The 44060-nt window shown below is 55.7% G+C and carries 46 protein-coding genes; 14 read left to right on the plus strand and 32 right to left on the minus strand.

Annotated features, from left to right (window positions below):
* Both K0B01_10680 and K0B01_10685 read right to left on the minus strand, forming a co-directional pair.
* Nucleotides 1–503 (minus strand): isocitrate lyase/PEP mutase family protein (locus tag K0B01_10680; protein MBW6486599.1); only part of this gene is annotated, 503 nt, incomplete at its 3' end.
* Nucleotides 504–550: 47 nt separating this feature from the next.
* Nucleotides 551–1138 (minus strand): XRE family transcriptional regulator, encoded by a 588-nt coding sequence (locus K0B01_10685; protein ID MBW6486600.1) that lies wholly within the window; start codon nucleotides 1136–1138, stop codon nucleotides 551–553.
* Nucleotides 1139–1604: 466 nt separating this feature from the next.
* On the opposite strand from K0B01_10685, the gene K0B01_10690 reads away from it, so the two are divergent.
* The 9 genes from K0B01_10690 (at nucleotide 1605) to K0B01_10730 (ending at nucleotide 7937) form a co-directional block, all read left to right on the plus strand.
* Nucleotides 1605–2051, plus strand: coding sequence for a hypothetical protein (locus K0B01_10690; protein MBW6486601.1), 447 nt, complete (start codon nucleotides 1605–1607; stop codon nucleotides 2049–2051).
* Nucleotides 2048–2473, plus strand: a complete 426-nt coding sequence (locus tag K0B01_10695) for a hypothetical protein (protein MBW6486602.1) — start codon at nucleotides 2048–2050, stop codon at nucleotides 2471–2473. The genes K0B01_10690 and K0B01_10695 overlap by 4 nt, the downstream gene beginning before the upstream one ends.
* 12 nt (nucleotides 2474–2485) lie before the next feature.
* Nucleotides 2486–3589 carry a hypothetical protein gene (locus tag K0B01_10700; GenBank protein MBW6486603.1) on the plus strand — a complete coding sequence of 368 codons (1104 nt, stop codon included), beginning with the start codon at nucleotides 2486–2488 and terminating at the stop codon, nucleotides 3587–3589.
* 73 nt (nucleotides 3590–3662) lie between these two features.
* Nucleotides 3663–3875: a hypothetical protein gene (locus K0B01_10705; protein ID MBW6486604.1), complete on the plus strand. Its 213-nt coding sequence runs from the start codon at nucleotides 3663–3665 to the stop codon at nucleotides 3873–3875.
* Nucleotides 3876–4571 carry a glycosyltransferase family 2 protein gene (locus K0B01_10710; GenBank protein MBW6486605.1) on the plus strand — a complete coding sequence of 232 codons (696 nt, stop codon included), beginning with the start codon at nucleotides 3876–3878 and terminating at the stop codon, nucleotides 4569–4571.
* 356 nt (nucleotides 4572–4927) lie between these two features.
* Nucleotides 4928–5506, plus strand: coding sequence for a 2-oxoacid:acceptor oxidoreductase family protein (locus tag K0B01_10715; protein MBW6486606.1), 579 nt, complete (start codon nucleotides 4928–4930; stop codon nucleotides 5504–5506).
* A gap of 32 nt (nucleotides 5507–5538) precedes the next feature.
* A complete protein-coding gene (locus K0B01_10720) occupies nucleotides 5539–5835 on the plus strand; it encodes a 4Fe-4S binding protein (protein ID MBW6486607.1) in 297 nt (98 codons plus the stop codon).
* Complete coding sequence (locus K0B01_10725; GenBank protein MBW6486608.1) at nucleotides 5828–7033, plus strand: pyruvate ferredoxin oxidoreductase; 1206 nt, start codon at nucleotides 5828–5830, stop codon at nucleotides 7031–7033. The genes K0B01_10720 and K0B01_10725 overlap by 8 nt, the downstream gene beginning before the upstream one ends.
* 4 nt (nucleotides 7034–7037) lie before the next feature.
* Nucleotides 7038–7937 carry a pyruvate synthase subunit beta gene (locus K0B01_10730; protein MBW6486609.1) on the plus strand — a complete coding sequence of 300 codons (900 nt, stop codon included), beginning with the start codon at nucleotides 7038–7040 and terminating at the stop codon, nucleotides 7935–7937.
* A gap of 38 nt (nucleotides 7938–7975) precedes the next feature.
* On the opposite strand, the gene K0B01_10735 is transcribed toward K0B01_10730, so the two are convergent.
* Nucleotides 7976–9265 (minus strand): 3-deoxy-D-manno-octulosonic acid transferase, encoded by a 1290-nt coding sequence (locus K0B01_10735; protein ID MBW6486610.1) that lies wholly within the window; start codon nucleotides 9263–9265, stop codon nucleotides 7976–7978.
* 413 nt (nucleotides 9266–9678) lie between these two features.
* On the opposite strand from K0B01_10735, the gene rpe reads away from it, so the two are divergent.
* Nucleotides 9679–10350 carry a ribulose-phosphate 3-epimerase gene (gene rpe / locus K0B01_10740; protein ID MBW6486611.1) on the plus strand — a complete coding sequence of 224 codons (672 nt, stop codon included), beginning with the start codon at nucleotides 9679–9681 and terminating at the stop codon, nucleotides 10348–10350.
* 12 nt (nucleotides 10351–10362) lie between these two features.
* Here rpe and K0B01_10745 read toward each other — a convergent pair whose 3' ends face one another.
* Together K0B01_10745 and K0B01_10750 are read right to left on the minus strand one after the other, a co-directional pair.
* A complete protein-coding gene (locus K0B01_10745; GenBank protein MBW6486612.1) occupies nucleotides 10363–11505 on the minus strand; it encodes an acyl-CoA dehydrogenase family protein in 1143 nt (380 codons plus the stop codon).
* Between the two features lie 89 nt (nucleotides 11506–11594).
* Complete coding sequence (locus K0B01_10750) at nucleotides 11595–12452, minus strand: 3-hydroxybutyryl-CoA dehydrogenase (protein ID MBW6486613.1); 858 nt, start codon at nucleotides 12450–12452, stop codon at nucleotides 11595–11597.
* A 154-nt stretch (nucleotides 12453–12606) separates the two neighbouring features.
* On the opposite strand from K0B01_10750, the gene K0B01_10755 reads away from it, so the two are divergent.
* Nucleotides 12607–13152 (plus strand): NYN domain-containing protein, encoded by a 546-nt coding sequence (locus K0B01_10755; GenBank protein ID MBW6486614.1) that lies wholly within the window; start codon nucleotides 12607–12609, stop codon nucleotides 13150–13152.
* Here K0B01_10755 and holA read toward each other — a convergent pair.
* From holA to K0B01_10790, 7 genes are all read right to left on the minus strand, one after another.
* Nucleotides 13139–14542 (minus strand): DNA polymerase III subunit delta, encoded by a 1404-nt coding sequence (holA, locus tag K0B01_10760; GenBank protein MBW6486615.1) that lies wholly within the window; start codon nucleotides 14540–14542, stop codon nucleotides 13139–13141. The two genes, K0B01_10755 and holA, sit on opposite strands and share 14 nt — an antisense overlap.
* A 65-nt stretch (nucleotides 14543–14607) precedes the next feature.
* Entirely contained in the window at nucleotides 14608–15261 is a 654-nt protein-coding gene (locus K0B01_10765) for a TIGR00730 family Rossman fold protein (protein ID MBW6486616.1), read from the minus strand.
* A 19-nt stretch (nucleotides 15262–15280) separates the two neighbouring features.
* A complete protein-coding gene (rpsU, locus tag K0B01_10770; GenBank protein ID MBW6486617.1) occupies nucleotides 15281–15472 on the minus strand; it encodes a 30S ribosomal protein S21 in 192 nt (63 codons plus the stop codon).
* A gap of 252 nt (nucleotides 15473–15724) precedes the next feature.
* The gene (gene hisC / locus K0B01_10775) at nucleotides 15725–16798 is read right to left on the minus strand and encodes a histidinol-phosphate transaminase (protein ID MBW6486618.1); all 1074 of its coding nucleotides are present in this window, start codon (nucleotides 16796–16798) and stop codon (nucleotides 15725–15727) included.
* Between the two features lie 49 nt (nucleotides 16799–16847).
* Nucleotides 16848–17246, minus strand: coding sequence for a glycine cleavage system protein GcvH (gcvH, locus tag K0B01_10780; protein ID MBW6486619.1), 399 nt, complete (start codon nucleotides 17244–17246; stop codon nucleotides 16848–16850).
* 69 nt (nucleotides 17247–17315) lie between these two features.
* The gene (locus K0B01_10785) at nucleotides 17316–18392 is read right to left on the minus strand and encodes a Xaa-Pro peptidase family protein (GenBank protein MBW6486620.1); all 1077 of its coding nucleotides are present in this window, start codon (nucleotides 18390–18392) and stop codon (nucleotides 17316–17318) included.
* Nucleotides 18382–19062 carry a tetratricopeptide repeat protein gene (locus K0B01_10790; protein ID MBW6486621.1) on the minus strand — a complete coding sequence of 227 codons (681 nt, stop codon included), beginning with the start codon at nucleotides 19060–19062 and terminating at the stop codon, nucleotides 18382–18384. The genes K0B01_10785 and K0B01_10790 overlap by 11 nt, the downstream gene beginning before the upstream one ends.
* Nucleotides 19063–19440: 378 nt before the next feature.
* On the opposite strand from K0B01_10790, the gene lptC reads away from it, so the two are divergent.
* Entirely contained in the window at nucleotides 19441–20166 is a 726-nt protein-coding gene (lptC, locus tag K0B01_10795) for an LPS export ABC transporter periplasmic protein LptC (protein MBW6486622.1), read from the plus strand.
* A gap of 75 nt (nucleotides 20167–20241) precedes the next feature.
* Here the strand turns inward: lptC and K0B01_10800 are convergent, their stop codons facing one another.
* A complete protein-coding gene (locus K0B01_10800; protein ID MBW6486623.1) occupies nucleotides 20242–21453 on the minus strand; it encodes a type II toxin-antitoxin system HipA family toxin in 1212 nt (403 codons plus the stop codon).
* Entirely contained in the window at nucleotides 21450–21695 is a 246-nt protein-coding gene (locus tag K0B01_10805; GenBank protein ID MBW6486624.1) for a helix-turn-helix domain-containing protein, read from the minus strand. Before K0B01_10805 ends, K0B01_10800 begins: the two co-directional genes overlap by 4 nt.
* Nucleotides 21696–21920: 225 nt before the next feature.
* On the opposite strand from K0B01_10805, the gene K0B01_10810 reads away from it, so the two are divergent.
* The gene (locus tag K0B01_10810; GenBank protein ID MBW6486625.1) at nucleotides 21921–23498 is read left to right on the plus strand and encodes an AMP-binding protein; all 1578 of its coding nucleotides are present in this window, start codon (nucleotides 21921–21923) and stop codon (nucleotides 23496–23498) included.
* Between the two features lie 155 nt (nucleotides 23499–23653).
* Entirely contained in the window at nucleotides 23654–24826 is a 1173-nt protein-coding gene (locus K0B01_10815; protein ID MBW6486626.1) for an ATP-binding protein, read from the plus strand.
* 25 nt (nucleotides 24827–24851) lie between these two features.
* Here K0B01_10815 and K0B01_10820 read toward each other — a convergent pair whose 3' ends face one another.
* The 18 genes from K0B01_10820 to K0B01_10905 form a co-directional block, all read right to left on the minus strand.
* Nucleotides 24852–25373, minus strand: a complete 522-nt coding sequence (locus K0B01_10820; protein ID MBW6486627.1) for a hypothetical protein — start codon at nucleotides 25371–25373, stop codon at nucleotides 24852–24854.
* 60 nt (nucleotides 25374–25433) lie between these two features.
* Nucleotides 25434–27062, minus strand: coding sequence for a type II secretion system ATPase GspE (gene gspE / locus K0B01_10825; protein MBW6486628.1), 1629 nt, complete (start codon nucleotides 27060–27062; stop codon nucleotides 25434–25436).
* Between the two features lie 107 nt (nucleotides 27063–27169).
* The gene (gene gspD, locus K0B01_10830) at nucleotides 27170–29893 is read right to left on the minus strand and encodes a type II secretion system secretin GspD (GenBank protein ID MBW6486629.1); all 2724 of its coding nucleotides are present in this window, start codon (nucleotides 29891–29893) and stop codon (nucleotides 27170–27172) included.
* The gene (locus K0B01_10835) at nucleotides 29893–30681 is read right to left on the minus strand and encodes a tetratricopeptide repeat protein (GenBank protein MBW6486630.1); all 789 of its coding nucleotides are present in this window, start codon (nucleotides 30679–30681) and stop codon (nucleotides 29893–29895) included. The genes gspD and K0B01_10835 overlap by 1 nt, the downstream gene beginning before the upstream one ends.
* Nucleotides 30682–30737: 56 nt before the next feature.
* Nucleotides 30738–31661 (minus strand): AAA family ATPase, encoded by a 924-nt coding sequence (locus K0B01_10840; GenBank protein ID MBW6486631.1) that lies wholly within the window; start codon nucleotides 31659–31661, stop codon nucleotides 30738–30740.
* 70 nt (nucleotides 31662–31731) lie between these two features.
* Entirely contained in the window at nucleotides 31732–32637 is a 906-nt protein-coding gene (locus tag K0B01_10845; protein ID MBW6486632.1) for a PDZ domain-containing protein, read from the minus strand.
* 88 nt (nucleotides 32638–32725) lie between these two features.
* Nucleotides 32726–33562: a type II secretion system protein GspN gene (gspN, locus tag K0B01_10850; protein MBW6486633.1), complete on the minus strand. Its 837-nt coding sequence runs from the start codon at nucleotides 33560–33562 to the stop codon at nucleotides 32726–32728.
* Nucleotides 33559–34116 (minus strand): type II secretion system protein M, encoded by a 558-nt coding sequence (locus K0B01_10855; GenBank protein MBW6486634.1) that lies wholly within the window; start codon nucleotides 34114–34116, stop codon nucleotides 33559–33561. The genes gspN and K0B01_10855 overlap by 4 nt, the downstream gene beginning before the upstream one ends.
* Entirely contained in the window at nucleotides 34113–35642 is a 1530-nt protein-coding gene (gene pilM, locus K0B01_10860) for a pilus assembly protein PilM (GenBank protein MBW6486635.1), read from the minus strand. The genes K0B01_10855 and pilM overlap by 4 nt, the downstream gene beginning before the upstream one ends.
* A complete protein-coding gene (gene gspK, locus K0B01_10865; protein ID MBW6486636.1) occupies nucleotides 35642–36574 on the minus strand; it encodes a type II secretion system minor pseudopilin GspK in 933 nt (310 codons plus the stop codon). The genes pilM and gspK overlap by 1 nt, the downstream gene beginning before the upstream one ends.
* A gap of 14 nt (nucleotides 36575–36588) precedes the next feature.
* Entirely contained in the window at nucleotides 36589–37236 is a 648-nt protein-coding gene (locus K0B01_10870; GenBank protein ID MBW6486637.1) for a prepilin-type N-terminal cleavage/methylation domain-containing protein, read from the minus strand.
* The gene (gspI, locus tag K0B01_10875; protein ID MBW6486638.1) at nucleotides 37236–37610 is read right to left on the minus strand and encodes a type II secretion system minor pseudopilin GspI; all 375 of its coding nucleotides are present in this window, start codon (nucleotides 37608–37610) and stop codon (nucleotides 37236–37238) included. The genes K0B01_10870 and gspI overlap by 1 nt, the downstream gene beginning before the upstream one ends.
* Nucleotides 37600–38193, minus strand: a complete 594-nt coding sequence (locus K0B01_10880) for a type II secretion system GspH family protein (protein ID MBW6486639.1) — start codon at nucleotides 38191–38193, stop codon at nucleotides 37600–37602. Before K0B01_10880 ends, gspI begins: the two co-directional genes overlap by 11 nt.
* Complete coding sequence (gene gspG / locus K0B01_10885) at nucleotides 38132–38578, minus strand: type II secretion system major pseudopilin GspG (GenBank protein ID MBW6486640.1); 447 nt, start codon at nucleotides 38576–38578, stop codon at nucleotides 38132–38134. Before gspG ends, K0B01_10880 begins: the two co-directional genes overlap by 62 nt.
* A gap of 249 nt (nucleotides 38579–38827) precedes the next feature.
* Nucleotides 38828–40057 carry a type II secretion system inner membrane protein GspF gene (gene gspF, locus K0B01_10890; GenBank protein MBW6486641.1) on the minus strand — a complete coding sequence of 410 codons (1230 nt, stop codon included), beginning with the start codon at nucleotides 40055–40057 and terminating at the stop codon, nucleotides 38828–38830.
* A 169-nt stretch (nucleotides 40058–40226) separates the two neighbouring features.
* Nucleotides 40227–42644 (minus strand): penicillin acylase family protein, encoded by a 2418-nt coding sequence (locus K0B01_10895; protein ID MBW6486642.1) that lies wholly within the window; start codon nucleotides 42642–42644, stop codon nucleotides 40227–40229.
* A 34-nt stretch (nucleotides 42645–42678) separates the two neighbouring features.
* Nucleotides 42679–43377 carry a transposase gene (locus K0B01_10900; GenBank protein MBW6486643.1) on the minus strand — a complete coding sequence of 233 codons (699 nt, stop codon included), beginning with the start codon at nucleotides 43375–43377 and terminating at the stop codon, nucleotides 42679–42681.
* A 174-nt stretch (nucleotides 43378–43551) separates the two neighbouring features.
* Nucleotides 43552–43899: a DUF4143 domain-containing protein gene (locus K0B01_10905; protein MBW6486644.1), complete on the minus strand. Its 348-nt coding sequence runs from the start codon at nucleotides 43897–43899 to the stop codon at nucleotides 43552–43554.
* Nucleotides 43900–44060: the final 161 nt, after the last annotated feature.

The raw sequence follows: 44060 nt of genomic DNA on the forward strand, positions 1-44060 counted from the left end.
TCTATGGCCTCTTCAATTCCATGAACCGCAAACGAATCCGTTCTGGCCATAATTACAAGATCGTCGTCTATCCTGGCATCAACGGCACCCCTGATCTTGACAATCATTTCATCGGCTGGAATGACCTGTTTCCCCTCCATGTGTCCGCACCGTTTTGGAAAGACCTGATCTTCTATGAAAAGTCCTGCCACACCAGCCCGCTCAAACTCTCTGACGGTTCTCGCCACGTTGGTCACATTCCCATGCCCTGTGTCAGCATCGACAAAAAGCGGAATATCAACAGCTCCCACGATATAATGCGCATGGTTTACCATCTCCGTCATAGTCAGCAGCGATACATCCGGTTTGGCAAGAAGTGAGCCAGAAGCAGGGTACCCACCAAGGGTTACGGCCTTAAAGCCAGCCTGTTCAACAATTGTTGCGGAGAGAGAATCGTAGGCTCCAGGAAGTAACAGGATATCCTTGTCGAAGATCAGTTTTCTAAACAAAGTGGTCTTTTTCATCAATATACCTCAAAATGGGTTTATGGGGAGTTACACAACCGTGCACCCTATTTTATGGATGCGAATACTACCAGCAGTTTCCCCTTTTTATCTCCAACACTTCGGGAGTAATGGGGCTTATTGGAATTATAGCAATAGCAATCGCCTTCACTAACCTCATAAATTTTGCCATCGTAAAAGAATTCCTGACGTCCCTCAAGGACATAGACAAGTTCCTGCCCTTCATGCGTCAAAGTCTCTGTTGGAAACTCAAACCCTGTGGTCACGATGAACCCGTCCATGAGTCTGTCCATCTTTTTGTAATTCAGGGATTCGTATATATATCCAAATTTGCCAAAGAAACGGGGAACATTCTTTCTTTCGGAAGGCCTTACGAGGGAAAAATCATACTCCGCTTGGCGAATTTCCCCACTCAGAAGATAAAATACATCAACATTCAGGACATAGGCTATTTTTGCCAGGGTACTGATTGGCGGTTCACGTTTCAGGGTTTCGATCTGGCTAAGGTAACTTTTAGCAAACCCTGTTTTCTGAGCCAAATCATCAAGTGTCATTTTTTTATTATGTCTTATCAGTCTGATACGTCTTCCGATGACGTCGCATATTTCCTTTGCATTTTCTCCGGTGGTCTTCATAGTGAATAATAAATATGCTAAAAGCGAACAAATGTCAACAAAAAAATATGCGGCCTAAAAGGAGCCCTTGTTTTTTGCGTTACGCTTCGCTAATGCATCTTCCATCGCTGGTTACCGGCTTATCGCCGGTATGACGAAACGGCGCATTTTTCAATAAAGTTCTCGTACCGACGTGGTCCCATTGGAGCCGCTAAAAATATAAAGGAGAGAAGAATGCCGCTTCCATGCCTTGCCGATCAGCGCGCTTGCGCCGGACACATTTTCACCCCTGCTGGACAAACTCGCCCGGTTGATTAAATCATCCTTTACAAAAGGAGCGGGAATCCGGTAAAGGTGCACGACACGGGATTGTGCCGCCGCGTCGCGCCGGAAGATAGTGGACGCATATTGGGAAATATCGTTTCCCCCTGAACTTGCGCGCAGAGGCAGGGAGATTTATGATTTCGAGGAAAAGCAGAAGGGACCTATGTTCACCAGTATAAAGCAAAAGACGGGGATATTGCTTCTGGTCGCCTTGACCTGCTGCTCGGCATTCACTGCGCTCTGGCAAAATGCCCGCTCCTATGGGGACGCGCCGGCAACTGATCCGGTTACCGTCCACGAAGGCAGAATCCTTTCGCTGAAAGAATTCCTGCCTGCTTCCGGCTCGGTCGGTTACATCACAGCCGTTGAAAACGACCGGATATTTGCCGCCGAAAGGACCTTTTCCAATGTCGAGTTTCTCGGCCAGTATGTCCTGACGCAGTACACGCTCGCCCCGATTGTTGTCCGCAACAGCCCCGCTTACCCGCTTGTTGTCGGCAACTTCATTACAGGAAAGCCGGATCAGGAATTTCTGGATAAAAACCACCTGCTTTTGGTTCGCAACCTCGGCGACGGCCTGATCCTCTACCGGAAGGGGGAAAAACTGTGACCCTCCTCCTTTTTTTCGCCTCGCTTTTCCTGTCTGCAACAACCGGTTTTTTTTTGGTTCGCATCCTTCTTCCCAAGCCGGACGGGGGAAATGCCTCCTTCCCCTTACAGTTTTTTCTGGGAACGGGAATTGGCGTCGGCATCAGCTCCTGCATCTATTTTCTCTGCATGATAACGGGCATAATTGGCCTCGCACCACTGCTCGACATCCTCCTGTGCCTGCTGCTTATCTCTTTCTCGTTGCAGAAGACAGCCAAGCCCCCGCGCGGCGAGAATCTTGAAAAAATGCCCTGCAGTGTCCCTCCCGCGAAAACGAGACTGGAAAAGCTGTTGATTGCCGTTTTTTCCCTTCAGGCGTTGGCCTCTGGCGGGGCATTTTTCTTTGCCTTTTTGAAAGAGCCCCACGGTCGCTGGGATGCCTGACTGATCTGGAACATGCACGCCCGCTTTCTTGCCCGGAGCGGCGATGCCTGGCGCGAGGTATTTTCGCTCCCGATGGACTGGAGCCACTGGGATTACCCGCTGCTGCTTCCGCTTTCGCTCGTCCGGAGCTGGCGCTACACCGGCCTCGAATCAATCTATGTCCCCGCGGCCTTTGCGTTTATCTTCTTTTTGCTGACGGCGGGGCTGCTTCTTGCCGCGGTAAGTTTTCTCAAAAACCTCTCCGGGGGACTCCTGGCGGGAATGATCCTGATCGCCACCCCCTTTTTCATCCTGATGGGAATCTCCCAGTTCGCCGACGTTCCCTTTTCGTTTTTTGTTCTGGCGACGATCGTTCTACTATTTTTCCAGGAACGCTTTGCGGAGAAGGGATTTGGCCCGCTGCTCCTCGCGGGGCTCGCCGCAGGCTTGTCCGCCTGGACAAAAAACGAGGGGATTATGTTTTTCCTGGTTGTCTTGTTTGTCCTTTTGACGGCAACCGCCTTTAAGGGGGGCTGGAAAGGGGCCGCGACGAGCTGCGGCTGGTTTCTGGCCGGGGCGCTGCCGGTTCTGCTTTTCGTGATCTACTTCAAAATGCAGCTCGCGCCGGCTAACGACCTGACAACGGGACTCGCCGCCGGGGAAACGATATGGTCAAAACTTACCGACGGGGGTCGCTATGGAGCAATCGCCCGGGACTTTTTCATCACGGGGATCAACTTCACCAAGGGGCCGGTCGATCTGCGTGTCGGCATGAAACTTGCCCCCGGCGCTGTCAGCATCCTGCTGCCGGCCGCCTGGCTCTGGTTTGCGGGCATCAATCACGACCAACGGAACCAAAGCGGCGTCATCTGCACCTCTGCCATTTTGATCCTGATGCTGAGCGGATACTTTACCGTTTACCTGCTCACCCCGCTCCCCCTGGAATACCATATCGCGACGTCGCTCAATCGCCTGTATATCCAGTTATGGCCCTCCATTATCTTTCTGTTCTTTATGATCGCCAACCCGCCGGACGGCAATTGGGGAGGCTTGAGCAAAAAAACTGCGGCGTCAGTCAGAGCGCCGGCAAGGAAAAATTTGTCGTCAAAACGCAAGCAGGGGCGCATAAAGGGCTGAACATGCGGCATCGCCCCTCCCCCAACTGATTAAGACTGAAGGGACGCGCTCCGTCGCGTCCGGGACGGCCTTTATGAACGTTAACCTTGATGAACTCGTAAAAAGTCAATTTTCCCCTCCCCTGGCGGGAGGGGATGAAGGGGAGGGGAAAAGAACAGACGGCAATACAGTAGCTTATCACCCCCACCCTAACCCTCCCCCATCAAGAGGGAGGGAAGTTGGGACTTTTTACGAGGCCGTTAAACTTCGTTTTGTGAACATTAAACTTCGTTTTCAGGTGAGGTAAATGGAAAAGATACTCTCTGTCATTATCCCCGTTTACAATGAAAAAACGACGATCCTTCCCGTTATTGGACAGGTCCTGAACCTCGATTTTGTAATGGAGGTAATCGTCGTTGACGACGGCTCGACGGATGGAACCGCCGAATTGCTCAGACAGACAGCCTTCGACAGTCGCGTCAAAACCGTTTTTCACGGCCGCAATATGGGTAAAGGGGCGGCATTGCGCACCGGATTTGGCCATGTCACGGGTAAAATCGCGACGATCCAGGACGCCGATCTGGAGTATGACCCCCAGGAGTTTGTCGAAATGATCAAACCGATCAATGCCGGTGTCGCCGATGTCGTTTACGGCTCCCGCCTTTCCGGGGGAAAACCGCAGCGCGTCCACCTCTTCTGGCACAAACTGGGGAACGGCTTGCTCACCCTTTTGACCGATGTCCTCTACAACACCACGCTCACCGACATGGAGACCTGCTACAAGATGTTCCGCCGGGAAGTTATTGAAACAATAAAGATAAAATCGAACGGTTTCTCCGTCGAGCCGGAACTGACGGCAAAGATCTGCAAAAACAAACGCTGGCGGGTTTATGAAATTCCCATCTCCTACTACGGCCGCAGCTATGCGGAAGGGAAAAAAATCACCTGGAGGCATGGCATCTCCGCGCTGTTTACACTCTTGAAGTACCGTTTTATGGATTAACCAAATTTCCGGTTGACAGCCAGTCGCTTTTGTTCTAAGGTCGGCCAACTTTTTCCAGGGGAACAAGATGAAAACGCACACAAAGATGACAGGGGAATGCAGGAAGCAAAGCGGACCTGGTACGGGTCTCCTGCTTGGCCTCGTCCTTCTCGGGCTGGGTCGCGCCCAGCACCCGTCGCTTTCAGGATAGAGTACTGCCCCCCACAAGTTAACGTATCCTAAGGCCATGGGTTTGCAATCCATGGCCTTTTTGTTTTTGGAGAATATGCCGTCAATATTTCCCTTCTCCCCCGGGGGAGGGAAAGGGCAGAGGAAGAGCAGGACAACAAAGATGAATTATTCTAAGGGAGAACAATATGTATGAAGTTATCTGGCATGGCCGCGGCGGTCAGGGGGTAGTCATCGCCGCGCAGATACTGGCCGAATCTGCCTATCTGCACGGGTTCAAAGGCGTCACCTCCGCCCCCACCTTCGGCCCCGAAAGGCGCGGGGCGCCGCTTACGGCCTCAACCCGCATTTCCGATACCCCGATCCGAACATTTTCGCAGATAGGGATGGCGGACATCGCCGTCGTTCTCGACCCGTCGCTGTTTGACGTGGTTGACATCACGGGCTCGCTGAAGCCGGGGGGTTTGCTGATTGTCAACACCGCCAAGAGCGCGGAGGAAATCGGCAGGGACGGCAACACGGCCACGCTGGATGCGGCGGAGATTGCCATCCGGTTTCATCTCTTCAAGGAGGGGGCGCCGATCGTCAACACCCCGATGCTCGGCGTCTTTGCCAAGGCGTCGGGGCTGGTGTCGCTTGCCGCTATGGAAAAGGGGCTCAAATGGAAACTGTCCGGAACGGCGGCGACCACAAACATTGCCGCGCTGAGGGCGGCATTCGAAGAGACAATAAATAGGGGCAGCGCCCCTATTTCGCGACCGAAATAAGGTTTCTGTCCCTATTTTAAGAAAGGTAAGCTATGGAAATAAAAGACGACAATATCTCGGCCATGTGCCGGCCGGCCATCGGCGAAGCCGGACGAACCGGCGACTGGCGCGACTCAACCCCGGTTATCGACCCGGCCAAGTGCATCGCCTCGCTGAAGAATCGCCCCGCCTGTTATCTTTGCTGGCTGTACTGCCCGGAAGGGGTGGTCATCACCGGCAACCCCATCCGGATCGATCTCGATTACTGCAAGGGGTGCGGGATTTGCGCCGAGGAGTGCCCCGCCCGGGCGATTGCGATGGTCATGCACGAGGAGGCGAAAAATGAGTGAAGTCAAAATTCTAACCGGAAATCAGGCGGCGGCGGCCGCCGTCAAGCTCTGTAAGGTGCAGGTAATCTCGGCCTATCCGATCACCCCTTCCACCTCGCTTACCGAAACGCTTGCCGAATGGATCGAGCGGGGAGAACTGAAGGCCGAGTATGTCCGGGTGGAAAGCGAACATTCCGTCATGACCGTCTGCGTTGCCGCCGCCACCGTCGGCGCCCGCGTCTTCACCTCGACCTCTTCGCACGGCCTCCTCTACATGCACGAACAACTCCACTGGGCCGCCGGCTCCCGCCTGCCCATCGTCACCTGCGTCGTCAACCGCGGCGTCGGCGCCCCCTGGTCGATCTTCAACGACCAGCAGGACTCGATCGCCCAGCGGGACACCGGCTGGATTCAGCTCTACTGCCGGGACAATCAGGAGATCATCGACACCGTCATCCAGGCCTACCGGATCGCCGAGCAGGCCTACTGCCCGGTTATGGTCTGTTACGACGGCTTCGTCCTTTCCCACACGATGATGCCTGTGGAAATCCCCGACGCCGAAAAGGTGAATGCATTTCTGCCCCCCTACAAACCCCATACGTTTCTCTCCCCGGAAGAGCCCCGGAATATCAATCCCGTCATCTTCCCCAGCCAGAGAAGAGACGACCTGGGCATCCTCCGGGATGGCTACATGGAGTTTCGCTGGAAACTCCAGAACGCGCTGGAGGGGGCAAGGGAGATAATCGTTGCGGCCAATCGCGAATACGCGGAGAGCTTCGGTCGCGACCACGGCGGGATGCTCTGGAGTTACAAAACAGACGATGCCGAGGTCTGTATCGTCGGCATGGGTTCGCTCGCGTCCGAGGCGACCGCTGCGGCAGACCTCCTCCGGGAGGGGGGAATCCGCGCCGGCGTGGTCGGCATCAGGGCTTACCGGCCGTTTCCCCGCCAGGAGGTGCGCGAAGTTCTCAAAAAGGCGCCCGCCATTGTCATCTTTGAGAAGAACGTCAGCTACGGATACGAAGGCGCCCTTTCAGCCGATCTCAAGGCGGCCCTTTACGGCACGGGGATAGACGCGCCCGTGCATAACTACATTGCCGGCCTGGGCGGCCGCGATGTGAAAGCCGCTGAACTTGCCGAAGCCGTCCGGGCTTCGCTTGCCGATATCGCAAGCGGAACGCGGGAACGGCAGACCTGGCTTAACTGTGTAACGGAGTAAAAAAATGCCGGAAAAACTCTTTAATGTCAATCAGAAGGAATACATACTGCCCGGGAACCGCTCCTGTCAGGGCTGCGGTCTGTCCCTTGCCTACCGCTACATCCTGAAGGCTCTCCGGGAAAACACCATAATGACGATCCCCGCGAGCTGTCTTACGGTTCTGCACGGCCTCTACCCGACGACCTCGGTCAATGTGCCCTGCCTGAACTGCACCTTTGCCAGCACCGCCGCCTCGGCCTCCGGTCTCGTTGCCGGCCTCGCGGCGATGAACCGCACCGACACGACGGTGGTCGCAATGGCCGGCGACGGGGGCACCTTCGATATCGGCTTACAGGCCCTCTCCGGCGCTGCCGAACGGGGGACTGATTTCATTTATGTCTGCTACGATAACGAAGGTTATATGAATACGGGCACTCAGCGCTCCAGCGCCACGCCGATCGGGGCGCTGACGACGACCACCCCGGTGCTGACGAAACAGCAGAACAAAAAGGACATGATGAAGATCATGGAGGCCCACGACATCCCCTATCTGGCAATGATGTCCCCCTCCTACCCGGTTGACCTCTACGACAAGTTTGTCAAGGCCAAAAGGATAAAGGGAACCAGGTACATGCAGATATCCGCCCCCTGCCCGCCCGGTTGGGTATTTCCACCAAAGGATACCGTCAAGCTCGGCCGACTTGCCGTCGAGACCAGCGTCGTTGTCCTTTACGAGATCGAGGACGGCAAGTTCCGCCTCACCGGCCGCAGCAAAACGCTCGCGGAAAAGGGGACCCGCGCGCCGCTTGTGCAGTACATCGAAAAACAGGGACGTTTCAAGAAGATGAGCATGGAACAATTAGGGAAAATGCAGAAATGGGTGGACGGCAAGTGGAACGAATATCTGAAGCGGGCCGAAGGATAACAGACAGTTTCGGCGCCGGGCGTCGAAACTTGAATCTTTCAAAGCGCCTGCCTGACAAGCTCGGCATAGCGGGCTGAGGCGCCGCGGGCCGTCGCAATCGCCCGCCGCCCCGCTTCCCCCTTTTCGTGGAGAAGTACTGGATTATCAAGCAGCCCGCAGATGCCGGCGTAGAGTTCCTCCGCGCTGTGGATGGTTATTCCGGCCCCCGCCGCGCCAAGCAGCGTTTCCTCGTCGCGAAAATCGTCCATATAGGGGCCATGAAAGACGACCTTCCCCCAGGCGGCGGCCTCAAGGATGTTCTGCCCGCCCTTTTTGACCAGGCTTCCCCCGCAAAAAACAACCGTGGCGAGGCTGTATATCTTGAAGAGTTCGCCGATCACATCGACAAGAACAATTCGTTCGCCTTCCCGCCTCTTGCCGGCGTTTATCTGCGACATCCGGATAAAATCCATAAAACCTGCCCGGCGCAGCAGCTCGGCAACCGCCGCCGCCCGTTCGACATGACGCGGGACAATGATCAGCATAAGCTCGGGACGGTACTCCCGCAACCGGCGATAAACATCCAAAATCACAGCTTCCTCCCCTTCATGCGTGCTGCCCGCGACGAGGATTTTGGCGCCGGTCTCCATCACGAGGCGGCCGGCTGTTTCTTTCTGCAATTCCGGAGTGGCGGCGGCGGCGAAACCGTCGTATTTGGCATTTCCCATAACTGTTATATGGGAACGGTCCATCCCGAGGTGCCCTATTCTTTCCCCATCAACCGCGGAAATCATTCCGGCTTTGTCAATCCCGCCGAAGACCCCCTTCCAGAAAAAACAGGTCTGGTAGTAACGGGCAAAGGAACGGGGCGAGAGCCTGCCGTTGACCATGACCACGCGGGTCCCCCGCCTGCGGCAGAGCCCGATGAAATTGGGCCATACCTCCGTTTCCACCGGGACAAAAACATCGGGACGTACATAATCCAGAACCTTTTTGACCACGCAGGGGATATCAAGGGGATAGTAGATGAGCGTGGCGCCCATGGCCAGTTTTTCGGCCATCTGCCGCCCCGTTTCCGTACTTGTCGAAAGCACAATGCCGGCTTCGGGCATAAGGGCATAAAGCTCCCGAATAATCGGGGCTGCCGCCGTCACCTCGCCGACGGACACCGCATGCACCCAGATCCTCGGCCTCCCCGTAAAAGATTTTAAGTCATCGGTGTGGCTCAAGCCCAATTTCGGCCCCAGTGAGCGGCGGTACTTCCCCGTCAGCAACATCTTCAGGCCATAATAGGGAAGGGCGAAAATGGCGAAAAAAAAGAGCAGCACGTTGTAGGCTAACGACCACATTTAAAACAATCACCCAGCGAACAATCAGAAAAATGGTAAAGCAAGACGTTCCCCTTCCAAAAATCAATTACCGGCCTGCCGCATATCACGGCTATCGGTGAATCGCAAGGAAGCAACGTCCACGGTGAATTTGCTCTCCGCAAAAATATCTGATTTTATTTATGTAACTAACAGCCGCATAATATTTATTTTTTTGCCCTGGTGCATGTTGCCTTGACATATAACCGCCTTCTTTCTATACTCGTAACACCTCGAGGATCATATTTGGTGAACCTGAGATTAGCTAAAAAGGGGGGATATAATAATGACAGACTGGGAATATTCTTTGATTATTGAGGCAACTTCAATAGCAGCGTGAATTAGGAATGACGGTCGTTATTCAAGCTCGCAACGAAAGCAACAGGAGAAGCAGGATGAAAATTATTGCGCCATCGATACTTTCCGCGGACGGCAGCCGACTCGGCGAGGAAATCGCCGCGGTGCAGGCAGCAGGGGCCGACTGGCTCCACATAGATGTCATGGACGGCCACTTTGTCCCGAATATCACCATCGGCCCAGGGCTGATCTCCTCCCTGCGCAAGGCAACGACCCTGCCCTTTGACGTCCATTTGATGATCGAAAATCCCGAGCGCTACGTAGCAGCCTTCGCGCAGGCGGGGGCCAACTGGCTCACCGTCCATGTCGAAGCGACGGCGCATCTGCATCGGCTGCTTGGCCTGATCCATGAACAGGGGCTCAAGGCCGGCGTTTCGGTAAACCCGGCCACGCCTCTTTGTCTGGTCGAACCAATCCTGCCGGAGATCGATCTGCTGCTGATTATGAGCGTCAACCCCGGCTTCGGGGGGCAGAAGTTTATCGAAAGCTCCCTTGCCAAAATCCGCGCGGCCAGGGAGCTGCTCAAAAGCACGGGGTCCCCGGCGCTACTGGAGGTAGATGGAGGGGTTTCCCTGAATAATCTTCGTACCATTGCCACTTGCGGCGCAGATGTTTTCGTCGCCGGAAACGCGATCTTCAAAAGCGATAGCTATCAGACAACAATCGGCGCGATGAGAAACATCCTCGCCGCGCCGCTTGTTGCCGTATAAATCCGCCTGCCCTTATCTTGCCTGCAGATAGCGGCCGATCGTCATGATCTCCGCCTCTTTCGTCCCCTCGTACAGCTCGAGGATTTTGGCGTCCCGATACCACTTCTGCACCGCGTAGTCCTCGATATACCCGTAACCGCCGTGCAGCTCGACGGCGTAATTGGCGCAGAAGACCGCAGTCTCGCCGCCGAAAAATTTCGCCATCGCGGCCAGCATGTAATCGGGACGTCCCTCGTCGATCAGCCAGGCCGCTTTATATACAAGCCCCCGCAGCGCCTCGATCCTGATTGCCATTTCGGTCAGCTTCTTCTGCGTCAGTTGGTAGGCGCCCAACGGCGCGCCAAAGACGGTGCGCTCTTTTACGTATTTGATGCTCGTCTCCAGACAGGCCTCGGCCAGCCCCAGGGCCTGGGCGGACACCATCACCCGGGTGGTATCAAAAAAATGCATCAACTGCTTGAAACCGTTGCCTTCTCTTCCGACCAGGTTCGTCTGGGGAACACGCACATCCTCCAGGGCAATCTCCGCCGTGGCGCTGGCGCGGATCCCCATCTTGCCGTGGATCTTGTTGCGGGTTACCCCCGGGGCGTCGGCCGGGATGACAATCAGGCTGAAACTGTTGTGCTTTTTCTCCTCCGGATTGGTGATGCACTGGGTGACCATGAAATCGCATACCGTGCCATTGGTGATAAACATCTTGTTGCCGTTGATCACATAGTCGCTGCCGTCTTTCACCGCCCGCGTCTTGTATCCGGCGACATCCGTCCCGGCATTCGGCTCCGTAAAGGCGCCGGCGCTTACCTGCTCGCCCCGGCAGACAGGGGGAAGATAGCGTTTTTTCTGTTCTTCCGATCCGTACTGGTAAATGGCCTCGCAGCCAAAAGACGCGGAGGTAATATTGAGGCCGATGCCCATGTCGAATTTGGAAAGTTCCTCGGTAATAATGGCATTGCCGAGAATGCCGGCATTGGCGCCCCCGTATTCCTCCGCTATCCAGGCGCCGACCAGGCCGTTTTCCGCCGCCTTTTTGCGAATCTCCGGCGTGTATTTCTCCTCCAAGTCGCATTCCTGCGCCACCGGCGCCAGTTCCGCCTGGGCAAAACGATAGGCCATATCCTTGAGCATCTTCTGTTCTTCGGTAAATTCAAAATCCATTTTGTCTCTCCCTTCCCGATTTCATAAAAGCCGGGGAACCCTTCCCAGTTGCAGCGCCGCCGGCAGCAGAGACCTGCTATTCGGATATTTCACTTCGCCGTGTAATCATAGACCCCTTTGCCCGACTTCCGGCCGAGACGGCCGGCGCGAACCAGTTGGACAAGCAGCGGCGCGGGAATGTATTTGTCCCCCAGCTCCTTATGCAGCCCTTCCATAACATGGAGCAGCGTATCGTTGCCGATCAGATCCGACAGGGCCAGCGGTCCAATCGGATGATTGCAGCCAAGCACCATTCCCTTGTCGATATCCTCCGGAGTCGCCAGCCCCTCGCCAAGGACAAAAAAGGCCTCGTTGAGCATCAGACACAATATCCGGTTGACAACAAACGCCGGGGCCTCCTTGACGACTATGCACTCCTTGCCGAGCTTTTCCCCCCAGGTCTTCGCGACAGCGAGGGTTGCCTCGGACGTCTCATAGCCGCGGATGATCTCCAGCAGGCGCATCACCGGAACCGGGTTAAAAAAGTGCGTGCCGATGAAACGATCCGGCCTTTTGGTAATCGCCGCCATCTCGGTTATACTGAGTCCTGAAGTATTGGTGAAGAAAAGACATTTATCGGAAACTATCGCCTCTAACTCTGCATAGACCTGCTTTTTGATGTTCATGACCTCAACGACGACCTCGACGACGACATCCGCATCGGCGGCGGCCTCCTTCAGATCCAGCACCGGTTTTATGCGCCCCAGAATCTCATCGGCCTGCGCCTGTGTCTTCTTCCCCTTCTGGACATCACGGGCAAGATTCTTGCGGATATTGTTCATGCCGTTGTCGATAAAGCGCTGCTCGATATCCCGCATCTTGACCTGAAAACCCGCCTCCGCGCATACCTGGGTGATACCATTTCCCATCAGCCCGGCGCCCAAAACACAAATATTCTTGATCTCCATCTGCTTCCTACCTCCCTATTTTTATTTCGGATTGAATCAATTCAGGCATAGTGATATGAAAGACTCCCGTCGTTTGCTGTAATCGGGATTACGCTCGGAGGCGTATAACACAGCCGGCGCGGGCATACAACAAATTAATGATTCCGGAAACACGATGCGCATAATCATTGACGGCTATAATTTGATCCGGCAGTCCAGCTTCCGGCAGTATGAACGGATAAGCCTGGAAGCGGGACGCAAGGCGCTCATCCGCAGCCTTGCTGCGTACCGAAAAAACCGCGGCCACTCGATTACCGTGGTCTTTGACGGCTGGATCGGCGGCTCGCCGAACGAGGAGCGCGACCGCTCCGAAGGGGTGGAAATCATCTATTCCCGCATTGGAGAAAAGGCCGACGAGGTGATAAAAAGGCTTGCCGAGACGGGGCAAGAGGAGATAACGGTTGTCACCTCGGATCGAGAAATCGCCACTCACGCCGCCCATCGGGGCAAAAGCGTAATCTCCTCATCAACCTTCGAGGCCCTGTTGGAGGAAACACCTTCATCGGCGGAGGAGGCCAAAGTGGCACTCCCTTTTCAAGACCAGCTCTACAAAAGAAAAATAGACGAAGACGAGGATGACGACAAGACGAAAAAGAAGGGCCCGGCGCGCCGACTCTCCCGGCATAAACGGCTTGCCCTCGCCGCCCTCAGGAAACTTTGAGCCCGGGGCGGCAGGAGGAAACAAGAAAACGCTCCAGGAGCAACGGCTGCGGGAGGTTGGTTGATTTGAGTTCCAGATCGGTCTGGGCGAGCAGCCCCAGATAAGCGATCAGTTCCCGGCGGGTGAAACGCGCCGCATTCTTTAGCGCCTGAAAAACAACAAACGGGTGCTGCGAGACGAGATCGAGCTGATCCTCCGCTTGCGGCTGCTTCAGGGACGGATAGATAAGCCTCTGGAAACGCCCGTAGTCCGTCGTATTGGCGTTGAATGATTTGAGTCGTCCCGCATCGATCAAAAGCCTCGCCTGCAGCAGCAGCCGGATTTCCCTGGTCAGCATCGCAAAGATCATCAGCGGCGCCTCGCCCTGTTCAAGCAGCTCCCGCAGCGCTGTAAGAGCGTCTGGCAGTTTTCTTGCAGAGATAGCCCCAGTCAGTGCGAAGATCACATCCTCCTTGGTCCTGCCGACGACGGCCTCCACATCGGCAGCCTCGATCACGGCATTCTCGCCGGCGTATGTAATCAGCTTCTCTATTGCCCCCAGCGACTCCCGCAGACTGAACCCGGTTTTTTTCCCGAGAGTTTCCCAACCGCCGCCGGAAATCTTTTTCCCGCTCCTGGCAAGGCTGGCGGCGGCCAGTTCCATAACCGTTTGCTGCTGTTTCAGCTCTTTTTTTATCTTCTCGAAAACGAGAATCCGCCCGACGGCGGCAATTGTTTTAAATAGCTTTTTTCTACGATCAGCCCCGGGCGCCGTCAAAATGAGATGATTGGCCGCCGGCATGCCCCCGGATAAAATCCTCTCCAGTCGCTCTGCTTCATCCGGCCTTTTGACAACGGGCGCGGCTTTTCTGTCAACCGCAATTTCCACAATCCGGGGAAGCCACGCCTCCCTTTGCCCCCCGTCGTCGCCGGGAACCAGTTTCTGCCACCCTTCGTCATCCATTTTCCGCCAGCCTCCGTCCCGAAGGTCATCCAGTTGCAAACCGGCAAGCGCCAGAAACTGCATGAACTCGGCAGTGGCCCGCACCGGGTCGGATTCCAGGCGCTCCCGTATTCGGGAAATGAGCTGGGGAAGATTATTTTTAGAGTCAAAAAGGCGGGTATTTTTAACGATCACGACTTTTCGCCCCGGCAAAAGCGGCGGGGTAATCAGCGCTTCGCAAAGGGCGCCCACATCCTCGTGCTCGCCGTCTGTCGCAAAGAGATTGAAATCACGCTCTTTGACAACGGGAAGCAGCGTATCGACAATCTTGTCCAGGGCATCCTGAAGCTGGAATTCCTCTTCTCCGTAGAGCAGAAAGCACGGAGGCGCCGCCTTGCCCCTGGCAAGTTCGGCGATGACCTCTTTGAAGGACGAAGCCTCAACGGCATCTTCTTTGTGAGCAGCCATAAGAAAAGCGACGCTTTACTGGTAAGGAGGCGTTCAGGCGCAAACCGGGACGTCTATTGGGGTTTCTATATGATTACGTACTTCTCGATATACCGGAAAACATCCTCCGGCTCGTCTATAACCTGAATAAGGTCGAGATCGTGGGCGGAAATTTTGCCGGCTGGCAGCATCGTTTCCCGAAGCCAGTCCACAAGCCCCCGCCAGTATTCGCTCCCCATCAGGATAACGGGGAAACTCTTTATCCGTTTCGTCTGGATCAGGGTCAACGCCTCGAAGAGTTCGTCCATAGTTCCAAAACCGCCGGGCATGATTACATAGGCGACGGAGTACTTGACGAACATGACCTTGCGAATGAAAAAGTACTTGTAGTCAATACTTACGTTGGCGTAAATATTAGGCTTTTGCTCATAGGGCAGGCGGATGTTCATCCCCACCGACTGCCCGCCGGCCTCCGCCGCCCCCTTGTTTCCCGCCTCCATCACGCCGGGTCCGCCGCCGGTTATTACGCCAAACCCGCCTTTCGCAAGCAAACCTGCGAGCTTCTCGGCCTTCTCGTAATAGACATCGCCGGGCTTCGTTCGGGCCGAGCCGAAAATGCTGACCGCGCGCTTGGCCCCGGTAAGGGTCTCGATGGCATCCACAAACTCCGCCATGATCCGGAATATGCGCCATGACTCCTCAATGGAGAGGGCATCCACTACATATTGTTTTTCAGCCATTATTTTCGTTTTTCTTTTCTTAAAAAATCTTGCGTCTCTGCACCTTGGCCAGGCGCCGACGCGCCTCGATGGCCTTGCGCTTGCGCTTCACCGAAGGTTTTTCGTAGGCGCGGCGCAGTTTCAATTCCTTAAACAGCCCGCTCTTGGAAAGCTTGTTCTTCAGGATCTTCAATGCCTTTTCTACATCGTTGTCAAATACCTTTACTTCCAAAGTTCCTTCTCCTTTTCGTTTAAATGACGTTATCGGCAACTATCGAGCGATCCGCAAGATAGCCGCTTGCACCGGAACACCTGTAATGAAAATACGGATTTTCTCTTTTTTGCTGAAAAACCGCTAGCGGAGGGCTGTAAATTCAAAAAATAACGCCGGGCGCCAGCGGAAAAGCGGCATAAAAAAAGGCAGCACGGCCCCTCGCCTTTTCAGGCTGTGCCGTAAACCGCCATTTTTTCAATTATTTGTGGATCACGCCCCTAACTGTTGTAAAATTTCTTTCAGTTTTTTTATAAAAATACCGTTTTCTTCAGGCGTACCGACGGTAACGCGCATGAAGTTCTTAATCCTTCCGGGCATATTGAAGTTCTTGACAAGAACTCCTCCCGCTAAGAGTTCGCTGTATATACGATCGGAATCGAAATCGCAACTAAAAAAAATGAAATTTGCATCGGAACGCCACGGCTTTATCCCGGCTATTGCCAGCAACTCGGCATAAAGCTCCTCCCGCCAGAGGCGAATCTCTTCTGCCTGTTTCAGGAATACCTCTTCATGATCGAGGTAGAAACCGGCAGCCGCCTGGGAAAGCGCACTGAGATTATAGGGAAGCCGCACCTTGTTTAGCTCGTAAACCAGTTCGGGGCTGCCGACGAGGAGGCCGAGGCGGGCCGCGGCAAAGCCTATCTTCGACAGGGTGCGAAGAATCACCAGATTATCGTATTTTGCAAGGAGCGGCAAAAATGTTTGCCCGCAAAAGTTTTGGTACGCCTCGTCAACAACGACAATGCCGGGGAAACTTTCAATGATCGCTGCAATGCGGTCACGGCTGAAGCAATTTCCGGTGGGATTGTTGGGCGAGGCCAGAAAGGCGAGGGCCGGGGGGTGCGCTTTGCTCTGCGCGCTCATCGCGGCGACGTCAAGATCAAACGCGCCGTCGAGCGGGACCTCCACAACCCGGCACCCGGCATTAACCGGAGAGATGCGGTACATAGCAAAAGTCGGCGTCGGAATCATGACCTCAGCCCCCGGACGGGCCACCGCACTGCAGAGAATCTGAATCAGTTCGTCTGAACCGTTGCCGATAATGACCTGCTCCGGCTTAACGCCGAAACTTTCGGCAAAGCGGCCAGACAAGCTTGGCGCGCCCGCCTCCGGATAGCGGTTGAGGAAAATTTCCGCAAGCCGGGCCGCAAACTCCGCCCGCAACCCTGCGGAAATCGTCAGCGGATTTTCATTCGCATCGAGCTTGACCGGATACCGGGCGTTTTCTACCGGATACGCCTGATGGGCAAGCACCTCTTCCTTGATTACGGATTTTATATCCATTGCGTCTTGTTTTTCCAATTCTGCGGCTGTTTTGAGCCGATAACGCCGGCTAATCGAGATCGCCCTCCTGGAGCACAAAATCCTGGTAAGCCGCGGCATCGAGGAGATCGTCCAGTTCTGACTGATCCTCCATCTCCACCACCAGCAGCCAGCCGGTATCATAGGGATCGCTGTTGATAACGCCCGCATCGTCGGTAATATCGTCATTGACATTCATCACAACGCCGCTTACCGGGGCTATCAGGTCAATTGTGACCCCGGAAGATTCAATGCTCCCGAACGGCTCGTTCCATTCGACGTACGAGTCCGTTTCGGGAAGATCCAGCGAAACAATCTCTCCCAGTTTATCCTGGCCATGATCCGTAAGACCGATCGTTGCCAGATCACCATCCACCCGTACCCAGAAATGCTCGCGACTGTACAGCAGATCATCCGGAAATATTTTCATAATTCATCATCCTGTTTTTGTAAGAAACTCCCCTTAAAGTCATCGCCCCGAAGAAAACAAACAAGGAGGCTAAAGCTCCACAAGACCAACGCCCGGGGTAGTCAAAACCTCGCAGCTATCCTTCCCCACAAGCGCCATATCCTCGATCCTGATGCCCCATTCCCCGGGGAAATAAACCCCCGGCTCGACCGTAACCACCATCCCGGCCTCCAAGATTTCCGCTCTGCCCGCCGACAGCCGGGGCGGCTCGTGAATCTCCAGCCCCACGCCATGACCTGTGCCATGGGAAAAATACCGGGCAAGCCCGTTCTCAGCGAGAAAAGATCGGGCAACTTCGTCTATCTCGCCGCAGGAAACGCCCGCCCGGATTGCCCCGAGAGCGCGGTCATGAGCCTCCCTAACGAGCTGGTAAGCCTCCCGCTGTTCGGGCGAGGGAGAACCGACACAAAAAGTCCGCGTCTCATCCGAATGGTATCCGTTAACAACCGCGCCATAATCGATCAGGACAAAATCCCCGGCAGCCACCCTGCGCCTTCCCGGGGTTGCGTGGGGAAGGGCCGCATCCGGTCCCGTCGCGACAATCGTCTCGAAGGACATCCTTTCCGCGCCGCCCCGACGCATCCGGTATTCAAGCTCGTAGGCGAGCTCCGCTTCCGTGACGCCCGGTTTAATCAAACTAATTACATCTGTCAATGCTTTTTCTGCTACCCGGATTGCCTTTTTTATCTCGCCCACTTCGGCATCGTCCTTGACGGCCCGCAGTAAATCGAGGCTGCTGCCCAAGGGCTGAAGCGTTGCCCGCGGCAGCGAATCCCGCAGTCGCAGATATTCTCCATAGGTAACGACTGAAGACTCAAAACCTATGCAAATGGCGCCCCGCTTTTGAAAAACGGCGGATATTGCCTCTGTCCGGTTTTTGAACTCGCTTATTTCCAGATTCTTTGTCTCAAGTCCAGCCTGCGTTATATAACGACCATCCACCAGCAGGGTCGTCCAGTCAGGGCCAAGCAGCAGCGCCCCGTCGCCGCCGGTAAACCCGGTCAGATAACGGATATTGCTTTCGTCGAAAATAATCAGACAATCCGCTTCCGCAAGGCTGCGAAGACGCCCTGCTCGCTTTTTATAGACATCCGGTTCAGGCTGCATGGCGACATAAATTCCCTATATTTTCCAGCCAGCGCTCAAGCTCAATTATGACGCCCGCATTTTTTTGCCCGCCCGCCTGCTTGCCAAGACGGGCGCGGACATCCTGCAGCAGCGCCCCCGCCCGCTCGTTTTGGGGATCGCGACCGGTTATCTTCTCCAGCATCTCTTCAGCCATCGGGAGATGGCCCTGGCGGATATAAAGCTCGGCCAGGGTCACTGTCCCAAAATCGGGGAACGTGTCAGAGTTTTCCCCCTCCGGCTCCTCTCGTTCATAGCCCTCCGCTTCGGCAAGCGCCCCTATTTCCTTCAGTCTATCTGCCGAATCGAGCGCCGGAGCCGAGGCCGGATTCAGGGCGGTGAACTTTCGATAAAACAGCTCCGCTTCGTCTGCGAGCCCTTTTTTTGTGTAAAGATCGCCCATGCAGGCATAGAGGCGGGAAAGGCCGGACAGGATGTCCTCCATTTCGCCAAGCAGATCGCGGGCCTCGTCTATGCGCCCCTGCTGCAGCCAGACGCGGCAAATCGCAATCCGGGCATCGAGATCATCGGGAATCCTTTTCAGCCTTGCCTGCGCCAGATTAAGCACGACCTGCGACTCGTCGCGCTCGAAATAGGGCTCCATTTCGGCAAGAAACGACCTTCGTCCCTGGTTGCTATTCTCGTTATTCATGCATCGTCTTCCAACGGGTTATTGTTCCATCTCGGCGCAAAGCCCAAAAGGCGCCGTGAATATCCTCTGCAAAAACGAGCTAACACAGCCTGTAACAACGTGTCAAGAGACTAATAACTATCACTCTTGTCGAAAGCTGGCCGCAAGAAGAGGAATTTTATCGATTGACTTACGGAAGGCCGACAGTATAGGGTGTCGCCATCAGGACGCGGATTTTACGACGACGATGCGACGGGATCTTTCGGCAACGCCCCGCGAGACCTCAGAAAAATGTCCCCCCCGTCATTTCCGCGCAGGCGGGAATGACGACTTGGTCGGGATGCGGATAAATTCGAAGGTCTTCCCGCTCGCCTTGCAAAAAGCGCACGAGGCGCCCCCATGAGCATTCCAGTCCTATTCTCGATGAAGAAAAATATCCTTTTCGGGGTGATTGCCGCGGTTATCATAGCCGGCGGGGCGGCCTTTTTTTATTGGCAGAACGAAGCGCCGAATGTGCAAACGAAGACCAACTTACAGCCAGCTTACCGAACGCAAATAGACGGTTTGCGGTTTTACGAGCTGTACCACGGCCGACGGGTGATCTCAATCACTGCCGACAGATTCGCCATCGGGAAGGGAAAACTTGGGTTTTTCAGCACCGGCCTTACCCGAAAGGCGACGATTCAAAATACGGTCATCGAGATTTATACCGCTATACCAACCACCGTTGCGCCTACCGGCAAACTGTCTCCGCATCCTGGAAAAACTCCTAATTTCACGCGCCTGTTTGCCGCCGAAACCTTCTCCGCCCTCCTGCCCGTGCGCAATATCGCGGAAATAGAAATCACGCCCGTCACAATCAGGCTCCGCGATGACGATGCCGTACTCACAAGCATTTTCGCAGTCAAAGCGGTCCTTCTCTTCCGGGAAAAGCAGATACGCTTCACGGGCCAGGTGCGGGTCGCATCCGGAGACGCGGAACTACTGACGGAAGAGCTTGTCTTCATTCCGGAAACCTCCCTGCTGCAAACGGACCAGCCCTTCCTCCTGAAGCGGGGCAGCGTCGCCCTCCGAGGCGCCCGCCTCACAACCGACATCTTCCTGAAACCGGGCACAGCCAAATAATGGTTCCCGATCAGAATCGTTGCGGGAATGACAAGAATGGGGAGGGGTTTTGCATTTGCCTCAACAGTTAGAAAATTAGTGGCTGCCGACAATTGAGCACGCGGCCAGTCCGGTTTCCCAAGCCGCGAGCATTTTCCCTGCAACGTCCCGAAAAACCGGGCGGTCTTCTGCATATTGCCGCACATCCGTTCTCGTCTGACCAACTGCTCCCAATACGGCGTCGAAGATTTCCCGGATCGTCCGCTGGGACAAACCGCAGTGGACGACGCCGAAATTGCGCAACTTGGCGCCTGGCCACCACTTTTTCGATCCGCCCAGCGACAGGGCCGGGATATCCCGAGGGAGGTAGGCGGCCGTAGTCACTATATCGTAGATCGGCGCAAGGCGAATATCGCCGCCGGTCTCATCATCATAAATAATGCCGTAGTTTTTCAGGTGCGCATCCCCGTTTCGCAGCGCCGTCGAAAGAACAAGCGATTGGAAAAAGGCCTCCTGTGCGCCAGCACGGTGCTGCGGCGATACGAACTGGGCAATGGACCGAGCAATCCGCTCGTAGGTGCTGTCGTATTTACGATCCGCACCGAGTCCCTGCAGGACGCACATGTCCTCGAAACCAAAGCATTTTCCATCCGCACCGATGTCGAAGCGCTTCATAACGAAGAGACGCCCGTCGTCTGTGAGGTGAAATTCCGGCGTCTGCAGGCCGGAGCGCCCGGCTGCAAGCATGCAAAAGTATTCGTTCGCCGCCAACTGGGGATAATCGTCGCCCCACGATTTCACAACATAAGAGGAGGAGCGGAACGTAACCCTGTCCCGGAGGTCGATCATAGCCTTTGGCTGAACGCCGGAGATGCCGGACCGAAGGAGAAACCGCGCCATAAGCTCTCGGAAAAGTTCTGCCGTATCGGGATATTTGAGGATAGACTCTAACTCCGCCGGCTTCGGCAAGGGCCCCCCGGCAGCTTCAGGAAACGGCTCGCCCTCCGACGACACGAAGCGGTTTCGACCTATCTGGTAGCCCCCGAGGATCTTCAGAAGGGAGATATCGTCCGTCCGGGCGATCTTGGCGATCGCCTGCCGGATGGCGATCAGCATAGCGCCCTCAGGAAGATTCATCTGAAAAATCGGATGCAGGGCGCTTTCCGTCCAACTCTGCAGGCGGACGGGCATGGTCAGGGAAACCACCGGCGAGGACGCCGCATCGGGATTATAGGCAAACACGTACGGATCCGGCCCCTCCAAGACGCCGACATTTTTCCCATGCATCCAGACATTCAGCCTGCTCATGGCGCCCTGTCCTTTTTCAATTCTTCCAAGGTCGGCGGAGCGCCCCGAGAACGAACATTAAACTCCAAGTCGAGAAAATCCAGCACCCGAAAAACCTTCCGAATACCGATTTCCGGAATCACGCCGCCTTCCAGCCGCCCCAAGGAGGCGCGCCCAATTCCGACCGCTTTTGCAACCTCCGCCTGGGTTAGTCGCCGTTTTTTTCTTGCCTCCCGAATTGAGCGACCCAGTACAAACAGCATCTCCGTTTCCCCTTAGACATTAATTGTGTCATATATAGAACATTATATCGATATTTTGCTGTGGTGCTTAATATATGAAGCATTATAAGAAATCAAGTAGAAATAGGTTTCTGTCCCTATTTTACAAACAGGCAAGTCAAGAATTTTTTTGACATTGCCGGCTTCCTGGGGTATTCCCTACTGAAAAATCCGGAAATCGTAATTTCTTGTTTATGGGGGCAGGCTATGGAATGTGTGCGAAAGACTATCTGGCAGATGGTGGGGGAAATCGTCGAGCGCTACCCCGAGAGGGATGCCCTGATCCATCGGGAACGCGGGGTGCGTTGCAGCTATCGCCAGTTGGGGCTGGCTGTGGAGCAGACGGCCCGGGGAATGATCGCGCTGGGGCTCGAAAAGGGAGACCGGATTGCCCTGTGGGCCCCGAACATCCCGGAGTGGATCATCGCCTTTCTCGGGATCGCCGCAATCGGGGGGGTAGTTGTTCCCGTCGATCCCGGAGCGCGGGAAGACGATCTGCGCTACCTTCTGGAGCAGTCAGAATGCCGGGGCATCATCATGGCCGCCGGGATGGAGGGACAGGAATATGTGGAGATGCTTCGCAGTATCAGGGATAAGTTGCCCCTCCTGCAGCAGACAATTGCCATCTCCGCGGAAATTTTCCCCAATATGCTCCCGTGGACGGAGCTTGCCGGGCGCGGGGCAAGCGTGGCGCCGGAGCGTTTTCAAAGCGCCGCCGCCGCGGTTCATCCGGAGGAACCGGTCGCCATCATGTTTACCTCCGGCACAACGGGCCGGCCCAAGGGGGTAACGCTGGCTCACCTCGGACTCCTCAACAAATCAATTTTTTCCAACGAGCGTCAGGGCTTGACTCATGCCGACCGGGTTTGTCTCTTCTTTCCCCTTTTTCACATGTTCGGAAATACCTGCATCGCCCTTTCGAGCCTGATTCAGGGAGCGGCGCTGATCATGCCAGCCGCGGCCTTTGACCCCCCGAAAATTCTCCAAGCCATTCGGGAAGAAGGCTGCACGGCCATTTACGGCTCTCCCTCCATGCTTATCGCCCTGCTGGAAAACCCGGCATTCCGCAAGGAGGAATGGGCCCTGGTCAAAAGAGGCGTCCTCGGCGGAGCGCCCTGTCCCGTCGAACTGATGCGGAAACTGGTGGAAGACGTGGGCGTCTCCGGAATCGCCGTGGCCTATGGAACTACCGAGGCCAGTTCATGGCTGACCATGACTCATCCGGACGACCCCGTGGAGCTGCGGGTGGGGACGATCGGCACCTCCCTTGCATGCAACGAAGTCAGGATTGTTGATCCGCAGACCGGCGAAGCTCTGGCGGCGGGAATCCCCGGAGAAATCTGCACCCGCGGTTTTCTGATGCAGGGATACTACCGGATGCCGGGGGCAACAGCAAACGCCATCGACCATGACGGCTGGTACCATACCGGGGATCTGGGGCGGATGGATGAACGGGGCTATATATACATCACCGGACGGCTGAAGGATGTGATCCGCAGAGACGGGCGGGAAATCTATCCATCGGAAATAGAAGATGTTTTGTACAGACATCCGGAAATCGCCGAGGCGCAGGTCTTCGGCTTTCCTCATCCGGAAAAGGGGCAGGAGGCGGCAGCCTGGGTGCGGTTGAAGGAGGGCTCGCTCCTTACTGAACAGCAGGTGGCTGACTACCTGCAAGCAACCGTCGCTCCCGACAAAATGCCAGGCAATATCAAGATCGTAGCGAGCTTTCCGATGACCAGAAGCGGCAAGGTGCAGAAGTTCAAACTCGCCGAATTAATATAGGGACGCTTCCCATACTAAATCCTGAGTCGCGCCGCTGCCCACAAATATGATTCGCTATCAACGATAGTTGAAAAATAGGGGCGGTGTCTCTATATTTTGTGTGCAAATCAGATTTTCAACTTGCCTTTTACACATTATTGGTCTATCATGCCCCCATGATTACTCGTGACATCACGGAAGAACTGCTCCGTTCCGCCGCGGAGTACCCGGTGGTTACCGTTCTGGGGCCGCGCCAGTCGGGAAAAACCACGTTAGCGCGTCTGACGTTTCCGGACAAGCCGTACTTTTCGCTGGAGGATCCGGATATCCGCATGGCGGCGGAAACCGATCCGCGCGGATTTCTTGCTCAGATGCCGGAGGGAGGCATCCTCGATGAGGTGCAACGGCTTCCCGCACTTCTCTCCTATCTGCAGGGAATAGTTGACAAAACCCGAAAACGCGGGCTGTTTATCCTGACCGGCAGCCATCAACCGCAACTTCACGAAGCAATCAGCCAATCGCTGGCGGGGCGGACGGCCATGCTGGCATTGTGGCCTTTTTCGCTGCATGAACTTCGCTCTTACGGACCCGCACTGGATCCCTTCGACTTGATCCACCGCGGATTTTTCCCCAGGCTTCACGAAGAGGCTATGGAACCGCGCCGGTTTTTCAATGGCTACCTGCTAACCTGCGTTGAGCGCGATGTGCGCGCCTTGATCCAAGTACGCGACCTTTCGCAGTTTCAAAAATTCCTCGTCCTGCTGGCCGGACGGCTGGGACAGGTTGTCAATTTAGCATCACTTGGCAATGATGTAGGCGCTTCCAGCACCTCAATCAGAAATTGGCTATCCGTGCTGAAGGCCTCGTATATTGTGTTCGAACTCCCTCCGTTTTTCAAGAACGTTCAAAAGCGGGTAATCAAATCGCCCAAAATATTCTTTACCGATGTGGGGCTCGCCGCCTTTCTGCTCGGCATCCACACCGCCGAGCAGGCCTCGCGCGATCCTTTGCGCGGAAATCTTTACCAAAACCTGATTATCGCGGACATAGTGAAAAGCGCACTCAACAAGGGCATAAGACCTGAAATTTATTTTTTCCGGGACTCCCACGGCAACGAGGTCGATCTTCTCATCCGCGAAAACGGAGCGCTTACACCTGTAGAGATAAAATCGGCCGCGACATTTTCCAGGGACTTCATCAGTAAGATCGAATGGTTCCATACGTTGGAGGGGTCACGCGCAAAAGCAGGCGCCGTTCTCTACAATGGCGAGCAGCCATTCAACGTCCGCAATGTTCGTGTTTTCAATCCGCTTCGTGAGGAAGATCTCTGGAAAACGCTTACCGATTAATTGGGGACAGCCACTGATAAGTTTATTAGTGGCTGTCCCCAATTATGGTGATTTTGCCTGATTTTGCCTTGCAGGGGATATCTTTCAGGTCATCGCCCATCAATTGCACGTCCGTCGTTTCGATCAGGGTTTCGCGATTATCGGTCAAACCCTTTTTCAGCGAGAAAAAAAGCGTAAGCAGGGTGACATCCTTGCCGGATATGCCCCGGGCGGCCGCCATGACTACGATCAGTTTGCCCGGGGTCTTGTCGTTGATGACGTGCATCATCGAATCTGTGCTTTTGGAACGGGCGCCCCCTTTAAACGTGAGCAGTTCCTTGTTATAATTGATGACAAGTTTGACGCCGGCGAGGCGGTCCACCTGATCGACGACCAGCGGAACGCGGAGATCCTCACCCGGGCGAGCCCGCTGTTCGGTAATCGTCAGCTCCGCTCCAAAAACGGGAAAACCCCCAAAAACGAGCGCAAACACAAACCCCAGCAGCGCGCCCGTCCGTAAAAAACGGGGGGTCGGTCGTCCTGTCTGTCGGCGCTCATTTCCGTTCATATTCCACTCCTTTATTAATTGGGGACAGCCACTAATAAACTTATTAGTGGCTGTCCCCAATTAAACGGCTTCCTCGATGTCTTCCTCCCGCTTCAGGATACGGGTCACGCGGAACACCTCCTCGATCGTCGTCGTCCCCTCCCGCACCTTTTTGGCGCCATCGGCAAGCAGCGTCGCCATTCCGCGCCGGACGGCCTCGTCCTGAATCTGGTTGGAATCGGAAGTCTTCAAAATCATTCGTTTCATGGCATCATCGAGGATCAGCACCTCGAAGATCGCCGTCCGCCCCCGGTAGCCGGTATTCATGCAGGCCGCGCAGCCGGTTCGCCGGTAAAATACCGTATCATCATGGTTTTTTCTGCCCATCCCCAGATTGACAAGCGACTCCTCGTCGGGAATGTAGGCCTCCTTGCACTTCGGGCAAAGCACCCGGACAAGCCGCTGGGCAATAATCGCAATGACCGACGAGGTGACAAGGTACGGCTCGATCCCCATGTCGATCAGGCGCGTGACCGCCGAGGACGCGTCGTTGGTGTGGAGCGTCGAAAAGACGAGATGGCCGGTAAGCGACGACTGAATCGCGATCTCGGCGGTCTCCCGGTCGCGCACCTCGCCGATCAGGATCACGTCCGGGTCCTGACGGACGATGGAACGCAATCCCTGGGCAAAGGTCAGGTCGATCTTCGGGTTCACCTGGATCTGGCCGATCCCCTCGATCTGGTACTCGACGGGGTCTTCGATCGTGATGATGTTCACCTCCGGGCTGTTGATGCTGGAAAGCGCCGCGTAGAGGGTCGTCGTCTTGCCGCTTCCGGTCGGCCCGGTGACAAGGATAATCCCGTAAGGAGATTTAATTAAGCTATTGAAAGAATTAACTTTTTCATCATCCATCCCCAGATCGGAGAGCCTCAGCACCGACGAGGTCTTGTCCAAGAGTCTCAATACGACCCGCTCGCCGAAAGAGGTGGGAATCGTCGAAACGCGGATGTCCACGCTCCGGTCGGCGATCTTGATTTCGATCCGGCCATCCTGGGGGAGCCTCTTTTCCGCGATATTGAGGCTAGCCATGACCTTGACGCGGGAGACGAGCGGCGAATGGATCTTGCGGGGAAGACTCAGGATGTCGTAGAGGATGCCGTCGATCCGGTAGCGCACCCGCACGTTTCCCTGGTACGGTTCGATATGGATGTCGCTCGCCCGATCCTTGACCGCCCCGGAGAGCAGCAGATTGAGCAGCTTGATGATCGGGGCGTCGCTGGTTTCGTCAAGCAGATCGCCTTTTTCCTCGATCTCGGAGATGAGGCTGTCCGTCGATTCGCCGGAAATCTCCTCGAAAAACTCCTTCGCCGTGCTGCGGCTGAGGTCATAGGCGATGTTGATCGCCGCCATGATCTCCTCCTGCGTTGCCAGCACCACCGCCCGCTCCGGCAAATTCAGAACCCGGCAGATATCGTCAATCGCCTGAAAATTATAGGGATCATTGACGGCAATCACCGTTCCTTGCGGCGTATTGATAAGCGGTACCGCCTTTTGTTTTTTCAGGTGCTGAATCGGAAAATGGGCGGTGAAATCCGTGTCGATGTGGTCAACCGGGAGTTTTTTCCAGAACGGAATCCCCCACTCCTCACCCAACGCCTTGAGGAGACTGCTTTCGGTCAGAGCCTTCTTCTGCAGGAGGAAATCGACCATACCGCCGCCGTTTTCCCAAGACGCACTATGCGCCGCGGCAACAAGCTCCGGCAAGACGCCGCAGGCGGCCAGCCGCCCGTCCAGACTGCTGTCACTTCCGGGCACGGTCATTTCTCCTCCGCCGCTGAATCGCCGCTTCCGGTTTGCACCGCAGCATTGCCGGATGTCCCGGTGGGAGTCGCAACCTCGATGACCCCAGTGGAGGCGCTTGCCCCGGTCTTTTTCGCCGGCGTGTTTTTGATCGTCCCCTCCTGGATGGTTTTCATATACTCTTTTTTGTCCTCCTGAATCGCCGCGGCATCTTCCGGAGTGCGGATAATCCGCGGGGTGATGAAGACAAAGAGGTTGGTTCTTCTGGCGCTGTTCGAACGCGTTTTGAAGAGCCACCCCAGAATCGGAATATCTCCCAGCAGGGGAACCTTGTAGTTGCCCTTCGTGGACTCTTCCTCGATCATCCCGCCGAGTACGACGGTTTCCCCGTCCTTGACGGTAACGGTGGTCTTGGCGGTGCGCTTTAGCGTCGTCGGGGCCAGAATATTGACCCCCGAACCCACATCAGCCGTTTTGCTGTCCACTTTTGTTACCGTCTGATCGAGTTTCATCCGGATGAAACCGTCCTTGTTGATCTGCGGGGTCACCTTGAGCGTCACGCCAACGTCCTTGTATTCGTAGCTGCTGTAGTTGGTGGTCGATGTCGTCGTCGTGTCCTGGCGAGTTACGTAGGGGATGTTCGAGCCGACGGTAATTTCCGCCTCCTCATTGTCCAGCGTCAGGAGCTGCGGCGTGGAGAGAAAACGGAAATCCGTATCGCTCTGATAGGCCTGAATAAAAGCAGCGAGGTTGGGAAACGAAATCGTCGTTGCGACGCCCGCCACAGTGGTCGTGGCGACGTTGATCATCTGCCCGACAACCCCCAATGACAACCCGGCCGGCAATCCCTTCCCGGAGACAAGATTCTGAGCAATGCTATAGGATCCGCTGTCGCCGCTGACGCCGCCGACGATCGCCCCTGTCCGGTCCCTGTACGAACCGGAGTTCGCCCCCTGCCATTCGACCCCGAGCTTGAATCCCTTATCGGCGTTTACCTCCATGATCAGCGCCTCGAGATAGACCATCGGTCTGGAGATGTCCAATTTTCGGATCACATCCTCGAGAACCAGATAATCCGCAGTATCGGCGGTGATGATGAGTGAGTTTGTTGACTTGTCCGCGACGATCTGGACGTTTTTGGAGATCGGCGCCGCGGCGGCCGCCGGGGCCGCCGGCGCACCAGCGGCCGTTTTTGCCTGCTGGGGAAGACCGGTCAAAACCTTGACCAGATCCTCGGCCTTCGCGTTCTGCAGGTAATAGACGCGGATCATCCCGGCCCCGCGCGGGATATCCTTGTCCATGAGGTTCAAAAGTTCCCGGATTCTTGCCATGTCGTTTTCCGCGGCCAGGATAATCAGCGCGTTGGTCCGATCATCCGCGACAACTTTGACCGGGGAGATGGCCGCCCGGCCGGGAACGGCATGCTTCTGAAAGATCAGCGTCAGGGATTTGGCCATCTCCATCGCCGAGGCGAACTTCAAAGGAACGTAGGAGATGAGTTCCCCGACCCCCTCCACGTCGAGGGCGGTCACGATCTCCTGGAGCCGCTTGATGTTGGAGAGGACATCGGTAATGATCAGCATACCCGCCGGCGGGTAGGAAAGAACAACGCTCGTCTTGGAGATCAGGGGGTCGAGCACCTTCTTCATATCGTCGGGGGTCGCGTGCTGAAGGGTGAGGATCTGCGTCACGATCTTGTCCTCGGGCGCAATACTCTCCCTTTTGAGCCGCAGCTCCAGGTTCTTCCCCCGGGCTTCCAAGGCGGGGATCACCTTGATCACCTCGCCCGCCTCGACCGTGGCAAAACCGTAGATATCGAGCACCGATTCAAACACCTTGTAAACCTCGGAAACGGCAATCTTTTTCGGGGAGATGACCGTCACCTTGCCCCTGACCTTGTCGTCAACGACAAAGTTCCTGCCGGTAAGTTCGCTGACAAACTTAATAAAGACAGTTATATCCACATTGTCAAAGTCAATTGTCACATACCGGCCCGACCCGGCCGGAGCGCCCCCGGACAATGCCGGCGGAGCGGAAGCCTGGCTGGGGGGCTGCGCATTGCCGACGTTTGTCGGCGGCTGAACCTGCGAATCCGGTACGGGAACTGGTTGCCGGGCGGCAGGGGAGGCCTGTCCCGCCGCCGCTGGTTGATTAGCCGGCGACGCCGCTACTCCGGAGGCGGGCGGCTGCACCCCGGGGGACGGTACTTCCCCGAAGCGCGGACCTCGTTCCTGACTCTGTACCGGCGTCGGAATCGCGCTTGCGGGGGTGCGCGGCGCCTGTGCACTTCCCGTAACCGGCGCGGGAGGAGCGACAACCGTTGGCGTCCCGGTCGCAGCCTTGACTGGCGATGCCGGAGCGACTGTTTTTACCGCTTTCTCGGCCTTCGCCGCGGCTTTCTTCTCGACGACGGCTTTCGGCGGCGCACTCGCTGCCGGCGCCGGTGTGGTTGTGACCGGTTTTTCCTCACCCGCGATGCGGGCGGCGCCGGCAATGCCCGGCAGTAAAACAAACAGGGCGGCAAAAATCACGCAGGCCGCGACAAGTTCGGAATACCTTGATTTATTGGCAACGGTGTTCCCCCCAGGCAACATCCGCCTGGTCTGTCTTAAAAGAGCGGAAAACGGCCTTAACAGGGATGAAGATTTTTCCCGCTTCCGGAGACCTTCCAGACTCTCCCCGGCGCTCTTTCTCCCTCTGGCAACTGCAATTCGTTCCTCAATTATGTTTAATGATGGCATCAGTTTCTTACCCCTCCATCCATTCCCTTAAATTTAGGCGATGCTACCACCTTTTTCATATCGGCATCCTTTTTTACCCAACTCATCACTTCTTTGTCTATGGATATCGCAATCTTGAGATACCAGAGACTTTGATCAATATCATTTTTCTGCGCGTAAAGACAGGCCATGTTGTAATACGGATCGACATAGTCCCTCTTCAGTAAAACCGCCCGGCGAAACAGGGCCAGCGCCTTGTCGCTTTTCCTTTCGGACAGATAAACAACCCCGAGATTGTTCAGCGCCTCGACATTATCTTCATCAAGGGTCAATATTTCCCCGTAAAGGGTCTTGGCCGTGCTGAAATTGCCGCTGCGCTGGGCTAGCGCTGCCTCTTCCTGACGACGCTTTATCTCCACAGCCTTTTTCTCGTCCTGCACCTTCTTGCTTGCGGCGGCCGCAGGCTTTGCCACGCTCGTCTTCCGGGCGGCGTCATCTGCCGCGAGAACCGCCGCCGGCTTTGGCATCGGGAGCGCCTCTTGTTTCCCCGTCGAACCGGCGAACGCCGTTCCCCGCTCTGCCGATGACACCGGGGGCTTTGGAGCAACGGACACCGGCGCCAAAAAGAATTTCACGGCCAGCAGCGTCCCTGCGGCAACAATTACGATAGTCGCAGCAAAAATCGCCATCGGTTTTTGCCACGGGCGCCTCCGCCTTGCGGGAGGGAGGGAAGCTGCATAATCCACCTTCCCATAGCAATTATCTTTTTCTGCTTGCGCCTTGCGGAGCGCCTCGTTGATATAACTCATTTTTCTTCCCCGTCAAGCTGTTTGATGGCCCGACGATCCCTCAAAAAATCCCCCGCTCAAAGCCACGGCCACTGGAAGTAGCCGATTATAATCAGCATTGTCCAGAGAAGCAGGGCCGCGGCAATTTCCAGCCGCAGCCGCGTCTGCTGTCCGGAGGTCCGGGCCAGGTAACCGGCGCCGAGGTCGCGAATCGCCGCCCGGACGCTGCGCCGGTCGACCGTCCGCTTGTCCCTGCTATAGGCAACCAACAGCGCCCGGTCGCAGATCGCGTTGATTCTCCTCGGTATTCCCTCGGAGGCTCGGTAAATATAGCCATAACTCGCCGGCGAAAACAACTCATCAGGGTTCCCGGAGGCAGCGGCAAGCCGATGCTCCAGGTAACCGCGCACATCCTTTCTGCCCAGCGGCTTCAGGTCGTAACGGACGGTTATCCGCTCGTTCAACTGGCGAAGCGACGGCAACGACAGCATCTCCTGCAACTCCGGTTGCCCCAAAAGCACGATCTGCAGCAGTTTCTCGCTGGCCGTCTCCAGATTCGACAGCATTCTGACCTGTTCCAGCGTCTCGCGGGGCAAATTCTGCGCCTCATCGATGATCAGGACGGCGTTTTTCCCCCGGGAAAAATTTGCCAGCAAAAAAGCGTTGAGCGCGTCTATATATCTTTTCTTTGTTCCTCGGCCGCTCCCTATTTTTATTCCAAACTCCTGGTTCACCGTTTTGAGGAGTTCGAGATCGGAGAGGGCCGGATTGAAGATCAGCGCCGTCGCTACTGAATCGCCCAATTCCGAGAGCAGAAACCGGCAAAGGGTTGTTTTTCCAGTCCCTATCCCCCCGGTGAGCGCCATGAAGCCCTTTTTCTCATGTATCCCGTAAAGCAGGCAGTTGAGCGCCTCCCGATGCCGCGGGCTCAGATACAGGTAGCGCGGATCCGGAGAGAGGGTAAACGGGTTTTCCTTCAGCCCGAAGTATGCCTCGTACATTATCTAAAACCCCAAAACAGTGGCGTTCTCCTCCTCTTGCCCGCTCAATGATCGGCGCAGCGCCGTTTCCTTACCGAAACTGGAAGCTCAGCGTCTGCGGCTTCCCGCCCCGCTGCAGCGAAAGGGTCGCGCCCGCAGCCCTCTTCAGCGTATTGAGAAACGAGATCATGTCATCCGCCGTCTGGATTCTGTTTCCGTCCACACCCAGGAGAATGTCCCCGTTGACTATCCCCAGTCGCTGGTACATGCTGCCGGGCTGAATATTGGTTATCATGAAGCCGTCGGCCACCCCGCCCTTGAAGTAGGGGCGCACCTGCGCCTGGCGGAGCAAGCTCCCCATGTCGGCCAGAGCCGCGGAAATCTCGCTGCGGTTGATGACCATTCCCCCACCCGGCGTCGCAGCCACGGGCGAAGCGGGAAGCGGTTGAACGCCAGCCGCCGGCAGTACCGGCGCCTCGGTTTTATCGGCCATCTTCAACGTCCGTTCCTGGTCGTTTACCAGGACGTCCAGCGCGTTTCTTTTGATCCGGAGAACCCTGGCGCCGGAAATTACATCGCCGATCTTGACCAGTCGCTGTTTGTGCGCGCTTTTTTCCTCGATTACCGCAAAACCGTGCTTCGCGTCGCCGGCGACCGTGCCCCGCAGATCGAAAAGCAGGGCGATATCCTGCTGCGGCGCCGGCTTGTTTTTCGCCTGCTTTTCCTCGATAGTCTCGGCCGTTGTGCCAAAAATATTTCTTTCGGGGATAGCGTTATAAGCACCCAGCGGCTCGCGAAGCGCGGCGACGGCTGCGGGCGCCCTGATTTCCAGAGCGGGGGGCGGCGTCATGCGGAGCAACTGGAGCGTCAGGGCCTGGTAAAATACGCCCACCGTCTGATAGAGCAAAACGGCCATCACGGTCAAAATAATCGTCCGCCGGGAGAAAAACCCCTGGAGGTCGGAAAGCGAAAAACGAAAATAATGAGCCCAGTCCACGTCTGCAAGTCCCTTAAAAGTAACAAAAATTATCTACTGATAGCTGCGGACGCGCCTTTAAGCGCGTCCCTCCATTTTATTCCTCATGTTACATCAGCTTCACCGTGGGATTGCCCCATACGCCGCCGATCGTCATCGGCATCCGCCGACCGCCGGCCCCTTGCAGCTCGACCGAACCGGTCAAATCCAGCCGGCTTTCTTGCAAATCGGCGGCGAGCAGGATGTTTCCCTTCAGCGTGATGCGAAGTTTGTCGCCGTTTACCGTCAGACTGGTTATTTTCAGCGCGCCGCCCTTCAGCTCCATTTTCAGGTCAATCCGGCTGAAAGCGATTTTGTCAAATCCGGCAAGATTATCCAGGAGCTGATAGTTCCCGTTCGTCAGCGTTGCCTCAATTTTACCGGCGACGTTCTTCAGCGGCCCGGCATCGCCGGTCGCCGTAAAAGAACCCTTCAGGGTTCCGGAAAGCTGACTGGCAAGAATATCCTGAAGCAACAAACACTTTTCCAGCCGCAGCCCTTCAAACCGCACAGTTGACAAAAACGGACCACGCGACGAAAAGGCCTTCGCCAACTCCCCGCTGCCCTTGATTTCGCCCCCGTACAGAGTTGCCGTCGCCGCAACCGCAGCCTTCCCCTGAATCACGGAAAGCCAGCCGGGGGCAAACGCCAGGCGATTGATATGCAGAACCGCCTCGGGACGGCCGCGAAAACCGATGGTAAGATTTTCCATTGCCATGCCGGGCGGAATCGTGGGGCCAATGGAGTCGAGGACAAAGAGCAACTCCGGGTAGCGGGACGCAACGGATGCCTTCAGATAATTTTTTACGGCATCGCCCGGAAAACGCAAGTACAGGAAAATAAACAGCATCAGGACGCCTGCCAGTGCGTATCCGAAAAAGGCCCGGCTGATTTTGAAGAGCTTCATCGGGCGCGTCCCTCCCCACTCGGGTTCTGATAGGTATAAACCTGGATCTCCGCGACCAGATATTCCGGCGCCTCCTTCATCTTGCCGATCGACAGCCGCCGTATCCGCACCATCTGTTCCGGCGATTCCACATTATATAAAAAATCGGTCAGTTGTTTGCTCGTCAAATTCTCAACCTTTATTTCCACGGCAGTTTCCTCGTAGGCGCCCACCGCGGTCGGCTTCAGCGGGTTGATCGACTTTATGTGCGCCTTCAGTCCGTTTTCACTCGCCTTTCTTTCCAGATAGGAAAAGAGGGCAAACCCAGGCAACCGCCTTTCGACAACGTCTTTTATTGCCTCTGAAGAACGCCTGAGAACAGCATACTCCCGACCAAGCGTCGCCAGCTCCCGGAGGGTCTTTTCGTTGGTCGCGATCGACGTCCGCACCCTCTGGCGCGCGTCTATCCAGGGGAAAACGGCAAACTGCATGATCACCGCCCCCGCAACGAAGATCAACCCAATCGTCAGGGCCCGCTTCTGACTTTTTGTCAACTGCTCCCAGAACTGCTTCATCTTTTTCGGACCACCTTGAGATTAAACTCCACCCCTTTTCCCTCCTTCAGCAGGCTGGTGGAACCAACCGTCACCGTCTTTACGTATTTTGAGCCTTCCAGCTTCTTTTTGAACGCCTCCATCGCGTCGAAATTGGGGGCCTCTCCCTTCAAAACAACCTCGTTTCCCTCTATGGAAAACGACGAAAGCGTAATCTCCGGCTGGGCCGAGACCGAAACGTCTCTGAAGATATCAAGCGCCGCAGCCGACGACACATCGCCGATGCCAGCCATCAGCTTTTTTGCCTCGGCAATCTTGCCCCGGAGTTGCACAACCGGATCGACAATCCTGGTTGCCTCAGGGTCTATCCGCTTGAACTCGGTGAGCACATCCTTCTTGAGACGGGAGAGCTGAAGGCGCAGGGCGTAATCTCCCAGCCCGAACTCAAAGCCGGACAGGAGGATGATCACCCCGGCTGCGATCGCTGATTTTTTCAGGATGCCGCGCAGATCTCCCGACCCCGCCCGTGTTTCCTGCTCGCGTTTCAGGAAGTTGAAGCCCGTTCCCTTGCCGAGGGGCCGGGCCGCCAGGGCCAGGGCCTGATCCATAACGGCCGCATCCCAGGAAGAACTCAGATCTGCGGCGATTCCGAAGCCCCCCTCTGCCAGCAAATCGGTTTTTTCGACGGGAATTTCCAGTAAACGGGACAACCCTGCGGCAATGCCGGGCGCTTGGGAACCGCCTCCCGTCAGGATTATACGGGTGGGAAATTCGGGAATCTGACCCTTCTGTTGCAAAAAGGCGATGGTATTTTTCAGCTCGGTAAAAAATGGTTGAAGAACCTTTGCGAGCGCCTCGAGTCCCTCTTCGGTAATATCACCTTTTATCTTAACTTCTTCCGCCGCTTCCATATTGATCACGCCGGACCTGGCAATGGCCTCCGTCATTTTCTGGCCGCCGAAATAAAAATGACGAATATGAAAAATGCCCGTCTTGCCGAAAAAAACAGCCGTCGTATCCTGAAGGCCGACATCCAAAAGCAAGGCGCCGGTCGGAAAATCAGGCTGCCGGGCAAGAAAGGAGGCAAGCGGCACAGCGTCAATATCGAGCACCGCCGTTTCGTGAACGTATGGGGATAGCAGCTTGCGGCGGTCGTCGATCAGAGCCCTTTCGGCAATCGCGGTAAACAATTTGGACTGTTTTGCCCGTTCCGCAAACGTATAGTCGATCAAAACCGCGTCAAGGGGCTGCTGGATGAACGGCTCCACGGCAAAGGACACTGTCTGACGGATCTTCCGTTCTTCGCGAAACGGCAATTGGATATTGCGAAATGAAAAAAGAGCAGCGGGAAGCGCCGATACACAGATCGCACCGGCAAAGGTCTGGTCGGAAAAAAGCTGCTCCAGGGCCCCGGCAAGCCCCCCGGCATCGGCAATCCCGATGCGGCAAAAGCCCGCTATTTCGCCCCCGCCCCGGAACCCCCGGTTGAGCAACACCGCCTTGACGCTCCCTGCGCCAATATCGAGACCCAAAAATTTTTCCGGCATTACTCCACTCTCCAGGCCAGGGCGGCAACCTTTGTTCTGCCCGCATTCCTGTTAACTATCGCGGTAATCTGTTTTGTCATCCTTCCCTGCACGCCCACCGCCTTAATCTGAAAGTTGTCGCTTTTAACCGTGATGCTTCCCGCCGGGAGATTAGCGCCGGACGCTTCCGGAACTCCGCTATGCCAGCCGGGATTGGCGAGGGGGTTTTTCGGGTCGCGGCGATACCGGTCCAGCGCCTCCACCGCCTCGCTTGTCATCTGCGCCGACAGCGCCAACAGCACCGGCTTGGGTGCGGTATTGATGTTGATCTTCCCGTCGCCGAACACGGTCAAACAGTTGACAAGGCCGTAAAACCGTTCCGACCCGTAAAACAGCTCACGGGTGACCCCCTTTATCATCATTAATTCTTCAATGCAATCAAGAGAAGCGTTTTTCACCATGCCCTCCCGGCCCCTGCCGGTTGTCTCGCTGTCCGCATCGATCCAGTCCTTGATGGCGTCGGCGATTTCCTCCGCCACTCCCTCCTCCAGGCGAAAATGAGGGCCGGTCAAAAGGCGCAGCAGCATGTCCTTGATGGGGCCATTGTAGGCGTTCCCGCTCACCAGCAGGTTTATTGGAATTCGGCCGCCGATGTCTTCAATCGTCAGTTTGAACGAGGCCTTGTCGAAAAATTCCGCCGCCCTGAGAGAAAACATTTCGGTATTCGCCCAATCCTCTGTCAGGGCGTCATACTGGTTCTTGTCGTTCAAAAGCAGCGCCTCTCCGGCATAAAGGACTGATTCTGCGACATATCGCAACTGCGCCTGATCGCTCAGATTGGCCGCCTCATAAACCTCTGAGCGCATATCGCGATTCAACTGAACCGTCAGCGCCACGATGATGCTTACCATCAAAATTACAACGATCAGGGCTATGCCCCGCTGATTGGTCATGTGCCCATCGCCCCTCATCGAACCGCTGTCACAGGCAGATATACCCGGGTCATGAACGGATAGGGATGGTCCGGATTTTTGGGATTTACCAGAAACAGGCGGATTTCAACAATCGTCGGGGCCTTCTTCCTCTGACTTTCTTCGCCCGCCTCGGAATCCCATGTTTCGTATTCCTTCCCCTTGTCGTCGAAAAAAATGCAGGTCAGGCCGGCAATCCGGTCGCACAAAAGAAACCTCCGGGGGGGCGGCGCCTCCTCCCCCAGATCCCGGCTCAACGAATCGCTGCGATAGAGGGCAAACCCTTCGCCTTCTTTTTCTTCTTCAACACTGTACTCGATAACGGCGATGCCGCCCGGCTGCTCCTCCTTCCCGAAGACGACGTGGGCGGCGGAGCGGAAAATCATGCCGGTAAACTCGTTGTCCCGCAAGGAATACTGCTTGGCAGAAAAGGGGAAAGCCCTTTTCCAGGGAGAGACCGCTTCCAGATCCCGCGTCATGCGATCCAAGGCCGCCCGCGCCATGCCGTAAAGCTCGGCATCCTTTTTCGTTTCCGCGATGATGCGGAAGGTGCCCGTATAGGAGGCATAAACGGTGGTCATAACTATCCCGAGGATTAAAATGGCAAGCAGAATCTCGATCAGCGTAAAACCTTTTTCTCTCACTAAATCAACACCTTGTAGAGAATCAAGCGGTATGTGTTGCGTTTGGCCAGCCGACTGTTGACCACGGTCACAACAAACTTTTTGATGAGCTTAATTTCCGTATCCTCTATCGTCACCTGCCATTTATAATCGGGAAATTCTTCCCCGAAATCGCCGCTTTCGGCCCTGCTCCCGAGGGCGTCCAACTGTACCATTCTGCCCTGGGCGAGCAGCGCGGCCGTGGTGAGAAAACGCGAGTCTCCCGCCATCGAAATGCTCTGCGACTGCGATCGGTAAACCGCGACTAAGGCGATTGCCAGAATCGCCATCGCGATCATCACCTCCAGGAGCGTAAACCCTCGCTTCCGCAATAGAGCGCCGGGCCTACCGGCCAAAGGTCTGTCCTTCTTCAGAAAATGTATAATCGACGTATTTTTCATAAACAGTAACCGTATTCAGAAACGGCTGGAAAACAACGGTGAACTCCCGATCATTTTTTTTAAGATGAATAACCGCCGGGTCAACATACCCCTGGCGATGAAAGCGGATTTCGGCGTTTCCTTCTGTTTGTTTTTCCTCACCGGGCCGAATGAAATCGGTTATTTTCAACCCCTCGGCAAAAGGGGACGCCTTTTTACGGATTTCCGCCAGTTTTTCCGGAGTGGTGTCGGCGCTGTAAACCCAAAACCCTGGATGGTCAAGGTCCAGATGCAGGATATAGTCAACCTGCTCGCGAATCGCCTCATTTTTCAGCTCACGGGCCGCGCCAACGAGCCGCCGCGCAGTCGCTTTCAGAGCGTCGGAAAAGACGGCCTCCCGGACGCGGGGCACGGCAATTACCAGCATCATCCCGATTAACAGGACAACAACGGACAGTTCTATCAGCGTATAGCCCCGGTTGGTCGCTTTATGAATATTAATTTTCGCCTTCCCAGCTATTGATGTCCCGATTCTTCCCCTCCCCGCCGGGTTCTCCATCGGCGCCGCGAGAACTCAAATCGTAATCCCCGTGGACCCCGGGGCAAAGATAGATAAAGTCGTAATCCCAGGGATCCTTCGGCACCTTTCCCTTTTCCAGATACCCGCCCTGACGCCAGTTGCCAGCCTGGGCGCCGACCGTCGGCGGCTCCACCAGGGCTTGCAGCCCCTGCTCCGTCGTCGGGTAGTTCCCGGTGTCCAATTTGTAAAGTTTCAGGGCGGTTTCGAGACTCTCAAGCTGGATTCTCGCCTTCGCCTGCCTCGCCTCGTCCGGCCGCCCCATAATCCGGGGGACAATCAGCCCCGCCAGGATGCCGAGGATAACGATCACGACCATCAGTTCGATCAGGGTAAATCCCTTTTGACTGCGTCTTTCTTTTCTCATTTTCACTTCCTCTTTATCTTGCAACCATCTATCGCCCCTAACGGGGCTTGTTCCCCATTGCCCTAACCCAGCTTCCCCGAAGTGCCTGTGCCGGGAAAAACTTCGGCCCCCTGTGTTCCCCATTCCCTCCCCAAGCTTCATCGAAGTGCCTGTACCGGGAGAAACTTTGGCCCCCTGGCAGGGCTTGTGCCCTATTCCCTCCCCCAGCGGGGGAGGGTCAGGGTGGGGGGGTGACCAGGCATCTTTTCGCTACCGGACGAGCTGGTTCATCTCAAAGATGGGAAGGAGGATCGAAACCACAATGAATCCCACCACGGCCCCCATCGCGAGGATCATTGCCGGCTCCAGAAGCGACGTGATCATGACGATATTGGCCTCCACCTCCTTCTCGTAGGCATCGGCAACCTTGAACAGCATCTTTTCGACATTGCCGCTCTGCTCGCCGACGGCTATCATCTCGACAGCAATCGGGGGAAAAAACTGGTTTTTTGCCAACGGGACGGAAAGGCTCTGCCCCTCTTCGACATCCTTCGCCACCCTTCTGATCTCGTTGGCGATTAGACGATTGTCAACGACGTTTCTGGCTATTTCGAGTGCCGACAACAGCGGCACACTGCTCTGGAGGAGCGTCCCCAGCGTGCGGCTGAACCGTGCGACGGCGATCTTGCGATTGAGACCTCCGAAAAGGGGGATGTTCAGCTTCAGCCGGTCCCAGAAATTGCGCCCCGCCTCCGTCTTTTTGATCGAGGAGCGCAAGGCGACAACCCCGGCGCCGACCGCCAGGGCGATTATCCACCAGAATGATTTCAGAAATCCGCTGACCACGATGAGAAAAACGGTTATCATCGGCAGCGTCTGGTGCATCTCGCTGAAGATATTCGTGATATTGGGGACGACAAAGGTCACCAGAAAAAACAGGACACCGCTGCCGATGAAAAACATGAAAAGCGGGTAGGCCAGGGCGGTGCGGATTTTGGTTCTCATCTCCTGCTGATTTTCCTGAAAATCAGCCAGCCGCTCCAGCACCAGATTGAGCGTCCCCGACGCCTCGCCCGCGCGCACCATATTGAGGTAAAACGGCGGGAAGATCTTGGGAAAATGGGAAAGGGCGCCGGTCAGGCTGTTCCCCTCATTGACCTCTTCGCGAATACGGACAACGGTCGAGCGCAGAAGCTGATTGCGGATCTGGGGCGCCAGCGCCGAAAGGGAAGGCACCAGGGGCAGCCCCGCCCCGATCAAGGTCGCGAGCTGCCGCGTCATGACAGAAAGCTCCTGGAGGCCTACCCGTTGGAAAAGGCCTGTAGCGGTCTTGCCGGCAGCGGTTTCATTATTTCTGCTTCCGGAAGCTTCGCCAATGGCAACGGGAAAAACACTGCTCTCCCGCAGCTTCTGGCGCGCTGCCGCAATGCTGCCGGCATCGACAACCCCGCTTTTTCTGCGGCCGCCGCAATCGAGCGCTGTGTATTCATAAACCGGCATGGAAGCCTGCTTCCCTTTCCCATAGTCATTGCGCAGACCTCTAACACAATGTCAATCTTATTTCAAGAAAGGTAATCGGGGTCAGAGTCATATTTCTCCAGAGAGAAATATGACTCTGACCCCGATTAACTCCGCGCCCCGCCGACTGGCGAGGCGCGGCATATCATGTTTAAAAGAGTGGGAAATCCCGATAAATGAAATTGTCATACGCAGGCGTCATCGTGAAGAAATTTGCGTCAAACGCAGGCGCCCCACCGCCGCCTACCCGGATATCCCCGGATTCTCCCAGGGGGAACATGCTCTTGATTTTTAACGGCCCGGCGCTGCCGTATTCAAGAACATGGGCATAGGTGGAACGGGACGAAAACGGAGTCTTATTAGCCCAGACATTCCCCAGCATGTCGTGGTTGAATGGAATAAAGCCGCGCATGGCCGCGCCCCAGGGCTGTGCTCCCAATGTCACAAGCACATTGTCGAGGGCCTTGACGATAATCGCGTTGGCGGTCTGCGGCTTGGCGCCATCGGCATTCTGGAACCAGTTGTAATAGTTTGTGACTCCCCCGGTGCGCAGGCCATGCAGCAACGTGTTGAAGAGCACCCCGTTGACCTTTGCCTTTTGAATCGTCGTGTTGGCGTCAAGCTCTTCGAACGTGAGATTAATAACCTCCTTTATCCACGCGTCCATCAGCATCCAGGCATCGGCACGATCCGTTCCCGCGGCCCAGGAGGCTGAGCCTCCATCCACGAAATGGCCGTCCCATGCGGTCAGCAGGGCCAGCGCGGCTGTCCGGGCCGCAACCGGCGCATCAGGGGCCGCATTCACCGCCGTGGTGAAATACGAAGAAACATACTTCCAGGGATTGCCCCCGCCGCCGAAGGAATCCGTCGTGGCGATATTGAGGGCAAGATCCTTGACCTGGTCATAGGTAAGATTGTTATTCGCCGCCAGGTAATCATCAACCACATGAGCGCGATGGAAGGGTCCGAAGGAGTAGCTGGCGTTATTCCAGGAATTGGGATAGCCCGCACGCGCCTTATTGTTCCAGCCGCAATAATATCCCTGGCTTGTGTTGCGATCGGTTGAACGCGGAATCAGGTTTGCCGAATCCCACTCAAGGGCTGCGCCGACGCGCTGCGGCATCCGCCATTCGCCGCCATAGGGACGTACGGGATCCCTGCCCGACATCCAGTAGGCGATGTTGCCGTCCCTGTCAACGTATGTATAGTGCTGCGATAGAGGCACATTCTCAATTGCCGCCCCGAACTGATCCATGCTGGTCGCCCGGGCCAGGCCAAGATACGCCTTGATAACCTTGAATTCATATCCCCAATGGGAATACTTCCAGGAAATGGGGGGCGCCGCGTTGATAACCGGCCCGTGAGACGTCCGGTATATCGGCAGGGAGACATCCGCCGCGCCGGCGACCTTGATCGTCTCCGTCCTGTGCAGGGTCACCGCCGCCGCCGGCTCCATATAGTAATCCACCGTGTGGGCATGACCCACTTGCATGGACCACGCGTGGTGCGGCGTACGCCCGATGACGATGGCCGGAAGCCCCGTGATTATCATCCCGGAGACATTCAAGCCGCCGGCTTTTATAGAACCCTCGCCGATGATTGAGGGAACCGAAAATCCCATCTGCGGGCCGGAGTAGAGCATCGGATTGCCGGTCGCCGTTTTGGTCCCCTTGATCGCCCAGGCATAACTGCCCATCTTCACGTAAGCATTTATCTTTTTCAGGTTATCGTCGATCTGTTCCCGCGTCTCGGAGATGCTCGCGGCAACCGCGCGCAGATCGGGGAGTGAGGACGGCGGGTTATCCATTAGCGGCGTCCGCGCTGCCTGGCTTGCGGCAAGGGGAACTTTGGCTGGATTGGGGATATAGGTCAAGGCGCTGGGATCGTCAAGCCATCGCAGGTCCTCGAACATCTTTGCACCGGTGGCAGCTCCATATTGGGCCACAAGTCCCTGGTACAAGGCAGCATTATCGATCTGGCCTGATTTTTGCGCCTCTACGTCAAAGTTTCTCATCATCAGCACAGCCCACGCCAGTACATCCTTGTAATTCCAGTCTTCCAGAGTTGCGCTTGTCATCCCTACCGCTGAAAACTCGAAGGGAAGCAGGGAAGGATCTTTGCGAATCTCGGCAATGCGCCGGTTAAAACCTGCCACATAACCATTGATGACATCCTTCTCCTCGGCGCCCAGCGCAGCAAAACCATCAGCCAGTTCCTGGTCGGAATAGCCGGTGGTGCGCACCAGCGTGTCCTGACTCACATAAGCAGCGCCGAATATCTCGGCCAGTCTCCCCCGGGCGGCTCGCCTGAAGGTTTCCCCCTGCCAGAGCCGGTCCTGCGCAACGGCATAGCCCATCGCCTCAAACACATCGTAGAGACGGTCCTGCTCCGCCCCGGCGATGAACCAGACGCCTTGCGCATCGCGCGTCGTCGTAACCGTCGATGCCCGCGGCGCCGGATCGCTGTCGGAACAACCAGAAAAAATTATGATTGGAAAAATAAGAATAATCAACCAGATAAGCCAGTGAAAAGACGCTTTGTTCAATGTCTGAAAATTTTTTTCTCTCATTTTGCTTCCCTCCTTTTTTAAAACGGGGTCAGAGTCATATTATTCCCCTTGTTTCCTTCTCCGGCCGCCCTGGTTTTCCCGGCCGCACCCGCCGGGTCAGCACACGTTCAATCTCATCCTTGAACAGATCGCTCCCCACTACTCCGCCGCGATTTGTCTCGCTGCGGATAAGCTTGATATCAGAGTTGTCTATATGTTCAAAAAGCCCCCGATACGCTTTGGCCCGCTCCTTTTCATCTTTCCCCAGCGCTGAGAAAACCGGATGATCGACAAGCAAATTACTCGGCAGGCCTTGTGCATGAACGCGATAGCTCGACCACCGATAGCCCTCTGCCTGCATCACCATGCCTGCGCGTACGGGATTTAGTTCGATGTAGCGATAACAGGAAAGCAGGTAGCGCTCGGAATCAATCAGGCTTGATTTATACCGCCCCTCCCAAAGAGTTCCTGTGCGTTTGTAAACGGTATTTACATGGCCGACGTAATTCCGGCCGAGAGATTGCATCAAGTTTGCGACAGCCCCCGTTTCCGCGGGAGTGAGCAACAGATGAACATGATTGGTCATAAGCACATAGGCGTGAAGGGCGCATTCGTACTTCGCTGCCGCTTTGCTCAGGCATTGGAGATAATACTCGTAGTCCTCGTCCGCAAAAAAACAGGCGGTCCGGTTGTTGCCGCGCTGGATCACATGCATCGGGACTCCGGCAATGTCAATCCTTGGTAAACGGGCCATGGGACTTCCTTACGAAAGATACGTTAAGTATTAAGGAACGGCCAGTAATAATATTTCTCTGATTGTTATCTTTTAGATCATCTACTTTAAAAAGGCAAGGGCGAAAAACCGGGGTGAAAAACCGGGGTCAGAGACATATTATTTGCGAACTTGCTGAAACCTCACGAGCGTAAATTACACAGGTAGAACAATCTGTCTCTGACCCCGGTTTACCCGGTTTACCATAGTTGCCGACATGGCAAAGTACAGCGGGATAAAGGTAATTCTCTTGTCCGGCAGCTCCGCGTACTGTCGCGTTGAAAGAACTATACCGTTGCCGCTGTTAGCGTAGCTTTTCAGAAAAAGGTGCAGGCTCTTCAAACTTCCTGAAGCATTGCTTTTAACCTCGACAGGATGCACAACGCCCTCTCTAACGGCGAGAAAATCCACCTCCGCCATGCTGTTTCTTGCCTGCCGATCCCAGTAATAAAGCTCTCCTTGCTGGGCAATGAGCATTTCCTGACCCACAAACTGTTCCGCCATTGCGCCCCGATATACCTGGAGTAGATCTGCTTGTGTGTCACCGCCGACAAAGAATGAACCCACCCACCGCCGATAAACGGACCCACCTGATCGGTTTTTTGTTAACTCAGTCGCCCTCATAAAGAGACCCGCCTTTTATTTTCGATCCGCAAGAGATACTC

This window comes from Syntrophobacterales bacterium (assembly GCA_019429105.1).
GTDB lineage: Bacteria > Desulfobacterota > Syntrophia > Syntrophales > UBA5619 > DYTH01.

Coding starts and splice junctions, on each gene's coding strand:
- K0B01_10685 (MBW6486600.1), bottom strand. CDS start 1,138: ATGAAGACCACCGGAGAAAATGCAAAGGAAATATGCGACGTCATCGGA.
- K0B01_10690 (MBW6486601.1), top strand. CDS start 1,605: ATGTTCACCAGTATAAAGCAAAAGACGGGGATATTGCTTCTGGTCGCC.
- K0B01_10700 (MBW6486603.1), top strand. CDS start 2,486: ATGCACGCCCGCTTTCTTGCCCGGAGCGGCGATGCCTGGCGCGAGGTA.
- K0B01_10705 (MBW6486604.1), top strand. CDS start 3,663: ATGAACGTTAACCTTGATGAACTCGTAAAAAGTCAATTTTCCCCTCCC.
- K0B01_10710 (MBW6486605.1), top strand. CDS start 3,876: ATGGAAAAGATACTCTCTGTCATTATCCCCGTTTACAATGAAAAAACG.
- K0B01_10715 (MBW6486606.1), top strand. CDS start 4,928: ATGTATGAAGTTATCTGGCATGGCCGCGGCGGTCAGGGGGTAGTCATC.
- K0B01_10720 (MBW6486607.1), top strand. CDS start 5,539: ATGGAAATAAAAGACGACAATATCTCGGCCATGTGCCGGCCGGCCATC.
- K0B01_10725 (MBW6486608.1), top strand. CDS start 5,828: ATGAGTGAAGTCAAAATTCTAACCGGAAATCAGGCGGCGGCGGCCGCC.
- K0B01_10730 (MBW6486609.1), top strand. CDS start 7,038: ATGCCGGAAAAACTCTTTAATGTCAATCAGAAGGAATACATACTGCCC.
- K0B01_10735 (MBW6486610.1), bottom strand. CDS start 9,265: ATGTGGTCGTTAGCCTACAACGTGCTGCTCTTTTTTTTCGCCATTTTC.
- rpe (MBW6486611.1), top strand. CDS start 9,679: ATGAAAATTATTGCGCCATCGATACTTTCCGCGGACGGCAGCCGACTC.
- K0B01_10745 (MBW6486612.1), bottom strand. CDS start 11,505: ATGGATTTTGAATTTACCGAAGAACAGAAGATGCTCAAGGATATGGCC.
- K0B01_10750 (MBW6486613.1), bottom strand. CDS start 12,452: ATGGAGATCAAGAATATTTGTGTTTTGGGCGCCGGGCTGATGGGAAAT.
- K0B01_10755 (MBW6486614.1), top strand. CDS start 12,607: ATGCGCATAATCATTGACGGCTATAATTTGATCCGGCAGTCCAGCTTC.
- holA (MBW6486615.1), bottom strand. CDS start 14,542: ATGGCTGCTCACAAAGAAGATGCCGTTGAGGCTTCGTCCTTCAAAGAG.
- K0B01_10765 (MBW6486616.1), bottom strand. CDS start 15,261: ATGGCTGAAAAACAATATGTAGTGGATGCCCTCTCCATTGAGGAGTCA.
- hisC (MBW6486618.1), bottom strand. CDS start 16,798: ATGGATATAAAATCCGTAATCAAGGAAGAGGTGCTTGCCCATCAGGCG.
- gcvH (MBW6486619.1), bottom strand. CDS start 17,246: ATGAAAATATTTCCGGATGATCTGCTGTACAGTCGCGAGCATTTCTGG.
- K0B01_10785 (MBW6486620.1), bottom strand. CDS start 18,392: ATGCAGCCTGAACCGGATGTCTATAAAAAGCGAGCAGGGCGTCTTCGC.
- K0B01_10790 (MBW6486621.1), bottom strand. CDS start 19,062: ATGAATAACGAGAATAGCAACCAGGGACGAAGGTCGTTTCTTGCCGAA.
- lptC (MBW6486622.1), top strand. CDS start 19,441: ATGAGCATTCCAGTCCTATTCTCGATGAAGAAAAATATCCTTTTCGGG.
- K0B01_10800 (MBW6486623.1), bottom strand. CDS start 21,453: ATGAGCAGGCTGAATGTCTGGATGCATGGGAAAAATGTCGGCGTCTTG.
- K0B01_10805 (MBW6486624.1), bottom strand. CDS start 21,695: ATGCTGTTTGTACTGGGTCGCTCAATTCGGGAGGCAAGAAAAAAACGG.
- K0B01_10810 (MBW6486625.1), top strand. CDS start 21,921: ATGGAATGTGTGCGAAAGACTATCTGGCAGATGGTGGGGGAAATCGTC.
- K0B01_10815 (MBW6486626.1), top strand. CDS start 23,654: ATGATTACTCGTGACATCACGGAAGAACTGCTCCGTTCCGCCGCGGAG.
- K0B01_10820 (MBW6486627.1), bottom strand. CDS start 25,373: ATGAACGGAAATGAGCGCCGACAGACAGGACGACCGACCCCCCGTTTT.
- gspE (MBW6486628.1), bottom strand. CDS start 27,062: ATGGTCGATTTCCTCCTGCAGAAGAAGGCTCTGACCGAAAGCAGTCTC.
- gspD (MBW6486629.1), bottom strand. CDS start 29,893: ATGCCATCATTAAACATAATTGAGGAACGAATTGCAGTTGCCAGAGGG.
- K0B01_10835 (MBW6486630.1), bottom strand. CDS start 30,681: ATGAGTTATATCAACGAGGCGCTCCGCAAGGCGCAAGCAGAAAAAGAT.
- K0B01_10840 (MBW6486631.1), bottom strand. CDS start 31,661: ATGTACGAGGCATACTTCGGGCTGAAGGAAAACCCGTTTACCCTCTCT.
- gspN (MBW6486633.1), bottom strand. CDS start 33,562: ATGAAGCTCTTCAAAATCAGCCGGGCCTTTTTCGGATACGCACTGGCA.
- K0B01_10855 (MBW6486634.1), bottom strand. CDS start 34,116: ATGAAGCAGTTCTGGGAGCAGTTGACAAAAAGTCAGAAGCGGGCCCTG.
- pilM (MBW6486635.1), bottom strand. CDS start 35,642: ATGCCGGAAAAATTTTTGGGTCTCGATATTGGCGCAGGGAGCGTCAAG.
- gspK (MBW6486636.1), bottom strand. CDS start 36,574: ATGACCAATCAGCGGGGCATAGCCCTGATCGTTGTAATTTTGATGGTA.
- K0B01_10880 (MBW6486639.1), bottom strand. CDS start 38,193: ATGGAGAACCCGGCGGGGAGGGGAAGAATCGGGACATCAATAGCTGGG.
- gspG (MBW6486640.1), bottom strand. CDS start 38,578: ATGAGAAAAGAAAGACGCAGTCAAAAGGGATTTACCCTGATCGAACTG.
- gspF (MBW6486641.1), bottom strand. CDS start 40,057: ATGCCGGTTTATGAATACACAGCGCTCGATTGCGGCGGCCGCAGAAAA.
- K0B01_10895 (MBW6486642.1), bottom strand. CDS start 42,644: ATGAGAGAAAAAAATTTTCAGACATTGAACAAAGCGTCTTTTCACTGG.
- K0B01_10900 (MBW6486643.1), bottom strand. CDS start 43,377: ATGGCCCGTTTACCAAGGATTGACATTGCCGGAGTCCCGATGCATGTG.
- K0B01_10905 (MBW6486644.1), bottom strand. CDS start 43,899: ATGGCGGAACAGTTTGTGGGTCAGGAAATGCTCATTGCCCAGCAAGGA.